Annotated in this window: 28 protein-coding genes, 1 tRNA gene and 6 pseudogenes; 9 read left to right on the forward strand and 26 right to left on the reverse strand. The window is 39.3% G+C overall.

Going from position 1 to position 44,789, the window contains the following annotated elements; genetic code table 11:
• Positions 1-412: 412 nt before the first annotated feature.
• The 6 genes and pseudogenes from ADICYQ_RS01245 to ADICYQ_RS01270 form a co-directional block, all read right to left on the reverse strand.
• Positions 413-817, reverse strand: a complete 405-nt coding sequence (locus ADICYQ_RS01245) for an HIT family protein (RefSeq protein ID WP_020893298.1) — start codon at positions 815-817, stop codon at positions 413-415.
• A gap of 63 nt (positions 818-880) precedes the next feature.
• Complete coding sequence (gene greA / locus ADICYQ_RS01250) at positions 881-1,354, reverse strand: transcription elongation factor GreA (protein WP_020893299.1); 474 nt, start codon at positions 1,352-1,354, stop codon at positions 881-883.
• A 141-nt stretch (positions 1,355-1,495) separates the two neighbouring features.
• A complete protein-coding gene (locus tag ADICYQ_RS01255; protein WP_040413819.1) occupies positions 1,496-2,428 on the reverse strand; it encodes an NAD(P)-dependent oxidoreductase in 933 nt (310 codons plus the stop codon).
• Positions 2,429-2,435: 7 nt separating this feature from the next.
• A pseudogene (gene mgtE / locus ADICYQ_RS01260) lies at positions 2,436-3,802 on the reverse strand (magnesium transporter).
• On the reverse strand, positions 3,790-4,572 hold the full coding sequence (gene rsmA, locus ADICYQ_RS01265; protein ID WP_020893303.1) for a 16S rRNA (adenine(1518)-N(6)/adenine(1519)-N(6))-dimethyltransferase RsmA: 783 nt from the start codon (positions 4,570-4,572) through the stop codon (positions 3,790-3,792). The pseudogene mgtE and the gene rsmA overlap by 13 nt, the downstream one beginning before the upstream one ends.
• A gap of 377 nt (positions 4,573-4,949) precedes the next feature.
• Complete coding sequence (locus ADICYQ_RS01270; RefSeq protein ID WP_020893304.1) at positions 4,950-5,468, reverse strand: septal ring lytic transglycosylase RlpA family protein; 519 nt, start codon at positions 5,466-5,468, stop codon at positions 4,950-4,952.
• 507 nt (positions 5,469-5,975) lie between these two features.
• Between ADICYQ_RS01270 and ADICYQ_RS01275 the strand changes: the two genes are divergently transcribed.
• Genes ADICYQ_RS01275 through ADICYQ_RS01280 form a run of 3 tightly spaced genes read left to right on the forward strand, consistent with a single transcriptional unit; the run spans position 5,976 to position 10,239 of the window.
• Positions 5,976-7,208 (forward strand): metallophosphoesterase family protein, encoded by a 1,233-nt coding sequence (locus tag ADICYQ_RS01275; RefSeq protein ID WP_020893305.1) that lies wholly within the window; start codon positions 5,976-5,978, stop codon positions 7,206-7,208.
• Positions 7,205-7,783, forward strand: a complete 579-nt coding sequence (locus ADICYQ_RS28020) for an AAA family ATPase (RefSeq protein WP_020893306.1) — start codon at positions 7,205-7,207, stop codon at positions 7,781-7,783. The genes ADICYQ_RS01275 and ADICYQ_RS28020 overlap by 4 nt, the downstream gene beginning before the upstream one ends.
• A 17-nt stretch (positions 7,784-7,800) precedes the next feature.
• Positions 7,801-10,239, forward strand: a complete 2,439-nt coding sequence (locus ADICYQ_RS01280) for an SbcC/MukB-like Walker B domain-containing protein (RefSeq protein ID WP_020893307.1) — start codon at positions 7,801-7,803, stop codon at positions 10,237-10,239.
• A gap of 65 nt (positions 10,240-10,304) precedes the next feature.
• Here ADICYQ_RS01280 and ADICYQ_RS01285 read toward each other — a convergent pair whose 3' ends face one another.
• The 5 genes and pseudogenes from ADICYQ_RS01285 to ADICYQ_RS01310 all read right to left on the reverse strand — a co-directional run bounded on the left by ADICYQ_RS01285 (position 10,305) and on the right by ADICYQ_RS01310 (position 16,779).
• On the reverse strand, positions 10,305-11,495 hold the full coding sequence (locus tag ADICYQ_RS01285; RefSeq protein ID WP_020893308.1) for a glycoside hydrolase family 57 protein: 1,191 nt from the start codon (positions 11,493-11,495) through the stop codon (positions 10,305-10,307).
• A 14-nt stretch (positions 11,496-11,509) separates the two neighbouring features.
• Positions 11,510-12,790, reverse strand: a complete 1,281-nt coding sequence (locus ADICYQ_RS01290; RefSeq protein WP_020893309.1) for a glycosyltransferase family 4 protein — start codon at positions 12,788-12,790, stop codon at positions 11,510-11,512.
• A 10-nt stretch (positions 12,791-12,800) separates the two neighbouring features.
• Positions 12,801-14,715: pseudogene (locus ADICYQ_RS01295) on the reverse strand (amylo-alpha-1,6-glucosidase).
• A gap of 567 nt (positions 14,716-15,282) precedes the next feature.
• Positions 15,283-15,358 (reverse strand) — tRNA-His (locus ADICYQ_RS01305).
• 78 nt (positions 15,359-15,436) lie between these two features.
• Positions 15,437-16,779, reverse strand: a pseudogene (locus tag ADICYQ_RS01310) (dihydroorotase).
• Positions 16,780-16,849: 70 nt separating this feature from the next.
• Between ADICYQ_RS01310 and ADICYQ_RS01315 the strand changes: the two are divergent.
• Entirely contained in the window at positions 16,850-18,250 is a 1,401-nt protein-coding gene (locus ADICYQ_RS01315; protein ID WP_020893314.1) for a DEAD/DEAH box helicase, read from the forward strand.
• 27 nt (positions 18,251-18,277) lie between these two features.
• On the opposite strand, the gene ADICYQ_RS01320 is transcribed toward ADICYQ_RS01315, so the two are convergent.
• Positions 18,278-19,141, reverse strand: coding sequence for an alpha/beta hydrolase (locus ADICYQ_RS01320; RefSeq protein WP_040413826.1), 864 nt, complete (start codon positions 19,139-19,141; stop codon positions 18,278-18,280).
• Between the two features lie 184 nt (positions 19,142-19,325).
• On the opposite strand from ADICYQ_RS01320, the gene ADICYQ_RS01325 reads away from it, so the two are divergent.
• Positions 19,326-20,282: a sugar phosphate isomerase/epimerase family protein gene (locus ADICYQ_RS01325; protein ID WP_020893317.1), complete on the forward strand. Its 957-nt coding sequence runs from the start codon at positions 19,326-19,328 to the stop codon at positions 20,280-20,282.
• Between the two features lie 39 nt (positions 20,283-20,321).
• On the opposite strand, the gene ADICYQ_RS01330 is transcribed toward ADICYQ_RS01325, so the two are convergent.
• The 3 genes and pseudogenes from ADICYQ_RS01330 to ADICYQ_RS01340 all read right to left on the reverse strand — a co-directional run bounded on the left by ADICYQ_RS01330 (position 20,322) and on the right by ADICYQ_RS01340 (position 23,327).
• The gene (locus ADICYQ_RS01330) at positions 20,322-20,777 is read right to left on the reverse strand and encodes a DinB family protein (RefSeq protein ID WP_020893318.1); all 456 of its coding nucleotides are present in this window, start codon (positions 20,775-20,777) and stop codon (positions 20,322-20,324) included.
• A 146-nt stretch (positions 20,778-20,923) separates the two neighbouring features.
• Positions 20,924-21,511, reverse strand: a complete 588-nt coding sequence (locus ADICYQ_RS01335) for a hypothetical protein (protein ID WP_040413828.1) — start codon at positions 21,509-21,511, stop codon at positions 20,924-20,926.
• A gap of 318 nt (positions 21,512-21,829) precedes the next feature.
• Positions 21,830-23,327: pseudogene (locus ADICYQ_RS01340) on the reverse strand (M28 family metallopeptidase).
• 176 nt (positions 23,328-23,503) lie between these two features.
• Here ADICYQ_RS01340 and gcvP point away from each other — a divergent pair.
• Positions 23,504-26,391: pseudogene (gene gcvP, locus ADICYQ_RS01345) on the forward strand (aminomethyl-transferring glycine dehydrogenase).
• 70 nt (positions 26,392-26,461) lie between these two features.
• On the opposite strand, the pseudogene fumC reads toward gcvP, so the two are convergent.
• From fumC to ADICYQ_RS01370, 5 genes and pseudogenes are all read right to left on the reverse strand, one after another.
• Positions 26,462-27,861, reverse strand: a pseudogene (fumC, locus tag ADICYQ_RS01350) (class II fumarate hydratase).
• A 217-nt stretch (positions 27,862-28,078) separates the two neighbouring features.
• Positions 28,079-28,561, reverse strand: a complete 483-nt coding sequence (locus tag ADICYQ_RS01355; protein ID WP_020893327.1) for a hypothetical protein — start codon at positions 28,559-28,561, stop codon at positions 28,079-28,081.
• Between the two features lie 27 nt (positions 28,562-28,588).
• A complete protein-coding gene (locus ADICYQ_RS01360; protein ID WP_020893328.1) occupies positions 28,589-28,969 on the reverse strand; it encodes a RidA family protein in 381 nt (126 codons plus the stop codon).
• A gap of 76 nt (positions 28,970-29,045) precedes the next feature.
• Positions 29,046-29,735, reverse strand: a complete 690-nt coding sequence (locus ADICYQ_RS01365; protein ID WP_020893329.1) for a response regulator transcription factor — start codon at positions 29,733-29,735, stop codon at positions 29,046-29,048.
• The gene (locus tag ADICYQ_RS01370; RefSeq protein WP_040413830.1) at positions 29,732-31,447 is read right to left on the reverse strand and encodes a sensor histidine kinase; all 1,716 of its coding nucleotides are present in this window, start codon (positions 31,445-31,447) and stop codon (positions 29,732-29,734) included. The genes ADICYQ_RS01365 and ADICYQ_RS01370 overlap by 4 nt, the downstream gene beginning before the upstream one ends.
• A 196-nt stretch (positions 31,448-31,643) precedes the next feature.
• Between ADICYQ_RS01370 and lysA the strand changes: the two genes are divergently transcribed.
• Together lysA and ADICYQ_RS01380 are read left to right on the forward strand one after the other, a co-directional pair.
• On the forward strand, positions 31,644-32,876 hold the full coding sequence (lysA, locus tag ADICYQ_RS01375) for a diaminopimelate decarboxylase (RefSeq protein ID WP_020893331.1): 1,233 nt from the start codon (positions 31,644-31,646) through the stop codon (positions 32,874-32,876).
• A 379-nt stretch (positions 32,877-33,255) separates the two neighbouring features.
• Positions 33,256-33,495: a hypothetical protein gene (locus tag ADICYQ_RS01380; protein ID WP_020893332.1), complete on the forward strand. Its 240-nt coding sequence runs from the start codon at positions 33,256-33,258 to the stop codon at positions 33,493-33,495.
• 1,487 nt (positions 33,496-34,982) lie between these two features.
• On the opposite strand, the gene ADICYQ_RS01385 is transcribed toward ADICYQ_RS01380, so the two are convergent.
• From ADICYQ_RS01385 to htpG, 6 genes are all read right to left on the reverse strand, one after another.
• Positions 34,983-35,564, reverse strand: coding sequence for a precorrin-2 dehydrogenase/sirohydrochlorin ferrochelatase family protein (locus ADICYQ_RS01385; protein WP_020893334.1), 582 nt, complete (start codon positions 35,562-35,564; stop codon positions 34,983-34,985).
• A 7-nt stretch (positions 35,565-35,571) separates the two neighbouring features.
• A complete protein-coding gene (gene cobA, locus ADICYQ_RS01390; protein WP_040413833.1) occupies positions 35,572-36,348 on the reverse strand; it encodes a uroporphyrinogen-III C-methyltransferase in 777 nt (258 codons plus the stop codon).
• The gene (locus ADICYQ_RS01395) at positions 36,345-38,447 is read right to left on the reverse strand and encodes a ferredoxin-like domain-containing protein (RefSeq protein WP_020893336.1); all 2,103 of its coding nucleotides are present in this window, start codon (positions 38,445-38,447) and stop codon (positions 36,345-36,347) included. Before ADICYQ_RS01395 ends, cobA begins: the two co-directional genes overlap by 4 nt.
• Before the next feature lie 36 nt (positions 38,448-38,483).
• Positions 38,484-39,209, reverse strand: a complete 726-nt coding sequence (locus ADICYQ_RS01400) for a phosphoadenylyl-sulfate reductase (RefSeq protein WP_020893337.1) — start codon at positions 39,207-39,209, stop codon at positions 38,484-38,486.
• Positions 39,210-39,338: 129 nt separating this feature from the next.
• Positions 39,339-39,755: an RrF2 family transcriptional regulator gene (locus ADICYQ_RS01405; RefSeq protein WP_020893338.1), complete on the reverse strand. Its 417-nt coding sequence runs from the start codon at positions 39,753-39,755 to the stop codon at positions 39,339-39,341.
• A gap of 170 nt (positions 39,756-39,925) precedes the next feature.
• Entirely contained in the window at positions 39,926-41,809 is a 1,884-nt protein-coding gene (gene htpG / locus ADICYQ_RS01410; protein WP_020893339.1) for a molecular chaperone HtpG, read from the reverse strand.
• A gap of 235 nt (positions 41,810-42,044) precedes the next feature.
• Here htpG and ADICYQ_RS01415 point away from each other — a divergent pair, with 235 nt between their 5' ends.
• A complete protein-coding gene (locus ADICYQ_RS01415; RefSeq protein WP_235114243.1) occupies positions 42,045-44,438 on the forward strand; it encodes a glycoside hydrolase family 95 protein in 2,394 nt (797 codons plus the stop codon).
• Positions 44,439-44,789 lie beyond the last annotated feature (351 nt).

The following is a 44,789-nucleotide window of genomic DNA, read 5'->3' on the forward strand; positions in this document are numbered from 1 at the left end:
CCAGAATTATATGCGCATTACCAACTAAAAATTCAATAAGGTTAAACAGCAACTCCTTCAAAACAAACCCGGCCCTGAAAGGGACAAATATAATAGCACAGGGTGAAGCCCTGTGTGGAAAATCAATATTGCAACCTAAGCCCTGCAGGGGCGAAATATTTTGAGCAATTCGGGATTTATCTGTGATGAATACTTGTCCTAAATAAAGTTTACCGATTATTATTTAAATACAACTTTAGATTTACATTTCACCACCCCATTTCTCACCCTTTATTATAAAGCGGATTTTGAGTATTCAAATTAGCTTATAGCATTACTAATTTAAAATTGAGTCAGTACAATAAGTGAATCCAAAGGGGTTGGTGTTAAGATAACCGAACCCTGAGCGGAGCCGCCGGGATAGGGAAAGGTTTTAATTCCCTTGATCGAAAGCTAGTTTAATTTTTGAGGCAATTTCTTCCATTTCTTCTTTTGCCAACTTAAGTTTCGGTCGACTAAAATTGATATCATCCATACTCCTAAGTGGCACCAAATGGATATGTACATGAGGAACCTCCAAACCAATTACGGCCACGCCTATTCGGGTACATTTGATGACTGACTCCTGGGCTTTGGCTACTTTCTTAGCGAAAAGATGAAGACTAGAGTACAATTCATCCTTCAGGTCATAGATATAATCCACTTCTTCCTTTGGCACCACCAATACGTGGCCTTTTACCAATGGCATAATATCTAAAAAAGCAATATGTTGCTCATCCTCAGCAACAATATGAGCGGGGATTTCTCTGTTGATTATCTTTGTGAAAATAGAAGGCATAAGTAGGGAAGTTAATTAATAATCACAAAAAAATCCCGATGCATCGCAACCGGGATTAAAAAATTATAAGCTAATTTCTAACACTTCAAATTCAACCAAACCTGCAGGGGCTTGAATTTGAGCAATTTCACCAACTTTCTTACCTAAAAGGCCTTTTCCAAAAGGAGATGCCGAAGAAATTTTATTGGCTTTCAAGTCTGCCTCTTCTTCAGAAACAAGCATGTAGGAGACGGTCATCCCGTTTTTTACATTTTTTATCTTCACTGTGCAAAGAATTCCTACTTTAGAGTTGTCCATTTTGGAGTTATCCAATACCCTGGCATTACCAACGACATTCTCAAGTTTGGCAATCTTCAATTCCAAATGCCCTTGTGCATCTTTGGCTGCATCATATTCAGCATTCTCACTTAGATCACCTTTATCTCTTGCTTCAGCAATTTGCTTAGCAATGTCTGTTCTGCCTTTGGTTTTCAGGAACTGAAGCTCTTCTTTGAGCTTCCGTAACCCTTCTTCTGTATAATATTGTATGCTTCCCATATCAATTAATTGTTAACCTCTTATATAAATAAAATAACGGCCTCAACATTGGGACCGTTATTTTATGCTTCCTTTATTTTGTACTGGCAAAGATAAAATAAGAATTCATATTTTACAATTTAACTATCTTTTATTAAGCCATTAACCATGCCATTGGCCTGCTATTTTGGCCACTAGCACTTCATTTATTTTGTAGTAAGACTCTTTGGTCCACCCTGCTACATGGGGTGAAAACAGCACCTGTTTAAAGCCCGTTAGTTGTTCAAACGACTTTTTCTCAGCAACAGTTAGCTTCTGGAGTTTTTCTTTCTCCAGCACATCCAAAGCAGCCCCTTTTAATTTCCCATTCTGGAGTCCCTCATTCAGGGTTTCAAAACTAATGACTTCTCCACGAGCTGTATTGATCAGGTAAAAGGGTTTGTTAAACCCGTTGATAATTTCGGTGGTGAAGAACCCTTTTGTTTCTTCCGTCAGTGGCACATGAATACTTAAAACATCTGCTTTTTCCTGAATGGTCTCAAAGCTACATTCCTCAACAAATTCATTGCCAAAACCCTTCTTGTATTTGTCATAAGCCAGTACTTTAACGCCAAAACCCTGAAGCCGCTTTGCAAAAGCAGCTCCCATGTTCCCAAAACCAAAAACACCTACGGTTTTACCACATAACTCTTCTCCTCTATTTCCCTCTCTGTCCCAAATACCACGCCTTACTTGACTATCGGACTGTACATAATGATTAAAAAGTGCCAAAAGCATTCCCACAGCATGTTCCCCAACCGCATCTCTATTACCTTCTGGGGCAGCATAAAGTGCAATGTCATTTTGTTCCAGGTATTCCAAATCAATATTATCTAAGCCTGCACCTGCTCGGGCCACAAACTTTAAACTTATTCCTTTTACCAATAAAGCCCTGTCAATGGGCGTTTTAGAACGAATAACAAGCCCTCCATAGTCGGATAATATTTGAAGGATGCCCTCTCTATCTATATCGGGCCTATAATGTGCTTCGTAACCCTTTTCTTCCAACAACGGGACGATGCTTTCATGCATCTCGTCAATGATTAATATTTTCATGCGCTAATTAAAGATTCAATAACAAAGTGGCTACCATAAAATACACACCTAAACCCAACAAATCATTGGCGGTAGTGATAAAGGGTCCTGAAGCCATCGCAGGATTGATCCCCAATTTATCTAAAACAATAGGTGTCAATGTTCCCATAAAGGAAGCCAGCAAAACCACACTAAATAAGGCAATACTTACAACCAAACCAAACTTGACTTCCTTGTCATACAGAAATACCACAGTGGCCATCACAAACAAAGAAAGTACCAGCCCATTTAAAACAGCAACTAAAAGCACTTTAAGCAACCGCTTGGTCAAACTATCTGCAAATACGGACCTATTTGCCAAACTCTGTACGACCAATGTAGAAGACTGAATGCCTACGTTTCCCCCTGTTGCTGTAATCAGCGGAATAAAAAAAGCCAACGCCGTTACGGCATTTAGGCCCTCTTCAAAGAAACCTATAAATCCAGCTCCCAAAAGCCCCCCTACCATACCTATTAAAAGCCAAGGCAACCTGGCCCTGGAAAGTCTATATACCGAATCGGATTCTTCTACATCATCCGATATACCTGTCATTGCCTGTATATCTTCCTCTGCCTGTTCTCTTATCAAGTCCAGGATATCATCCACGGTGATTCTTCCTACAAGTTTGTTTTTAACATTTACTACTGGGACAGCCTCCAAGTCATACTTCCGCATAATTTCAGCTACCTCTTCACCAGCCATATAAGTAGGTACAGATATAAGGCTGTCTTCGTAAAGGTCGGCCACTTTAGTATCCGAAGAGGCAAGGATTAACTTTTTCAAGGCTACCCGACCTAGTAATTGCTCCTTATTGTCTACCACATAAATGCTAAAGATCTTCTCTACATTTTCAGCCTGTCTCCTGATTTCATCGATCGTTTGCACCACGGTCCAGTTCAGGTTGGCTTTGATGATCTCTTTAGCCATCAATCCACCAGCACTGTCTTCATCGTAACGAAGGAGCTCAATAATATGAAGCGACTTTTCTTTGGCTGCAAGATGGCTAATAACGGCTTCACGGTCATTTACCACCAATTGATTCAACACATCTACCGCGTCATCGGAATCCATGTGATCTATAAGCGTGGCCAACTCCTCCGGTGGCATCGCCTTGATCACTTTGTACTGCGGGTCCTCATCCAGCTCAATCAATATGTCTGCAGAAAAATCCGGATCAAGGGCCCTTAAAACAAAAGGGCCTCCATCATGTCCAGCTCATCCAATAAGGCAGCTACATCTGCTTTATTGGCATCCTGCATAGATTCCTGGATGGATGCTATGTGCTCGCCAGTAATGTTCTCCTTTAGTGCCTCCAGGTATTCCCTGGACAGCTCAAATGCTTTTATTCTTTCCAATCTTCTTCAAGTTTTTGGGTCAATAAAACAAATTCTGCTACCCCAAGCTGCTCAGCTCTCAAATCCAAAACCGGATCTGCTTTGAATTCCTCAGAGAGCCCCATAGGTTTTAGTGCATTTCTAAGCGTTTTTCTTCTAGTACTGAAGGCTTGCTTGACAAGTCTAAAGAACAATTTCTCGTCACAATCCAACTTCTCTACCTCATTGCGCTTGATTCGAATCACGCCACTGTTGACTTTTGGTGGGGGATCAAAAACTTCTGGTGGTACCGTAAATAAATATTCCACATCATAATAGGCTTGGAGCAATACACTTAAAATACCATAAGTTTTATTGCCTTTCTTTGAAGTCATCCGTTCCGCCACTTCCTTTTGCAACATCCCAACTACCTCAGTTACCAAATGCCTTTTCTCTAACACCTTAAAGAAAATCTGGCTGGAAATATTATAAGGAAAATTCCCTATGATTGCATGGGGACCGGTTAACTTTTCCCTGAAATCAAAATTCAGGAAATCACCTTCCATGATATTAAGCTTGTCTGAGCCGTATTTATTATTGAGGTAGGTTATCGACTCTTTGTCTATCTCAATAAGGTTTAAATCCCAGTTTTTTTCTATTAGGAAATCAGTGAGCACACCCATCCCTGGCCCAATCTCCAACACAACATTGTTGTCCATATGGCCAGTAAGCGACACTGCTATCTTCTCTGCTATATTTAAGTCTTTCAGAAAATGCTGACCCAAATGTTTTTTAGCTCTCACTTTGCTCATAATACTGATTTATTTAGGGGGAATTTAAGTCATCAAAAGTAAGCAATATAATGTAACGACCATAACATAAAACGGTGGCCCTATTAAATTAAAAGCGCTTAATAATTGTCTTTGGGAGACCAAAAAAAATTAAGAAAACAATTGTAAAACTGTTGATTCCAAACTGTTTAAAATGGAATTTAGATCAACGTGCTATCCCCAAGAAAAGGAATAGTGAAAGTGTAATTTCGACAATAAGGAATCCTATAAAAACAGGATTTACAGCTAAATCCCACTGCTTTTCATTATTTACCCTGAATTCTAAAGTGATAAGTAAGCATTATTCCTATAGGGATTAAATAGAAAAATCCCCTAAATCCACTTGAGCAAGCACTCAGTCAGAAGGCCTTATTTTCGAGCTTCATCAATTCCTCCTCATCCCTTTGAAAGGCAATTACAGGCTGAAAACTTCTTAGGCGAATGTCTTTCGGGACTTTCTTGTATTGGGCTCTCACCCATTCTACTGCTTGTTCACTTAAAAGGGAAAGTTTGACTTCGACAATGCCATCGTTTACCATTTCTAATTGTTCTGCCACTCCTTTAGAAAGGTCTATAATACGCCGGGAGCTCTTGGGCAAACGATCATTGACACGGACGATTGCCTCTAAACCATTTTGTTGGTTTGTTACTTTCAACAATGTCCCAAAAGGCAGGTGCTTGTGTGCCGCTGTGTATTCCCACATGTCATACACTTCACCATTGGCAGTTTTGCGTTTATGAAATCGCGTTCCGTAGAAACTAGCCACACCCTCTTGAATAATCAAAAGTGAATCTGGGGAGGAGAAAGGCGATTGCGCCATTGTCGCACTTCCAAAACCCAAGGTAAGCAATAGGCATAAAGCCAAAATTCTTTTCATAATACGTTTACTTACAATAATTATTCCAATTGGTTCATAACGACTGACTTTCAATGGATTCAGAGGAAATACTCTTCAAAACCACAGAGTAAATCGAAATCCAAACTAAATAAAAACACCTGGTAAAGGATGAAATCAGTTGAAATATAAGACGTTTGTTAGAGGGTCTTCAGACATTATTTATAATTTCAGAATAGTAATTTTTGTATCCCTTGTACAAACACATAAATTGAACGCAATTCTTTATTCCTTTACAGAAATCACTTCAAAAATAAAGAAATGCCCTTGTCCTCGTCTGTCTTTAACGTAAATTTAACCATGTTTAACGCTGGTTATTCAACAAAGGTCGCAACAAGTGGTGGAAGTACTAGAGAATCAGGGGCAATGGTCCCGCCAAAGCTTGGTAGATAAGGAACCAGTAAACATTTATTGTTATTGACCTGATACCAGCACAAAATTAGATATTTTGGCCTTAATTATCAATTTTCATTATAGCTTTTCATAATAATGCAAATCAAAATATTACATACTGCCGACTGGCATTTGGGAAAAAGGCTTCAAGAAGCCTCAAGACTGGAAGAGCAAAAACTTGTGTTAGAGGAAATCACAGCCATTGCAGATGCAGAAGCGGTCGATTTGGTTTTGATTGCTGGAGATATTTTTGATGGATTTAATCCCAGCCATGAAGCCATCGAATTACTTTACAGAACCCTTCGAAAGCTGTCCAAAAATGGGCAAAGGCCTATAGTAGCCATATCAGGAAACCATGACAGCACCCAGTTTATAGAAGCGCCAGATCCATTGGCAAGAGAAATGGGAATATTCTTTTACAGCAGGTACGATTCCATTATCCCAACGGGGAAACTTGACAGTGGAATTGAAGTGGTTGCTTCCGACAAGGGCTTCGTTTCGCTGAAATTACCACAATGGGATTTCCCTGTGCGCATCCTATTGGCTCCCTATGCCAACGAAGTATCTTTACGCACCTACCTTGGTGAAGGCGACAGAGAAAATGAATTGAGGAACGTATTAAAAGATAAATGGACAGCTCTTGCTGACCAATATTGTGACCCTTCAGGTTTAAACTTATTCGTCGGTCATTTTTTCTTCGTTAAAGAAGGATCTAAACCAGAACAGGAACCAGAAAGCGAGCGCCCCATTCTACATGTGGGTGGCACTCAGGCCTTGTACACTTCCAATATCCCACACCAAATCCAATACGCTGCTCTAGGTCATTTGCATCGCTACCATGCCACAAGTAAAAGTCCAATCCCTGTAGTGTATTCCAGTTCTCCGCTAGCCTATTCTTTCAGCGAGGCAGGACAAGAAAAACAAGTGGTACTTATCCAAGGTGAGCCAGGAAAACCAGTAAGTTATAGACCTATCCCACTGAAGCAAGGCCGGAAATTGGAACGTAAAAAATTCAGCGAACTAACGACAGCCGTGCAATGGCTGGAGGAAAACCCTTATTGCTTCGTGGAATTGACCTACGAAACAGATAACTCCATCGATGCGGCCACCAGGAAAAGCATTCTACAAGCGCACGATGGGATCATCAACCTTATCCCTCAAATCAAAAACCTCGGTGAGGAGACAGATAACCAGTTACAGGTAGAAGATTTAGAAAAAGACATGACGAGTTTGTTTAACATGTATTATAAAAGTGAAAAAGGACAATTACCTAACGAGGAATTAATGTCAGTTTTTAAAGAAATCCTTAGCCAAGACAATAAAATATGATTCCGTTAAAGCTTACAATACGAGGATTATACTCTTACAAAGAAGAGCAAACCATAGATTTTGAGAAACTTACCGCTGCCGGTATGTTTGGTATTTTTGGAGCAGTTGGCAGTGGTAAATCCTCGATTTTAGAGGCCATTCTCCTGGCCTTGTATGGCAGTACAGAAAGGCTTTCCGACAGGGGAGAAAAAAACAGCATGGTTAACCTTCAGAGCAATCATTTATTGATCAGCTTTGAATTCAGGGCTGGAAAAAACAATAGCCAGCATTTTTTAGCGAGGTATTCGGTAAAAAGGAATGCCAAAAACTTTGATGAAATCAAACCTGCTGAACACACTTTTTACATCAAGGAGGAAGGAGAAATCACGCCTATTCAGCAAAATGCCGAAGCAATCATCGGCATGAAAAAGGAGCATTTCAAACAAACAGTAATTATCCCACAAGGTAAATTCAGGGAATTTATAGACCTGACACCTGGGCCGAGAGCTGAAATGATGAAGGAGCTGTTTGGCTTGGAGCGATTTGACCTGTCCGCTAAAACAGGGAGTTTATTAAAAACGGTAAAAACGAACTGATTCGACTTGAAACCCAATTGGAGGGATTAGGGGATACTTCTGAGGAAGTTTTAAAAGAAAAGGCTCAAATAAGAAAAGACCTCTTAGCCACTGTCAAAAATGCTGAAGAAAGTCTGGAAAAAGCCAGCTTAAAGTTGCAGTCACTTGAGGCTTTAAAAAAGAAGCATTCACAACTTCTGAATTTCAAATCACAATGGGAACAACTTCAAACCCGCGAAACAGAAATTGAAGACAAAAAGAAAGAACTAAAAGCCTTCATCCAGGCGAATAGCCACCTTCGTCCTATCTGGAATCAGATAAAAGATTGGAAACTAGAATTGGAAAAGGCAACAACAGGAGCTGTCAATTGCAATAGGTTTAAAGAGGCATATACTGATGATATACGCAAGCTAGAACTTCAGGAAGGTGAGCTAAGAGAAAAGGCAGAAAAAAGACCAGAACGAGAGTCCAAAATCAGGGATTTAAAAATGGTGTTGGAGATTCAAGTCATTGAAAAAAGACTTATTGAAGCCCAGAATAAGGTCGCCTCTCTCCAACCTCGATTAAATGAAGACCTGGAGAAGCAAAAGGCCCTGGAAAAACAACTTTCTTCACTTGATCAGGAATTAGATAACAGTAGAAGTCAGGCCACAAGCACTCAACTGGCAAAACTCACTGGCGACATCAAGGATTGGAATACTTTTACAGAAAACAAAAGTACCCTAGAGCATGCTTTGGACCAGATCAAAACGGATATTGAGACTATAAAAGCCAAGGAGGAAAAAATATCAGTTACTACTCCAGACAAATTTAATGACCTGGAAAGCTGGGCTGATTGGGAAAACAACAACCTCAAAGCAATAGCAACAGCCAAAGAGCAGTTGATCGAAAACAAGGCCTTACAAGCCCATGTTAAAAATTTAAAAGAAGGTGAGCCTTGTCCCCTTTGTGGTTCCGTACACCACCCCATTCCTCTTTCCACCGATGAAACAGAAGAGCAAGTTACCGCATTTAACAAGCAACTTGATGATTCCCGCAAGACATTGGAGAAAATCCAGCAACTTTCCCGTCAACTGTATGATCAAAACATTCAACGAACCAATCAAACAAAGCTATTCACTGATAAAGAGCAAGAATTAAAAACCTTGAACTTTCAGTTTTCAACATTGAAAAACAGCCTTGTAGATGAAAGTGTAAACACTCTTGATGATTTAAAATTAAAACGTAAGAACCTTACTGATCAAATTGAAAAAGAAGAATCCATTCGAAATACAGCCAGGCAATACAGAACACAGCTGGAGCAGCTGCGACTACAAATTGAAAGTGGGCAGCAGCAGCTGAGAGTGGAAGAGCAGAAAACAATAGCACAAAAAAGTACGCTAAAAGCAAAGGAAGATGAAGTAAGTGACAAAAATTTCAGCAGTGGATACATGCAATCTTCTACCGAAACCATCAGGAAAACCATAAATACTGTTCTAAAAGACATTGAGGATACGGCCAATTTACTGGATGGAAAACAAAAAGTGCTGAAGGAAAAACGCAACGATGCGGCGACCAACCTGGCTAACCTGGAAAATTTCAAAAAAGACAAGGAAGAGGCTGGGCTTAAATTGGAGGGATTAACCAAAGAATTCAATGAATTAAAAATCAAGCTGGGTCAAACTGATCAAGAACTGTTGGAAAAACTTTTTAACAGTAACCTCGATGAAGACAAATTTGACCGTGAGATTAGAGACTATGAAAAAGAGTGTTCAATTGTAAAGTCTCATTTAGCCGCATTAGAAGCAGAGGAGGGCATTACAAACTTTGACCAAAGCCATTTTGATTCGCTTAAGGAAGAAACTGATTTCAAAAAAACAGAACTGGAAAGCGTTAGAAAGAAGAAAATCAATCTGGACCGGGACATTTCAGACCTTCAGGAGAAATTAGAGACAAAGAAAGGCTTGACGAAAGTGCTTGATGCCATGGAAAACAGGGCTACAAATTTAAAAGAATTGGAGCAATTGTTTAAGGGCAGTGGGTTTGTCAAGTATGTAAGCAGTATTTACCTGAAAGAATTGTGCAACACGGCAAATAAACGGTTTACCCAACTGACCAAAAATAGTCTACGATTGGAAATAGATGCCAACAATACTTTTTGGGTAATTGATTATTTGAATGAAGGCAAAAAGAGATTGTTAAAGACTTTGTCTGGTGGCCAAACTTTCCAAGCATCCTTATGTCTGGCGTTGGCATTGGCCGAAAAAGTTAAATCACTCAATCAGGCAGACCAGAGTTTCTTCTTTCTTGATGAAGGCTTTGGTGCATTGGACAAGAAATCACTCCGAATTGTTTTTGAGACTTTAAAAGCGCTTCGTCATGAAAACAGAATCGTAGGCATTATTAGTCATGTTGAGGAATTGCAGCAAGAAATCGAGGTTTTCGCCAATATTGTATTGGACCCTGAAAAAGGGAGTCAGGTATTGTACAGTTTCTAATAAAAGCAAAAAGCATCCCTGAAATACAGGGATGCTTGCAATAATATTCAAGGGCATAAAATAGGTTATACCTTGGCTTTTTCTGCTATTTTCAGTCTCAGGATAAAATCACTAAGTACATTCATATAATTTATAAATGCTTCGTAGGGACTTTCATAAGGGCTAAAGTATGCGTGAATGTCTCCATCAGAGAAAAACTTGGTACACATATAATAGAAGTGATCACTTGTCTGCAAGTAACGCCAATCTCTATTAATTTCCGGATCATCTAAGCTTTTGACTTGTTTTTCCAACTCAAAAAGCCTGTCGAAAGCCTCATCCTGAAGGTCATTCCCTAGCCAAGCGGTAAGGTCACGCTCTTCATCTGCCCAAGAAATAGGAGTTGGAACATTTATTTGGCCAACAGGAGATGCATTCGCAATCACTTCAGAAGGTGTAGAAAAATTAAAATTTGTTTGATGGAGTATGGCATCAGGAAGATTTCTCATGAATTCAAAAATCCCCGTTTCTTTCCATTGGTGTTCTCCAAAGGTTTCATAATCCATAAACAGGTTGATAACTTCATCCTCTTGAGGCACCTGGTTCAGCCAACCAATAAACTTATCAGTTGTAAGCGGATATTCGTTCCATGCTTTTTCTCCAAATCTAAAAGCGATGTCATCACTTAACCTAAAGTTTTTAAGCAGAACTTTTAATTTTGGTTCTTTAGCATTTACATAAACGAAATTGGGACTTTTCCAGCCAAGAATATGCTTGGCTCCCTCAGAGAGTATGCCTTCAAAACCCATTTTGGCCACCATTTCCCCGATATCATCTGAATAAATCAACTCAGTATTCCTAAAAACCTTTGGTTTGTAACCATTAAAGTGGTGCTGAATTTTCTCCTGGTGTAGGCTTACCATGTCTTTAAATTCAGTTTCACTCTTGAGTGCACACAGGGAGTGCCCATAGGTTTCGTTGAGCAATTCAACATGCCCGGTAGCTACCAGTTCCTGGAAGCTATGTAGCACTTCAGGCGCATAAGCCTCCATCTGGTCGAGAACAGTACCAGACAGCGAAAAGCATACCTTAAACTTACCATCATGTTTCCTGATTAATTCCAACAAAAGTTGGTTCATAGGCAGGTAGCACTTTTTTGCCACCTTATTCATGATGTTTCTGTTCGAGTAATCATCCCAATAATCATGATCATCCCCAATCTCAAAGAAGCGATAAGGTTTTAATCTAAAAGGTTGATGTACTTGAAAATAAAACAAATGGTTCTCATATTCTATTGGTTAACGGTTTGCTTATATATCCCAATTACCTTTTCGGCAACGTGCTCCCATTTGAGCTTTTTTAGTTCTTCTCTTCCCATTTCTTGAAACATTTTGGAAATTCCATTGTAATGCAAAAGCGCAAAAATAGCATCCGCCATAGCATCAATGTCCCAAAAATCAACTTTCACAGCATTTTGCAGCACTTCTGCCACTCCCGACTGCTTGGAAATGATTACTGGTGTACCATGCCTCACGGCTTCCAATGGAGATATCCCGAAGGGTTCCGATACAGACGGCATAACATATACATCACTCAAGGCAAACATTTTGTCTACATCATCCCCTTTTAGGAATCCGGTAAAATGAAATTTTGTCCCTATCCTCAACTCTGCAACCCTCTGAATCATTCGATTCAGAAGATCACCTGAACCTGCCATCACAAACCTGACATTTTCATCCTTCTCAATTACTTTTGCTGCGGCCTCCACAAAATATTCCGGCCCTTTCTGGAAGGTTATTCTGCCTAAAAAAGTGACAATTTTTTCAGGCACTTGCTTTACAACATTTGACTTAATAATACTGGCATCCAAAACGGCATTGTGCACCACGGTAACCTTGTCTTCCGGTATACCATATTTAGTAACAATAGTATTTTTTGTAAGTTGGCTTACAGCAATAACTTTATCGGCTGCTTCCATTCCCGCCTTCTCAATATCATATACCCTTTGGTTTACCGTTTGGCCTGAGCGGTCAAACTCTGTTGCATGAACATGAGCTATCATTGGTTTTCCACTTATCTTCTTGGCAGCTATACCTGCAGGAAAAGAAAGCCAATCATGGGCGTGAATGAGGTCGAATTTCTTATCCTTGGCGATCTGTGCAGCGACCAAGGCATAACGGGACACTTCCAGAATGAGGTCCTTACCATATTTCCCACTAAAATTAAATTTATTGGCAAGCACACCAGATTCGAGTTCATCTTGATCTTTTAACAAACGTTCGGTATGGTTATGATATTCCTCAGGGCTTAAGTAAGGCACCAAAAAGGAGCTCACTTCAAGATAGGTAAGGCTTTTCCAGATGTCCCGAAAGCGGCGTTCGCGGTAATCTATTTCAATTTCACTCGCATTTACAAACTCCGCCAATGGATCTTCATCTCCCCACAACTTTGGAACAACAAAAATCAGGTCTTGTTTGTGGTGTTCCATTCCCTTTACTAATCCGTAGCAGGCAGTACCTAAGCCACCGGAAATATGAGGAGGAAATTCCCAACCAAACATTAATACTTTCATAGATGGTTCTTTACAAGTTGTTGATTAAATATTTCATCCTTAACAATTCGCCTACACTCCATGCCTGCGATATGGCACCTTTTGGTCTATGAGGAGGATCTCCTTCATAAATCTCAGCAATAGTCCCTATCCCGTATTGTGTCATTACCTCATCAAAGCTACTGATCATGTTTTCCACCAGTTTTTTACCCTGCTTGCCATGTAATTTCAAATACCCTTCAGCAAAATGCCCCAATAACCATGGCCAGGCAGTACCTTGATGATAGGCATTGTCTCTTTCATTTTGATCACCTTTATAGTAGCCCTTGTATCTTGGATCACTAGGTGCCAAGGTTCTAAGACCACGATTGGTAAATAAATTTGCCTTAACCATCTCTAAAACCTTGTCTTTTTGCTCATTGGTCAATGGGCTATAAGGCAATGATGTAGCAAAAACCATATTTGGCCTTATGGACCAGTCTTTTCCTTCATCGTCTATTACATCGGCCAGATAGCCTTTCTTTTCAGACCAAAATCCCTCCACAAACGATAAAGCTACTTTTTCTGACAGTTCGAGAACTTCCTCATCTCCAGTCAATTCATGGTAAAAACACAAAGCATTGTACCACAAAGCATTGATTTCCACTGGAGAACCTATTCTAGGGGTAACAGGTCCATCTTTTGTAACAGCATCCATCCAGGTCAATCCAACTCCTTCTACTCCACCACTAATCAGACCATTTTCCTTTACATGAATTTTAAATACCGTTCCCTTTTTAAAACCATCGATAATCCCCTTACATTTTTCTATGTATTTGGATTTGATGGTTTCTTTGTCTCCCGTAAAAATAATATACTGCTGCAATGTCCAAAAATACCATAAGGGAGCATCTATTGAATTCATATTGGTCAATACTCCACTGCCTACATTTGGAAACATCGCTCCCTGCAAATCTTTGGACATGGAGTCCATGACATCCAGGAATGTTTTGTTATCCCCCATAGTCAAAGTAATACCGGGCAATGCGATAAAGGTATCTCTTCCCCACCAACCAAACCAAGGGTATCCTGCTATTACGCGTGTTTCACCATCTCGTCTGCTAATAAACTGGCCAGCCGAATTTTTTAAGCAATTCTCGAAATTATCTCTAGGTATCCGTCGACCAATTTCTTCGTTAAATTTGTCATGGAGGTCATCTGTTTCAGCTACTTTCAGTCCTGCAGAAAAAACAATACTCTCTCCTTTCTCCATCTCAAACTCAAAATATCCAGGAACATATAAATCTTCCTGATAATCATATCCACGCTCAATTTCTCTAATGTATTCTATATTATAAAACCAATCTGGTACTGGAACGAAGTCATTGGCTTTTGAAATCTGAAGGGATAATGGATCATAGGCATCATAGAGCTTGACCTGTACGCCATTTTTGATTTTTTAGTTTTTTATTTACATAGGTATTCGCTTTGGAAAGTCCATGATACCCTCTAAAAGCAAGAAATGGGTTAATTCTTAATTTTGTTGGTACAACTGCATCCACCAAAGTATACCTAATCATGACCCGATCCTCCGTTGAGTCTAGAATAATCTCCTTTTCTAAAATCACTCCTCCAACCCTATAAGTAAGCTTAGGGATTGGCTCGGAATCAAAATCCTCAAGGTATTTGTGTCCTCTTGGGGAATAGTTACCTGGGTATTTATTGATGCCCAAATTAAAGACAGCATCTTTTTGAACAATCGTTTCGTGCACATTGGATAGTAACACATGCAACTGTCCGTCTATTTGAGGTTGTGGGGCAACCAAGAGGCCGTGATATTTCCTGGTATTGCAGCCGATAATCGTTGTACTCGTGTAGCAACCCAAGGGGTTGGATCTTATAATCTCCTTATCCAAAGAGTAATTAAGGTTGATGAGTTGAGTCTTATCGAAGTGTATATAGCTCATTTAAACAAAAGTTTGAGGTTTTTATAAAAATACTTTAATACTTCGTAAAGAAAAATATTTAATATAAAAACTACAGCAAATAAGTAAAATGATAGAGGTACCCTCGAATTCTGGGCAAAAAAAAAGGAACTCAACAAGAGTTCCTTCGAAATTAAATATTTTATATACCTATCAAGCGCTTTCCTTTTGAATTTTCTCAAAATTCCTGATTGATTCCTCAAACTTTATCATATACATATGAACCTGATTGAGGTTAATGTATCTTATTTTGGGGCTTTTTTTGAAGGCTGAAGTAACTTAAACATGATCTACTAAATTAAATGAATTCTACAACGGACGCTTATCAAATAACATGCCACTTATTGAAGATAGCACCAACAATGGGCATAGCCAGTCAAAAATTTCTTGAAAACACCCTAACTCACTGCATTTCAACCATTCAACAAGTAAAAGAGATGATGAGCATCTCCTTGATATAAATTCACCTTAAGCGTTTAAGGTTTTGGATAATTAAATGACAAAAGCAGTTATAAAAAAAACAACCCTCCCTATAAATAGGGAGGGTTTGGGTGAAAGACCGGTTTCGAACCGGCGACCTCTGGATCCACAAACCAGCGCTCTAACCAGCTGAGCTACAATCACCATTTTTAATCCTTTTCTGATTCTTTTATCAGATGGGAATGCAAAGGTAATATGCTTTTTTCAGTCACGCAATACCTAGCTACAATTTTCTTGAAAATTTAAGCCTTTCACCCTTTTTTCTTCATTGAAGGCACCATTTTCGTAAGCTAAATGTCCAGACACAATGGTATGTGTAATTTTAGACCTGAATTTTTGTCCTTCAAAAGGTGACCAACCACATTTAGAAATCACATTTTCCCTCTTGACCTCCCACGGATCGTCCAAATCTACCAAAACTAAATCGGCAAAATAACCTGCCCTTAAATAACCACGTTTCTCAATTTCGAACAATATGGCTACGTTATGGCTCGTCTTCTCCACAATTTTCTCTAAACTAATCTTGCCATCATGATACATCTCCAGTAAAGCAACCAAACCATGTTGCAAAAGTGGCCCTCCCGAAGGTGCTTTGAGATAGGATTGCTCTTTCTCTTCTATCGTATGTGGGGCATGATCTGTGGCAATCACATCTATATTCCCTTCCAAGACTCCTTTTAATATGATTTCTCTATCCTCCGCTGTTTTAATCGCCGGGTTCCATTTGATGAAATTACCTTTAGTCGCATAGTCTTCTTCAGAAAACCACAGGTGGTGGATACAAGCTTCAGCGGTAATTCTTTTTTCTGAAAGCGGAAGGTTATTGTCAAACAAACCAACCTCTTTCCCTGTACTGATATGCAACACATGCAACTTGGTGCCATACATACGTGCCATATCCACAACAATTTTCGAAGCGTCGTAACAGGCTTCTTCCGTACGGATCTTTGGATGAAGTTTAACAGGAACATTTTCCCCATACTCCTTCTTGTACCGCTCTAAGTTTTCCTTGATGATATTGTCATTCTCACTGTGCGTAGCGATCAAAATAGGACAGTCTCTAAATATCGCTTCCAGACTCTGGGGATTGTCTACCAACATATTGCCTGTAGAGGAACCTTGAAAAACCTTCACCCCGCAGACATTGTTAACATCCACGCTTTTTATGGTCTCAATATTGTCATTTGTAGCCCCTAAATAAAAAGAGTAATTCGCCAGAGATTTTTGAGCGGCTATAGCATACTTTTCTTCCAGTAGCTCATGGGTTGTACTTTGAGGTATAGTGTTGGGCATTTCCATAAAACTGGTTACACCACCTGAAACAGCCGTTTTACTTTCAGTATAGATCTCCGCTTTATGGGTTAATCCAGGTTCTCTAAAATGAACCTGATCATCAATTAGACCTGGCAACAAGTATTTCCCGTTGGCATTTATGTCTATGTCCGCTTCGTAACCTGACAAATCACCACCCACTGAAAAGATCAAGCCCTCCTTTATATACACATCTCCTCGTATAATCTTACCTTCATTTACTATATTTGCATTACGGATTAGTATTCTTTTCATAGCATTTGTTTTTAATGGGTAGGTGCATGGGTCGAAACACCTCTTAATATTTTCCTAAATTTATAAAATCATGTCCGATCAGCTACCATCTTTTGATAATTTTAAGCTCAATAACCAACTTTTAAATGCTGTGAAGGAAATGGGTTATGAAAAACCTTCTCCGATCCAGGAAAAAGCAATACCATTGGCACTGGCTGGTCATGATATTTTGGGAATTGCGCAAACAGGTACCGGTAAAACTGCCGCTTATGTTTTGCCCCTACTTTTTAAAGTAAAGTATGCGCAAGGGCATCATCCCAGGGCATTGATCATGGCTCCCACCAGGGAGTTGGTCATGCAGATTGAAGAAGCCATTAAGGAGTTTGGTAAATACACTGACCTTAGGTACGTATGCCTCTATGGAGGTCTTGGCCCTAAGCCACAGATAGAAAAACTTCAAGAAGGTGTCGACATTATTATTGCCACCCCAGGAAGGTTTAGTGACCTTTATCAAAAGGGTGAAATATATACCAGAGACATCAAGACGATGGTTTTAGACGAAGCAGATAAAATGCTGGACATGGGCTTTCTTCCACAAATCAAAGCCATCCTGGAAGTCATACCTGTTAAAAGACAAAACCTACTTTTCTCGGCTACTTTTAGCCAACGAGTAGAAAATCTCTCTTATGATTTCCTCGAATTCCCTGAAAGAGTAGAGGTAGCTCCTCAAGCAACAACTGCGGAAACAATCTCACAGATAAAATATTTTGTTCCCAATATCAAAACCAAGTTAAGCCTGTTGGAAAAACTTGTGATGGAGGAGGATTTTGAAAGAGGCATCATCTTCACCAAATCCCGTATCAATGCAGACACTGTCTACAAATATCTCCAGAAACACCATTCAGGAAGCATCCGGGTAATTCACGCCAATAAGGGGCAGAATACGAGGATCAACAGCATGGATGACTTCAAAAAAGGGGAGGTAAAAATACTTGTCGCTACCGATGTCGCAGCAAGAGGACTTGATGTAAGTATGGTAAGTCATGTTATTAATTTTGACGTACCATTGATTTACGAAGATTATGTTCACCGAATCGGTCGAACAGGAAGGGCAGAAAATGAAGGCAAAGCAGCAACCTTTATAAACCCTGCTGAAGCATTTCACTTCGAAAAAATCGAGACAATCATAAGAATGATTGTGAATGAGCAGCCAATTCCGGGTGACATCACCTTACATGAAACTCCTTTTGAAGAAAAACAGGCATACGAAAGGGAAATAGACAAACAAAAAAGAGGCCACGACCCTGATTTTAAAGGCGCTTTTCATGAAAAGAAAGGCCCGCCAAATGCTTTTAAAGAAAAAGAAGAAAAGCGAGGGAATAAAAACAGCAAGGCCAAAAGGAACAGAAACCAAATGAAGAAAAAAAGTAAGCATAAAAACAATAGGGGTTATTCTCCCTATTTGTTTTTATGCTTAGCATCATTGTTCTAAGTCTTCACTAACCAAGGTTACACTTAGCTATTGATGGAATGTTTGTGAGACAAACTCAAGAACTACTGGAAGGGAATTTCTCCAATAGGTCCAATTGTGAGCCCCGTCACGAATTCTGAATTCATGAGGTATTTCCATTTTTCTCATGGCAATATGCACCAGGCTATTTCCTTCATAAAGAAAATCATCATCCCCACAATCGAAAAACCATTTAACCGATTTTATATCCTCTGGGTCATTTAACTCAAGTTGTCTTAAGGCCTGGTGTTTGTCAAAATAAGTCTGAAGCGCAGCCTTGTCCTTAACCTCCACCTTACCTTTCGCCATTCTTTCCTGGAAATCTTCAAAACTGGAATTTCTTAAAGAAGCGCTTAGAGGACAGGCGGAAGAAAACAGATCGGGTCTATGCATGGCATAGAAATAGCTACCTCCACCTCCCATGGACAAGCCTGATATGGCCCTGTATTTTTTCACGCTTTTGATGCGATATTGAGACTCCACATATGGCATTAATTCTTCGAAAAAGAAATCTTCATACCGCCAATCATTGGTTAAATCATTAAAATATCCTCTTTTACCCGTATTGGCATCAGGCATCACGATGATCATTGGAGTGGCTGAACCATCTGCAAATGCCTCATCCGCGATGCGCTGTACTTCCCCAAACTGAACCCATCCTGTTTGATCATCCCCTGCCCCATGTAGCAAATAAAGCACTGGGTAGGACCGCTGTGAATACTCATAACCGGGCGGTAAATAAACAGCAAACTTTCTTTCCATGTTTAGAATCTTACTGTCCATGGTCAAGGCATCAAACACCCTACTTTCCTGAGCTATCAGGCCTGAAAGTGTCATGAAAAATAAAGGCAAAAGAATACGTATAATTTTCATTGTTCTTATGGTTTATGTTTGGGTAGGGAAAGTAAAGAATTATTCCTTGTTATCCCTTTTTTTCAGGCCTAATTATCCTATGAGTTCTTAAAAACGGCCTTTAATTTTATTGTTTACCCAATTAACCATTGGCTATTTTTTACTATTTTGTCATAAGAATCGAAACTAACTTATTCCTTTTGCCATGAAAAGAAGAAAGTTTTTATCCAAAACCTCCCTTGCACTATTGAGCACTGGCTTATTTGAGGCTACTGATTTATCCTTTAGCATAAAGCAAGAACGAAAGTTTAAAATAGCCCTTAACCCAGGGATCATAGGAGTCAAAGCAAATCTGCAGCAAACGCTGGATTATGCCATTATTTATGGATATGAAACCATTAGCCCTTTCGTGGAAGAAGTAATGCAACATTACTCCGAACAACAATTAGCAGCATTAACAGGAAAAATGAAAGCCCATAACATTGGTTATGGCTCCACCAATATCCCTGTTGAATTCAGAAATGACAAACGTAAGTTTCTGGAGGATTTTAAAATGTTAGAGGGATTTTGTAAGGCCATGGAAAAACAAGGCGCCACGCGAATCAACACATGGATCATCTCTTCCCATAAAGACCTCCCCTATAATGAAAACATGAAACAACATGCTTTTCGACTAGGAGAATGTGCCAAGGTAATGGAAGATCACGGTATTCGCCTCGGACTGGAATACCTGGGAACGAGACCATTACTCACCCAAAACCGATATCCATTTATAGCCACTATGAAAGGAGGTCAGGAACTGATTAATGCAACCGGCCAAAGCAATGTAGGTTTTGTATTGGACTCATTTCATTGGTACACTGCCAATGACAGCAAAGCAGACATCCTCCAGCTAAAGCCCGAAGACATTGTGGTAGTAGACATTAATGATGCCCGAAGAGGTTTTACCAGAGAAACCCAAATGGATGGTAAGCGTGAATTACCATTAGCAACAGGTGTGATTGACCTCAAATCATTTTTGGAAGGCCTGGTAGCCATTGGATATAATGGACCTGTCAGAACTGAGCCCTTTAATCAGGCACTCGATGAAATGGACAATGAGGCTGCATTGATAAAAAATAAAGCTGCAATCATTAAAGCCCTCGCCTTAGTCGGCATGTGATCTGTATTTTCAAACCCGACTCGCAAAAGCCTATAGGGCTTAGACGAATTTACGAATACTCATCATATAGCCCATGTGAAGGCCTTCATGGAAATTATTAAAAACAATGGCATCCTCAACAGAGCTTAGATGAAAGCCCGTTTTGGTGGTTTTTTCGTGGAAAGAAATAAATTTACCAGTCTGATAATCAGACTCTGTTTGTTCTATTAATCCCATTAATAATGATTTCAATTCCTCCTGTTCCGCAGCTGTTACCGGCTCATTGGGATTGGTCCCAATCCCATACTTTCCGAACATCTCATCAGACACATGTCCTTGCAAGCCTGCGCCTTTATAAACGAGTCCTTGCTGGGCCACAATGACATGCCCAATATTCCAAATAAGATTATTGTTAAACCCCTGAGGTATTTTATTTAACTGCTCAAGGGTATAATTTTCAAGAAAATTGAGGTAAATCCCCCTACTGGTCTTCCAGGTTTTAAATGTAGCTTCCATTATTAATACAAGAGGATTGGAAAGGCCTTTTACCTATGCTAATAATCTAAAAGGCCTCTATTCTTCAATAATTATTCATTGTCCCGAGAAATAACTCCACCATGTTTCAGTGGAGAGAGACGGAATTCTTAAATACTTAGGATTGCTTATTTTTTTGGAGGGCTGATCATGATATGGGCACGATGAGTACCTGGATCCATTATCCATGGCATTCCCGGCACATCAGGTTTCAAAGCCAAACCTGTACTTTCTTCAGTAGCCCAAGGGATATAGACCACATATCGAAGATAGGTATTGTCAACCTTCCCTTTGGAGGCATCATAGTCAGCTTTATCTGCAGTCAAAACATAAAGGGCTGCCGGAGCATCCGGCATTTTCAAACCACCACTTTTGGCTTCCTCTTCACGTGTATCAAATACCTGCTTAAAATTTTTACCTTCTTTTTTAAGCACTCTGCCTCGTTCCATAAAAGGCTCAAGGTCTTCGTGGTAACAAGAAACACTGAATCCATCTGCCTTAGGATCGTCAGCAATACATATCATTTCATTACTTCCTTCCCTCAAAACTGTCCATTCCCCACTGGCATCATAACCATAAACTTTGGCATCTTTCCTGAAATCTTCCGGAGCAGCCAAGACTGCCGTCTTTATTTGAACAGATTTATCAGGAACTTGCTGAGCATCAACTCGGCCTATCAGAAATAAAATGAAAAGACTAATCAATAATTTTTTCATGGCTATGGCTACTGTAAGGTTAAATTAATTTTTAATCAATATACTCAATCTTTTGATTTCATTGAAAAATTATCCGGAAAACCTTTCAACAGCAGCAATTGATTAATGATCACCTTTATAAAGAAGCATTTTTTACTTGAATTTCAACCCTTACCATCAATGGACAATCAAATGAGCTGAGGAACACTGCATCAGGAAAACCCAGTATAGATAAATCGAATCCTATGGAATAGACAAAGCTCGAAAGTGATTCTACCATAAAAAAAGGGCTGGAACTTTAGCCCAACCCTTTTTCAAATAGCATTAATTGATTTCAAATTACCTTTCATTACGGTTATTGACGCGATCCACAGGCGTTCTATGCTCTCTATTGGCCAAATCCCAAGCAGTATGAAATATCAATTTGGCCCTCTTTTCCATCAAGTCAAATTCAATCTTATCTACGGTATCTGTTGGCTGATGATAATCATCATGCACCCCGTTGAAAAAGAAAATTACTGGAATATTGTGTTTAGCGAAATTATAATGATCAGAACGGTAGTAAAACCTGTTAGGGTCATCCTCAGCATCATACCTATAATCCAAAATCAGATTGGTATAGGTGATATTGTTGTATTCATTGACAATCTTGAGTTGAGAAGACAACATTTCAGAACCAATCACATAAATATAATCCTGGTTATCAGCATCTTCGTACTCATAATCAATCCTACCTACCATATCAATATTGATATTGTTAACGGTGTTTTCAAGAGGGAAAATTGGGTTTTCTGAATAATACTCAGACCCAAGTAAGCCTTTCTCCTCACCAGTAACGTTTAAAAACAGGACGCTTCTTCTGGGCTTATAACCATCACTTGCTGCTTGTGAAAAAGCTTCTGCTATCTCCATCACGGACACTGTACCGGATCCATCATCATCTGCACCATTGTTTATTTCACCAGTGCTACTCACACCTACATGGTCATAGTGAGAGGATATCACCAATACCTCTTCCTTTTTATCCGTACCTTCCAGGAAGGCCATCACATTTTCAGTACTTACTATGTCTTTCTGTTTTACCACCTGATAGACTACTTTCTGAACCGGAATAACTGAAGGATCATTTTTAGCTGCTTCTTTTAACTCTTCCACTGCTGTATCGAAGATTTCTCCCATTTTAATCGAACTAACCATAAACACTGGTTTTTGCTCAGTTGGTTTATCAAAACCCATTCTCCCTTTACCAGACATGCTTTTATATCTATTAGCTATTCTGTCAAAGTTTGCTTGTCCTTCCATGGTTACGATGATGGCTCCGGCAGCACCTGCTTCCATTACTTTAGCTACTGCTTCACCTAAGCTTTCACCAATGGCCCATAAGCCTACTAATTTTCCTTCAATAGCTACCTTTGAAAGGTTTTCCTCAGTCGCCAGGCCTAAAAACACCAATTCCGACTTCCTTTTTTCTTCATATCAGCATCTCCAACAAAAACAAAATCCTCATTCAAGGTTAATTTATTCTTGCCCACCTTAAGGGATATTTCTTTCCAACTAACACTCGATAATTGGAAAGGTTGCAGGTAGCTTCCATCAACAGGACCTTTTAAGTTTTTTCTTTATAAAAATTAACCAGGTACTCAGCCGCTGTTTTTTGTCCCTCTGAACCTGTATCTCTTCCCTTCAACTCATCCGAAGCTAAATAAGTCAAGTGCTTTTTCAAATCAGCGCCTTGTATGGTTGAAGCATATTTTAAAGAGAGGTCTTCTTGCCCAAAAGTTGGACAGGAGATCGAGACAATAAGTAATACCGCAACAAAAGTTAATTTATTTTTCATTTTATATATTTAAGTGATTACTAATTAGCATTATCTGCTAGGCCCAAAAAATTCAAAAGGTTAATAAGAAGATATTTAAGCATCAATTCAACACCTAAATCAGCTAATATTTTTACCTTTGCGAATCGTTACAAGGTATATTGGTCTGGCCAAAATTAATCATATTTTATCTTTTTATGAAAATCAATCTCTCTTCATCCGAAAAATTCAGAAATAGACATATCTCACCCTCTGAAAATGATCTTCAGGATATGCTTAAAACCATAGGAGTTGACTCCCTGGAAACCCTAATAGATGAGACTATCCCAAAAAACATCCGGTTAAAGCAGCCTCTACAATTACCCCCTCCACAATCGGAAAATTCATTCCTTAAAACTTTTAAGGCCACAGTAAGTAAAACCAAATTTTCAAATCTTATATAGGCTTGGGTTATTATGACACTTTGGTACCAGCTGTCATCCAGCGAAACATATTAGAAAACCCAGGGTGGTACACGGCATATACGCCTTATCAAGCCGAAATAGCTCAGGGACGACTAGAAGCCTTGATTAATTTCCAGACCATGGTCAGTGAACTTACTGGAATGAAATTGGCCAATGCCTCACTACTGGACGAAGGAACTGCCGCAGCAGAAGCCATGGCCATGCTAAGTGCAAGCAAAGGAAGAAGCAAAAAGAAAGCCAGTACCTTTTTTATAGATGAAAAAGTTTTTGAACAGACAAAAGAAGTGTTAAAGACCCGAGCGGCTCCTATAGGAATCTCTCTAAAAATCGGGTCATTGTCTGACCTTGACCTTACCGATCCAGATCTATTTGGCATACTAATACAGTATCCAAATTCCGATGGCGAGGTTATCGACTACAGCACACTAGTAGCTTCAGCTATTGAAAATGAAGTTTCCACGGCATTCAGTACAGACCTTTTAAGTCTCACCTTACTTAAGCCTCCAGGAGAAATGGGAGCAGATGTGGTGATAGGAAGCACCCAGCGTTTTGGTGTTCCTATGGGATTTGGCGGACCTCATGCAGCATTTTTTGCTACCAAGGAATCTTTCAAAAGACAAATTCCAGGCAGGATAATAGGCGTTTCAGTAGATAATTCAGGGCGTAATGCTTACCGAATGGCTTTGCAGACCAGAGAACAACATATAAAAAGGGAAAGGGCCACCTCCAATATCTGTACTGCTCAGGTTTTATTAGCCGTGATGGCTGGTATGTACGCAGTCTACCATGGTCCAAAAGGACTAAAAGCCATTGCTTCACGCACCCATGGTTTGGCTGTAATGACAGCGGAATGGCTTAATAAGCTTGGCTTTGAGCAAATAAATGAAGCCTATTTTGACACCATTCGTTTCAAGGTGGACGAAGTACAGAAAGAAAAAATTCGTGCTTTCGCTTTGTCAAAAAAACTTAACTTCAGGTATGAAGAATCCTATATTCTACTGAGCTTTGACCAGGCAAAAACAAGGCAAGATGTTGTTGACATCTTTGAAGTATTTGCAAAATCCACCAATAAACTTCAACCAGAGATTCCTGAAATCCCTAGTCAAATTGAGTCAACCATACCTTCTTCACTAGAACGAGAATCCACTTACCTTGAACATGAGGTATTCCAAAAATACCATTCAGAGCATGAAATGCTCCGTTATTTAAAAAGACTGGAGAACAAGGACCTTTCCTTGGTGCATTCCATGATTTCATTAGGCTCATGTACAATGAAGCTTAATGCAACTACAGAGATGATCCCAGTTACCTGGCCAGAAATTGGCCAGTTGCACCCATTTGCTCCTCAGAATCAGGCAGCGGGTTATTATGAGATGTTTCAAGACCTCAGAAATTGGCTAAGCGAAATCACTGGATTTGCCGACACTTCCCTACAGCCCAACTCTGGAGCACAAGGCGAATATGCAGGGCTAATGGTGATACGAGCATACCATCAAAGTAGAGAAGAGGATTTTAGGAACGTAGTATTAATCCCTTCTTCAGCCCACGGAACCAACCCTGCATCAGCAGTGATGGCGGGAATGAAGGTGGTAATTATCCCTTGTGATGAAAAAGGGAATATAGACGTAGACGCTTTTAAAGAAAAGGCAGCTGCCCATAAGGACCAACTTTCAGCCTTAATGGTAACTTACCCTTCTACGCATGGCGTTTTTGAAGCAGCCATACAAGAAATCTGTGAACTTGTCCACGAATATGGTGGTCAGGTATACATGGACGGAGCCAATATGAACGCTCAAGTAGGACTTACAAGCCCTGGAATGATAGGCGCTGATGTTTGTCACCTAAACCTCCACAAGACCTTTTGCATCCCTCATGGCGGAGGTGGACCAGGCATGGGGCCTATTTGTGTCGCCAAGCATTTGGTTCCTTTCTTACCAGGAAATCCTTATGTCAAAACAGGAGGAGTAGCAGCCATCACCCCTATATCATCAGCTCCTTATGGTAGTGCAAGTATATTGCCTATTCCTTATGCTTATATTGCCATGATGGGTGAAGAAGGTTTGTCCAAAGCCACGAGAATTGCCATCCTGAATACCAACTATATTAAATCTCGTCTAGAGTCGGATTACCCTATCTTGTATACAGGCACCAATGGGCGGGCAGCTCATGAAATGATCCTCGATTGCAGGGCGTTTAAAGAAGCAAGTGTAGAGGTAGAAGACATAGCGAAACGATTAATGGATTATGGCTTTCATGCACCTACCGTTTCATTCCCTGTACCGGGAACCCTTATGGTAGAACCTACTGAATCAGAATCTAAAGAGGAACTTGATAGGTTTTGCGATGCAATGATCTCCATACGTCAAGAAATCAGAGAAGTTGAAGAAGGAAAAGCAGACAAAGTATCTAACGTATTGAAAAATGCGCCCCACACAGCAGCTGTTGTCATCTCAGATACCTGGGAACTGCCTTACAGTAGAGAAAAAGCCGCTTACCCTTTGCCTTTTGTCAGAGAGCGCAAGTTTTGGCCATCTGTTGGTAGAATTGATGCTGCTTACGGAGACCGTAACCTGATGTGTAGTTGCATTCCCACATCAGAATTTGCTACTGAAGAAGCATAGACTCTAAAGGGATAAAAACAGAAAAACCCCAATTTGCTGATGCGAATTGGGGTTTTTCTTTTACAGTCAGTTATTTTAAACCACCTGTCATGTTTTCAGGTCTTACCCATTCGTCAAATTGTTCATTTGTCAACAATTCAAGGTCAAGAGCAGCCTCTCTCAGGCTTGTTCCTTCTTTATGGGCCTTCTTAGCTATTTTAGCTGCATTTTCATAACCAATATGTGGGTTAAGTGCAGTAACAAGCATCAGACTATTTTCGAGATGTCTTTTTATGAACGGAATATTTGGCTCAATTCCTACCACGCAATTGTCATTAAATGACACACAGACGTCACCTAAAAGTCTGGCAGAAGTTAGCAAATTATTCACCATCATTGGCTTGAACACATTGAGTTCAAACTGACCACTCATACCACCTACAGAAACGGCAACATCGTTTCCTATGACTTGAGCACAGACCATGGTCATCGCTTCTACCTGAGTAGGATTAACTTTTCCTGGCATAATAGAAGAACCTGGTTCATTTTCAGGGATTAGGATTTCACCTATTCCAGATCTTGGGCCAGAGGACAACATACGGATATCATTGGCAATTTTCATCAGGCTAACGGCCAGTTGCTTCAAAGCCCCGTGGGTTTCTACTATGGCATCATGTGCCGCCAGCGATTCAAATTTATTGGGAGCAGTTACGAAAGGATTGCCTGAAAAATGAGCAATTTTCTCTGCTACTAACGCTGCATATCCATTAGGTGTATTCAGCCCTGTACCTACTGCAGTACCACCAAGTGCCAACTCCGACAAATGCGGAAGGGTATTACCAATAGCCTTCATGGCATGGTCTAACTGTGCCACATATCCTGAAAACTCTTGCCCCAATGTCAATGGAGTTGCATCCATAAAGTGTGTTCTTCCTATTTTAACCACCGTCATGAATTCATCAGACTTGGCTTTTAGGACATCCCTAAGTTTTTTCGCACCTGTGAGGGTTGTATCTATCACCATTTTATAGGCGGCAATGTGCATTGCGGTAGGAAAAGTATCATTAGAGGACTGAGATTTGTTCACATCATCATTGGGATGAATTTTCTTTTTTCATCCTGTAAACTTCCACCTAAAAGTACGTGGGCACGATAGGCCACCACTTCGTTTACGTTCATGTTTGACTGTGTTCCTGAACCTGTTTGCCATACCACAAGTGGGAATTGGTCATCAAGTTTCCCTTCAAGGATTTCATCACAGGCTTGACTAATTATATCTGCTTTGGCTTGGTCCAAAACGCCCAATTCCGCATTGGTCTGAGCAGCAGATTTCTTCAGAATTGCAAAAGCATGGATGATCTCCAAAGGCATCTGATGTTTCAATCCACCGATTTTGAAATTATTGACAGATCTTTGGGTTTGAGCACCCCAGTATTTATCAGCTGGAACCTCTACCGGCCCCATGGTGTCTTTCTCTATCCTGTATTCCATTATGTTATATATTGATAATTTATAAATTGACTAATTATTCTGCTAAAATACGACAGGTCAGGCATAATCCATAAAGCAGAAGGAAATTCTTGTTTGATTAGGGGTGATTTAGACCTCAAGTCTTAAAATTATTTTGCACAATAGGATTTAAAGCAGCCTATCCTGAGCTTTTTCATTATGTGATTCTAGTAATAGAAGGGCTATTGCTTTTCCCGAATCAGAGCTTCATCAGTTCATGAAAAAGCGCTTTGCTTTCCTGCACTTTTCGCTTAAAATGTGTCCAGGCAAAGCCATAATTCGCTAATCCTACAGAGAAACATAAAAGCGCCAATTTCCAATCCTGGACAACTGAAAGAAACAAGACCGTCAAGCCAAATGAAACGATGGCCCAAAATCCAAGAAAAAACGATGCTCCAGGGAAAAATGAATAATTCAATGATACCAGACAGCCTTTAGGAAGTGGTGAAATTTCGCCTTTGATTAAGGGCAAAAAACTATCTGCCTTGTCAATAATTTTTGAGATTCTGAAGCTATTCTCACCGATTTTACCATTAAAAAAAACAGTCTTGCTACTGGGCAAGAATCTTGTCTCATCAAGGTAATCCACGCTTTTGGTGATCAACTCAAGCCTATCGATCACCTCTTTACTTCTAAGGGTGCTCACAAAAGCCTCGCTATAGTCAGGAACCAGTTTCACCATACTGCAACAAATAAATTAGGTGAGGCTTTAAAGAACAGCAATGCAGGAGATTTCTACCGCTACATCCTTTGGCAAACGGCTTACTTCCACTGTCTCTCTTGCAGGAGGGTTTTCTTTGAAATACTGCCCATAAGCCTCATTGATAGTCGCAAAGTCGCCCATATTTTTGACAAAAATACTGCATTTGACAACATTGGAAAAAGTTAGTCCTGAAGCCCTTAGTATTGCTTCAAGGTTTTTCATAACGGCATGTGTTTCCTCCGTAATATTGGAGTTAAGTAATTCTCCTGAATCTGCATCAAGAGCGATTTGTCCGGAAACAAACAGCATACCATTGGCTTTTACTGCCTGGCTGTAAGGACCTATTGGTGCCGGAGCCTCCAGAGAATTTATTATTTCTTTGGCCATAATATTTTTAGGGATTTAATTGACTACAAATTAAACTTTATTCATTTAAATAATCAATTAACTAGAGAAAAAGCAACTAGTTGACGACTAACTTAAATCCCTCCCCATGAAGCGTAATGATCTGTACACTGTCATCCGTTTTTAGCAATTTCCTAATCTTGCTCAAGTATACGTCCATACTACGGGCATTAAAATAGCTATCATCTCCCCAGATTTGTTTCAGTGCGAAAGAGCGGCTTACATTTTCATTCAATGAAGCTGCCAGTAGGCGAAGTAGCTCATTTTCTTTTGAAGTAAGCTTATTGGTCCCCTGTGGTCCTTCAAGTAATTGCTTGTCATAATGCAAGGTGAAATTGCCAAACTCATAAGATTTCAAAACTGTCTTTTCTCCTTGACTATTCGTCCTCCTTAATATGGCATTAATTCTCAGCAATAACTCCTCCATACTAAAGGGCTTGGTGATATAATCATCGGCGCCAATCCGGAAGCCTTGAATAACATCTTCCTTCATGTTTTTAGCTGTAAGGTAAATGATAGGGATACTCTCCTCTACCTTCCTTATCTCCTTACCCAAGGTAAAGCCATCTTTTATAGGCATCATCACATCCAGCAAACACAACTGGTAATAGTTCTTTTTGTATTTGTTCCACCCCTCTTCACCATCCCTACATAAAATAACCTCATAGCCTTTTACACCTAAGTATTCTTTTAAAATATCCCCTAGGTTTGGGTCATCTTCAACCAATAAAATCTTGATCTTGCTCATTTATTTTTGGGTAAGTTTATAGTAAAAACGCTTCCTTGTCCAGGTTCGCTGTCTAACTTTATAGTTCCTTTATGCGCTTCCACCATGGTTTTGACATATGAAAGTCCTAAACCAAAACCTTTGACATCATGTAAATTACCAGTTGGCACTCTATAGAATTTATCAAATATTTTCTTCTGGGCTTCCTTACTGATACCAATCCCCTGATCTTTTATGGAAATCGTAAAATCAGTTTCGGTTTCATTGACGCTAATTTTTATTTGAGGAGCACTTTTTGAATACTTGGTTGCATTGTCCAGTAAATTGTTAACAATATTATTTAGGTGAAAGACATCAGCATCCAGTTGACCCGAAATGAGTGAATACTCACTACTTATGGTCCCTCCTCTATTTTCCACTATTAATTCAAAATGACTCTTAGCAGCATCAATAAGTGACTTTAGGTCCACTCTTTCTAATTTAAGGTTGAAATCCTTCTTTTCAAGCGCTGCAGCATGTAGGACCTGCTCAACCTGCTTTCCAAGTCTAATGTTTTCATCCTTGATAATATTCAAATACCGCTTACGCAGTGATTCTTCTCCAAATAAATCAGGGTCCTGTAAGGCTTCTACCGCCAAACTTACCGTAGAAATTGGTGTCTTAAACTCATGGGTCATGTTGTTAATAAAGTCATTCTTTATGTCAGAGACTTTCTTTTGACGAATGATAACTTTAATGGCGTATACAAAACAAATAATAATAATGCACATAAAAACCAATGAGCTACCCAATGGTAAAAAAACCTGTCGTATTAGATAATTTTGCTTTTCGGGAAAGTGGATCACTAAAAAGTTCTCCACTCCCAACAAATCACTGGGGAAAAGCTCCGCTTTTATGCCGTTCTCCTTTAGGAAGTTTAAATCAGCTACAGGCCCGATCCCTACAATATTATCTCTGTTATCAACAATTCCAAGTTCGAACGGCTGGTCAATGTTTCTATTGATCAATTGGTCCCTCACTTCATTTTTAACCACAGTTGTGTCTAGCCTATTTAGTATATGTTGATTGCCCTGAGCAAGTAATTGGTGGATCACCACCTCTACCAATTCAATTTTCATATTGGCCTTAACAATGCTTTCGGCTACGTTTCGAGACACGTTTAGTTCCTCAACAATATAATTTTGGCGCCTATTGGCATATTGGCGTTTGCTCAATTTCTGATCCTGTTCACTCAGAAAATTTAAGTATCGTTCTTTCTCTGCCAATAGAATGGCCAATTCATCAGGTGTGAATAAGCTGGATGCCATGGAGGAAGACATGGTGAAATACTTCTCAATTTGACTAAAATTTTCAGGATCGCCTTCTCTGGTGGCAATTAATTTCCGGAAAGTTTGAGAAATTTGTGGAATAGGCTGGTCAAAAAGAGAGTCTAGAACAGATGCCCTGTTGACGGCTACTTTCCGTCTTCTCACTTGCACTCTAATGGGCTCAATTGGTTCCAATAATGCCTTTTGGAAAATGGTGTCTCTTGCGAGGGAACTCAATAGAATATCACTTGCTTCTCCTTTCTCCACCCGCTCCGAAGTGCTGGAAAGTGCTTGAAACACATTTTGCTCAAAACGTTCTTCATTGATTTTAAGCACATTGCCAACCCAATAGAACTGAAAGCTTATCAAGCCTAAACTAGCCAGGGACATTAAAAAGACAATTATCTTTATACTCGTTTTTGACATATTACAAATCTAAATGATATCCTCCTCTAAATCATTTCCTTAACTTTATTTAACAAAAACCATATAAAATAAATTTACCTATCTGCTCTTTAATAACCTCAATAAATTCAGCAAAATTCCTTTTCCTAATGACTTATCTCTTTTGAATTTTAACTTTAACATGCTTTATATATCTTTGCCTGCTAAATCAAAAGCGATGGAAATCAAAAATCAACAATATTGCATAGGGGAAATCCCTCTACTGGATATCGCCCAAAAGTACGGAAGTCCTGTATATGTATATGATGGAGCCAAAATCCTTCATCAGGTAGATGCTTTAAAACAAGCTTTCTCTGATGTAAAGGTTAAAATAAAATATGCTACAAAAGCGCTTTCAAATATCAATATTCTAAAATTGATGAAAAAGGCTGGCACTGGTGTGGACGCAGTTTCCATTGAGGAGATAAAACTTTGCCTACATGTAGGCTTTTCCCCTGAGGAAATCATGTACACACCAAATTGTGTGGATTTTGATGAAATCAAGCAGGCGGTCGCATTTGGTGTAATGGTCAATATTGACAGTATTCCTATGTTAGAGCATTTTGGAACTGAATATGGCAACACTGTTCCCATCTGTATTCGATTAAACCCTCATATCTTAGCTGGAGGAAATGCTAAAATATCCGTTGGTCATATTGATAGTAAATTTGGGATTTCCATACTTCAATTAAAGCATGTACTCAAGGTCGTTCAGGCTTATGAACTTAACGTGATAGGCCTTCATGTACACACTGGATCTGATATATTGGATGCGGACGTTTTTCTTAAAGGAGCTGAGATATTATTTGATGCCGCCAGAGAATTTAAGGATTTAACTTTCCTGGATTTCGGTGGAGGATTTAAAGTAGCTTATAAGGAAGGTGATATCACCACAGACATCCAAGATGTAGGTAAGAAAGTTTCTGCTGCTTTCCAGGCATTCTGTAAGGAATATGGACGGGAGTTAGAAATATGGTTTGAGCCAGGGAAATTTCTGGTCAGCGAGTGCGGTTATTTACTCACAAAAGCCAATGTGGTAAAACCAACTCCAGCAACAACCTTTGTAGGAGTAAATTCCGGACTCAATCACCTATTAAGACCAATGATGTATGATGCTTACCACAGCGTTATAAACATCTCTAAACTTGATGGACCGGAAAGAGTCTATACCATCGTCGGTTATATTTGCGAAACAGATACTATAGCAGCTGATCGCAAAATCAAAGAAGTAAAAGAAGGCGATATTATCGCAATAAAAAATGCTGGCGCTTATGGCTATAGCATGTCATCTAATTACAATTCAAGGTTTAGACCTGCGGAAGTATTAATAATAAATGGAAAGGACCATCTTATTCGAAAGAGGGAAACCATGGACGATATACTTAGAAATCAGGTTTCTGTAGATTTTTAAAAAAAAGGGGCGAAAATATTTCGCCCCTTTTTTTATGTACTTTTTTGTGATTTTTTCCAAAATACATGATAGTAAATTCATTTTTAAATCCACCAAATAAAACTTGGGAAATCCCAATAATTCCTCCAATTAATTATTCCTTAACACAATTTGCATATACGGAATTTATTCTATTATTTATTAAAATATAACAGCTAATAAGGATTTCATTTAACTGTATTTTAATCGCATAAAATAATATTCCAAAAATTGAATTGCATTAAATGGCTTCCGTAAGACAAAATTCATTATTTGAAATGGTGATTTTGGCAAACTTAAGATTAACTGTTTTTTAAATAAAAATGAAAACTAAACTTAACTAACTTTTAAATTTTATTTAATGATGGCATCCAAAACAAAGGCAATAATGCAGGTCCATCTGGACCAGCAAAACAATGGGGGAATCGGAGAGGACCTATTGGAATACGCAGAAACAATGAGTGAAGCGTTGGGAATGGATACAATAAGCATCCACAAGGAAATGCAAAATGGTGATTTAAACCATTTAATAGCCACATTTAATAGGTATTTTGGTGAATACATAGAATTATTAGATTCTGATCATTCAGTTGGATTATGATTTCCAGTTCGATTTAGGGCAACTTATTTAAATTATAATAGCAGCAAAAAAAACACCATGTGAAAAATAATTTTTTGAATCTTAATTAAGGGTAACAGCAACCCCATTGTTTAAAATAATCCATTCTTTTAACTGGCCCAATTGGCCTTAAAAAATCTGTAAACAGCAAAGAAAATAATTTTTTAAATTACATTATCAGTAAGCAAAAGTCATAAAATGGTTTATAAAGGGATCGAAATCTCTGAAAAGAATCATTTTATGACTACTTTTTTTACGGTCACCTTTAAACCCGGAATAAGTAAGTTGTGCACAAAACGATGCACGCTTGCCTGAGAAATTTAAAAGCCAAACCATATCCCAAGCGCCACGTTAACCTGCTCTACGTCCTGGCTCCACCAGCTTCCGGCCACTCGTTTCGGAGGCTTGCCCTGACCAAAGTCAGGGGATTAGTCTAGAAATAACCCGAATCTTCACAAGGCCTCTGATTGCTTTCAAATCCTTTAATTTCCCCTAAAACCTTCTCTTCTTTTTATAAAAACGTTGTTACCAATATCTTTATGAATAGAATTTAAAATAAGGGTCTTGCCAATTTCCTTAACTTTAAATTTCCGGTTATGCATCCACAAATCAACTGAATGATTGACTAGATAAATGGGCATTGAGACGCATTGCCGGAACTTGGTCCATATCAACCTTAAGGAACTAAATTGGCTCAGTGTTTTGTTTACAATGTAACATATAGAAGGCAGGAATCTGCTAAAAAAATCAATCTTCATTTTCTTGCCATAGGCTTGCTCTTTTGCATTTAACCTTTAAATCTTATGGTCAGGATCATTTCAATGGTCCTCATAATTCGATTAACCAATGAGAAAATTAAGAAAGCAAGCTGAAATTTAGCATTTTTATTTACTCATTATCTAAAGAATTGGTCAAGTGGCCAATTATCTGTCTAATCTCTGCTGAAATCATTTCAACCAGAAATGTTAATTACCAGCAAAACGAGGCTGCCGCACCCTTTCCCGCCTCAACGCGCCAATAGAAAAGGCATTCAGTGACGATTTACTCGAAACCAGCTCATTAGCTGATGGGATCAAAAATCAGTCATTTCGTTTCTTTTTCCGACTCTACCTTACGGTAGACAAGTTCATCACAGCGGCGTTATGGTGCATTTGCGACCTTTGATAAAACGGTAGTTATTGAACTTCTGATTTCTTTGGTTTTAAGAGAAAAACAAAATTAAGATATCTGATTGCATTTCAGAAGATATTGCCATCGTAAAAAAACCATATGATTATGGTATAGTAATCAAAAAATATATTATATTTAATTCTACAAATAACCAACAAACCAATGTATAGGAATATCAACAGGCTCTTACAGTCTGACTTAAGACTGAGCGAAGATGAAAAGTTAAAATTATTAAAATACTACATCAACGATTTGAAAAATGAACAAATAAAAGGGGCTAACCACCCCTTTTTATTTGTTCATTTCTTACTTTTCTTCATCAACCCGACTGTAAGCTTGTTCAAAGCATCTACTTTTTCCTCAAAATCACCCTTTAAAGTATCCCGGTATTTATTGATATTCTCTACCATTTCATTTATATCATCGGGAATAATCTCTTCAAATAGCTGCCGTAACCTTTTGGCGGTGGTGGGGCTTTTTCCATTGGTACTTATTCCAATTTTAATATTCCCCTTTGTTACAATCCCTCCGAGATAAAAATCGCAATATTCTGGTGTATCAGCTACATTTACCAACAGGTAACGCTTTTTTGCATCATGATAAACCTTTTTGTTTACTTCTTTATCATCCGTAGCGGCAATCACCAAATGCTTTTCATTTAGGTATATTTCATTGTAAGCACCTTGTACTAAATTGATATTGGAATTGTCTTTTGCTATTGTGCTTATTTCTGCCAAAAACTCCTTGGAAACTACCGTCACCTTAGCATTGGGACTTGATTTCAATAGAAAAGTCAATTTTTCCAAACCAACATTCCCGGCGCCAACCAATAAAGTTTCTAACTGATGTACTTTTAAGAAAACCGGGTACAGTTCGTTCATTCTCTTTTCAATTCAGTTTATTTTCATAGACTACAGCCTCATAAAGAGCCTTCAACTTGGGACTCTCCCGAACCACATCACCAATGATGATAATGGCCGGTGCCCCCACTTGGTCTTTCTGGGCTTTCTTCTCTATATCTGCAATGGTTCCAGCAACGATTTTCTCGTCACGAGTTGTTCCACGTTCTATTATGGCTATGGCTTTATCAGAAAAACCTTGCTCTTCATAAATCCTAACAATCTCTTCAAGTTTCCTGGTCCCCATTAGTAGGACAACAGTAGCTTTGGATTGACTAGCCAGCAATAAATCTCTGGACAATTCCCCGCTTGAAGTAGTGCCAGTAATCACCCAATAACTTTCTGAGATACCTCTTTTTGTTACCGGAATACCTGCAGCAGCAGGAACGGCCACCGTGGAAGATATACCTGGGACCACCTCTGCCTTTATTCCAAACTGTTGAATATAATCAAGCTCCTCTGCCCCCCTACCAAACACAAAAGGATCGCCACCCTTAAGCCTAACTACATGGCCAAACTTTTTGGCATAGTATACACACATCCTGTTGGTTTCTTCCTGTGGATTTTGACGGCTTCCATTTCGTTTACCGACAAATATCTTTAAGGCTTTATCAGGAGCATGATTAAGCAGGGAAACATCTATTAGCGCATCATATAGGACAACATCTGCCTTATTTAATGCCAAGACGCCTTTTAAGGTTATCAATTCCGGATCACCGGGACCAGCACCTACCAGGGTTACTCTTGGTCTAATTTCATTCATCATGCATTTACTTCTTTTGCTCTGTATTCGCTGATTGCTTCAAACACCTGTTCGGCAATTTTAAAATAGGCCAAAGCAAATTCTTCTGACGGTTGATTCTCTTTAAGTTGGTAAACCAATTCCGAAAAAGAAGCAGATAGATTGATCTTCTTCGTTTCGGTCAGGTGCTTGTCAAACTCAATTACAAGATTGGCAAAGCTATTGGTATTTACGCCTTCAGCAGTAAGAATTGCTTTCCCAGCATTCATCATACTTGTATAGGTTTGATAAATACCATCAGACCATTTTTCTGCTTTCAAACTGTCTTCTGCATCAGCCAACTTCTCTCTCGCCTCTAGCAATAAAGTGGACACCAAATCAATAACCACCCCAGCACATTCACCAACACCTATTGCTTTGACATACGCTTCGTCATTGCCCCAATCTACAAAATCGCTTTCCGTAATATTGTCTGTTCCAGCAAATGGTTTTAATATTTCATAGAAATACATTTGACCCTTGCGTTCATAATAGGCAGCATAATTTTCATCTTTCTCTGCACCAGATTTGTAATCATCAAGTAGGGCACGCAAACTCTGTGGTCCTCTCTTACTTGGAACCTTAATCACCTTATCGGCAAATTTTCCTTTACCATCACCAAAAGTGGCTCCGCCTAGCAATACTTGTAGCGCTGGCAGAACAGCTTTACCTACTTTCATTGACATCCCCTGGAAGCCAATAGAAGCCATATTGTGCTGACCACATGCATTCATACATCCGGAGATCTTAATGTTTAGGTCCTTATTCAATAAAAATTCAGGATATTCATCTATTATCACTTTCTCCATCACTACTGCAGCACCAGTACTACTGGCAATTCCCAAATTACATGTATCGGTACCTGGGCAAGCGGTAATGTCACCTACGGAATTGTATCCGTAATCTACCATTCCCAACTTCTTAAGTTCTTGGTAAAAGAAAGGAATCAATTCTTCTTTTACATCTCTAATCAAAAGATTTTGACGGAGTGTGAAACGGATCTCATCACTGGCATATTTTTTAACAAGAGCTGCCAATTGACGGGCTTCTTTTAAATAAAAGTCTCCAAGATGCACTTTGACACCAATAGAGAAATAACCAGCTTGCTTTTGATTCAAAACATTGGTCAGTTTCCAACGTCTATAATCCTCATCTGTAGGAACTGTAAATTCAGGCACCACAGGATTAGGCAATTCACTGGCAGCATCACTGGCGGTCGTATCGATTGGGTAACTTTGAAATGGAAGGGCAAGTTTCTCCTCGGCTACCAACTTCAAGAACTCTTCCACACCAAGATTATTGATAAGGAATTTCATTCTTGCTTTCATCCTTTTGGCTCTCTCTCCATGTCTGTCAAAAACCCTTACGACTCCTTCTACAAATGGAATGATTTGATCAGTCGCCAAAAATTCATGAACCACATCAGCATGTCTTGGTTGCGAACCTAATCCGCCTCCTAGAAGTACTTTAAATCCTCGTACTTCCTTGCCATCTATTTGCTTAACCTTAGGGATAAATCCAAGGTCATGAAGATAGGAAAGCGCCGTATCTTCGTCGCTTGAAGAAAAACTAATTTTAAATTTTCGACCCATTTCCTGACTGATAGGATTCCTCAGCATGTACCTGAAGGTAGCTTCAGCATATGGGGTAACATCAAAAGGTTCTTTCGGATCAATTCCTGCTGTCTCTGAAGCAGTGACATTCCTTACAGTATTGCCACATGCCTCTCTAAGGGTAACATCATCCTTGTCCAATTCTGCCCAAAGTTCTGGGGTTTTGTCCAGGCTTACATAGTGGATTTGAATATCCTGCCTCGTAGTGATGTGCAATCTACCCGTAGAGTATTTTTCTGATACATCACAAATTCTATTCAGTTTCCCAGAAGTTACCCTTCCATAAGGCAATTTAATTCTGATCATCTGAACGCCTTCCTGACGCTGCCCGTAAACACCACGCGCTAAACGAAGACTTCTAAATTTTTCTTCGTCAATTTTCCCGTTGCGAAACAAGGTTATCTTTTTTTCCAGTTCTAGAATTTCTTTTTCTACTACTGGATTTTCTATTTCAGTTCTGAAACTTTGCATCTTAAATATTTTTCAATTGTAGCTGTTACTAATTTGTTAGGATTTATTGGCTATTACACCCTGCTCATGCAATCCACATTCTTTTTGGGAAGATTCCCACCACCACCTTCCGGCACGGGCATCTTCGCCCGCTGCTATGGCACGTGTACACGGAGCACATCCAATACTAATAAAACCCTTGTCATGAAGCGTATTATAAGGTATACTATTCTCCTTAATATAAGCCAACATTTCCTCCATCGTCCAATGCAATAAAGGATTGTATTTCAAAATCTGGTTTCCCTCATCCCATTCCAATATCTGCATATTTTGACGGTTTGGGCTTTGCTCTGATCTAAGACCAGTTATCCAAACCTTTTTTCCGCTCAAAGCACGCTTTAACGGTTCTACCTTCCTAACGTAGCAACATGATTTTCTATTCTCTACGGATTGATAAAACCCATTGATTCCATTTTTACTAACTAGCTCTTCTACAGAAGCTGTTGTTGGATAATAAGGCTTTATAGACAGACCGTATTTCACTATGGTTCTAGACCAAAGATCATAAGTCTCATAGAATAGTCTTCCGGTATCCAATGTAAAAACTTCTACAGGCAGCTTACTTGCAGCTATCTTCTGAGTAATCACCTGATCTTCTTGCCCAAAAGAAGTTGAGAAAATAATTTCTCCAGGAAATAGATCAACCAAAAGGCTCATAGCGTCCTCCATAGATAGTTTCTCTATCCTTTGAGTAAGCTCTTTAATTTCATTTTCTTGACTCATAATGCTTCATTTTTCTGGAAGTAGCAGTGGGTTAGAAAGCTACCTTTAATCCTGGACTATAAGGTACAGCCAATAGGAACCACAAAAGTACACAAAACCTACAAATATTATAGAGTAAATGGAAAAAAATTACTCCCTCTCCAAAATATCTTGTAAAGTTTTCATTTCCAATATTTTAAGGGTCTCGTCTCTCACCTCTGCCATCACCATATTAAGGCCACACTTCTCTTGGCTGGCACATTCCTCACAGGGCTCATAATAATTTAAACTTACGCAAGGTAATAAGGCAATTGGCCCATCAAGTAAGCGTATTATTTTAGACAATCGAATTTCATTGGGCAATTTGATTAGGTAGTAGCCTCCACCTTTGCCTTTTTTACTACCAAGAAGACCTGCTTTTTTCAATTCAAGCAGAATATTCTCTAAAAATTTATGCGAAATATTGTGGTGAGCTGAAATCTCCTGAATAGGTACCGCTCCCTGATCTTTATGTTTACCTAAATAGGTCAAAGCATGAAAGGCATATTTTGTTTTTTTAGATAGCATGGGCAATTGTAAAAGGTTTCTTCGAATTAAAGATAATCACTTTCCATCGAAAATTTAATTTCCTGTGACTGTTTATGTCCATTCAGGGCAAAGTCGGCAACAAATAAAAAACAAGAGCCTGATTTTCATCAAACTCTTGTTTCCTCAATGTATATATTTCAAATCTAAAGTTAGATCAAATCAACACTTCTCTTAACAAAAGCAGTTAAGGCTTTCCCTTTCAAAAGTCCCTGAGAAACCAAGGCCAGGTCAAATGCCTGCTTCGCTAGTTTCAATTGAACTTCTTCATCTTCTGTTTTTAAGATTTTATCAATCAGTGGATGGTTGCCGTTGATTCCTACTTTATAGTTATCGGGCATCGCACCATAGAAGCTCATTCCTCCACCATTCTGTGCCATGTCTTTCATCCTACGCATAAACTCATCCATAGTGATTGTTACTGGCAATTCTTCAGGGCTTGCACCTTCTATTTCTACAGAATAAGCTTTGTTAGCTATTGACTTTTCAAAGAGCTCTTTAACCTTATTGGACTGGTCTTCGGACAGTAGGCTTTCATAACCTCCATCTTTGTCAATCAACTTATCCACCACATCGGCATCCACCCTTTTCATGCTGGCATTTTCCAACTTGCTTTCCAGGTTTTGAATAAAATGACTGTCGATTGGAGAATCCATCAACAACACATCGTAGTCCTTTTTATTGGCAGATTGGATGAATGCATCCTGGCTGTCAGCATCAGTCGCGTATAGATAGACTACCTTGTCGTCTTTACCTGTCTGAAATGGTTTTACCTTTTCCTGGTATTCGTCAATTGTAAAATACTCCCCATTAGTGTTGGTAAGCAAGACAAAATCCTTTGCTTTATCATAGAATTTATCTTCAGAGATCATTCCGTATTTCACGAACAGTCCAATGTCTTTCCATTTGGATTCATAAACCTTTCTGTCCTTTTTGTAAAGCTCTCCCAGTTTATCCGCCACCTTTTTGGTGATGTAATTGTTGATTTTCTTAACATTGCTGTCTGCCTGTAAGAAACTTCTTGACACATTAAGTGGTATGTCTGGTGAATCAATCACACCATGAAGCAGCATTAAAAATTCAGGAACAATGTCTTTTACTTCATCCGTAATAAACACCTGACGGCTAAAGAGTTTGATTTTGTTCTTTTGAAGCTCAAATTCATTTTTAACCTTAGGGAAATAAAGCACTCCTGTTAGGCTAAATGGATAATCCACATTTAGGTGAATCCAGAAAAGTGGATCTTCACTCATTGGATAAAGTTCCTTGTAAAACTTCAGGTAATCTTCATCTGTAAGCTCACTTGGTGAAAGCGTCCAAATAGGATTGGTTTCATTAATGATATTGTCAACCTCAACCGATTTCCATTTCTTTTCGCCCTTGTCGTCTACACCATCTTCAACGTTCTCTGATTTGGTGCCAAATCGAATTGGAACAGGAAGAAACTTGGCATATTTATCGAGAATACCTTGTAGTTTAAACTGATCAAGAAATTCTTCAGATTCACTATTGATATTAAGTGTAATCTCTGTACCTCTTTCAGTTCTTTCTCCAGGCCCTATTTCAAACTCTGTACTTCCATCACAAGTCCACTTGGCAGGCTCCGCGCCTTCTTGATAAGACAAAGAGTCTATCACAACGGTATCCGCAACCATAAAGGCAGAATAAAAACCTAAACCAAATTTCCCAATAATCTCATTGGCATCCTTGGCATCTTTAAATTTCTCGACAAATTCGGAAGCACCAGAAAAAGCAATCTGATTGATGTACTTTTTGATTTCCTCCGAAGTCATTCCTAATCCACGGTCTGTGATCTTTATCCATTTGTTGTCTTTATCAAAGCTAACATCAATGGTTAAGTCACCCAGTTCTCCTTTATATTGGCCTAAAGTAGCCAGCCTTTTGATTTTCTGTGTAGCATCCACTCCATTGGATACTAATTCTCTTAAAAAGATTTCATTATCAGAATACAAGAATTTCTTGATAATGGGGAAGATATTTTCGGTATGAATCGAAATTGTACCTTTTTCCTGCATGGTATTTTTTATTTTATTTAAACAAAGTCAACTATTATGTTTTTGCTTAAATCAAGTCTTGTTCCAAACTCTTTTTAATGTCAAATTGTCAGTACCACAAACAGGGTAGCAATCAAAAAGAGGGTTATTCCTAAAATTTCTCTCCTAATCCTATTAATAGACTCCGTTTAAAGGATTTCTAGAAAAGGAATAAAATTATTTTAGTATAATGCTTATCCATAAAAAACAACTTAAAATGCGCTCCTATATCTTCCCCCTTATCATTAGCATGTCATTGTTTCTTGGAGGCTGTCAAACCGAAGCCAATGAAACAGAAAATTCAAAAAAAATGCAGCTTTGGTACACTTCTCCCGCCAATGAATGGCTGGAAGCATTGCCCATAGGCAATGGACGATTAGGTGCCATGGTTTTTGGAGGAGTGAAGGAAGATCAAATTCAGTTAAATGAGGAAAGCCTTTGGGCAGGGATGCCAGAAGATCCTTATCCCGAAGATGTACAGAAGCATTATGCCGCATTCCAGCAATTGAACCTGGAAGGTAAATACGAAGAAGCCTTAAATTATGGAATGGAGCATTTGGCGGTTTCGCCTACTTCGATTCGGTCCTATGAACCCCTTGGAGAATTACATATTTCTTTTGACCATCAAAAATCTCCTGAAAATTACCGTAGGACACTTGATATGGAAACCGGTGTCGTAACTTCCACCTACACCATTGACGGGAAAAGATACTTACGGGAAGCTTTTTCTTCTAACAAATACAACGTTATTTTTTATCGTTTTGAGAGTTTTGATGGAGAGCCGGTAAACAGTACCATCCGCTTCGATCGGGAAAAGGACATCGTTCAAAGCATAGGAGAGGGTGAAATACTTTTTGTAGATGGCCAGGTATTTGACGATCCTGACGGCTATGATGACAATGTCGACGGCTCAGGTGAAACCGGCTTGCACATGAAATTCGCTTCTCAAATAACGGCTACTTTGGACGATGGTAGCATCAGTGGAAATGAGAACACGCTCAAGATCGAAAACAGCACAGGGTACACCGTTATTGTCAGCGCAGCGACGGATTATAATTTAGCCAAGCTGAACTTTGACAGAAACATTGATGCAAAAGACAAGTCTTTAAAATCATTAAAAGGAGCCCTGGAAACAGCTTATAAAACAGCTAAAAAGGCACATACTGCTGAGCACAGTGAAATGTTTAATCGCGTTGCCCTATCTTTAGGAAGTCCACTTCAGGACACCATTCCCACAGACAAACGACTAGATCAGGTGCGGGCAGGCACCAATGACAACCACATTACCGAATTGTTTTTTCAATACGGAAGATATCTCCTGATGGGCAGTTCTGTCAACAGGGCGGTTCTACCTGCCAATTTACAAGGTATCTGGAACAAAGAAATGTGGGCTCCCTGGGAGTCAGACTTCCACCTGAACATCAATTTACAGATGAACTACTGGCCAGCTGACCAAACCAATTTGTCGGAAGCCTTTATTCCATTGTCCAATTTCATGGAGAAATTGGCGAAAAATGGAGAAACGACTGCAGAAAAATTCATTGGTTCTTCAGGCTGGATGGCACACCATGTAAGCAATCCTTTTGGTAGGACTACTCCATCTGGATCCACCAAGGACTCTCAAATGACCAATGGTTATTCCAATCCCTTGGCAGGAGCATGGATGTCCTTGTCTTTATGGAGACATTATGAGTTCACCCAAGACCAGGAACACCTAGAGCAGACAGCTTATCCTGTCCTGGCGGGAGCAGCACAATTCATTTTAGACTTCCTTAAAGAGAATGAAAAAGGTGAATTGGTCACTTCTCCTTCTTACTCTCCGGAAAATGCCTATATAGACCCAAAAACGGGCAAATCCACAAGAAACACAACAGCTGCCAGCATGGACATCCAAATTATCAATGACATCTTTAACGCCTGCCTGAAAGCAGAAGAAATCATTGGAGACAAGAAATTGACTGCGGCCATTGAAAAAGCATCCAGCAAATTACCACCGATCAAAATCGGGAAAAACGGCACCCTTCAGGAATGGCATGAAGACTATGAAGAAGTGGAACCTGGCCACAGGCACATGTCTCATTTGTACGCCTTGTATCCTTCCAACCAAATCACGAAGGCTACGCCTGAACTATTTAAAGCAGCAGAGAAAACCATTGAAAGAAGATTAACCTATGGAGGTGCAGGACAGACAGGCTGGAGCAGGGCCTGGATCATCAATTTCTTTGCGCGTTTGCAAAAGGGAGAAGAAGGACTTGAACATATCCATGAAATGATGGCCACTCAATTGTCACCCAATATGTTTGACTTGCTGGGTAAAATTTTCCAGATCGAAGGCAATTTTGGTGCTACTGCAGGTATAGCGGAAATGTTAGTACAGTCACATGAAGAAGGAATTATCCGATTATTACCAGCACTACCAAAAGCTTGGGAGCTTGGTAAAGTAAAAGGACTTAAAGCCAGAGGGAATTTTGAGGTAAGCATGGAATGGGAGGCCGGTAAACTTATAAAAGCAGAGATTCTGGCGATTACAGGAGGTAAGACAAAGGTTTTATGTCAGGGCAAGGAATGGGAAATAGACCTGGAAAAAGGAGCTTCACAGATTCTTTTATAAATTTTAATAAAATGGTTAGACCTGAAGGGTGACATCTTCAGTCCCATAGGCACCTGCCTGTGAGACATTTTGAATGGATAAAGAAGCCTGAAGGACTTCAACAATAATAACCAAGTGGTTTCAACCCACGGAAAACGGAATATACCGCCAATTAATTTTGGCGGTATTGTTGCTTTTTTTCTGCAACAATACTGACAAAATCATAACGTCACTTCCCTAAATAAAAACCTAACATTAATCAATACGGAAAACAAAAACCCCGACAGGGGTGACATGATTATAGCCGATGGAATCAGCCACCGGATTAGTGAATAAGACGCTAATCGATTTTGGCGGTATTGTTGCTCTTTC

Origin of the sequence: Cyclobacterium qasimii M12-11B (genome assembly GCF_000427295.1) — a bacterium.
Lineage (GTDB): Bacteria > Bacteroidota > Bacteroidia > Cytophagales > Cyclobacteriaceae > Cyclobacterium > Cyclobacterium qasimii.

What these genes read in the sequence shown, in the direction of transcription:
- ADICYQ_RS01270 (WP_020893304.1), bottom strand. Translation starts at nt 5,468, where the DNA reads ATGAAAAGAATTTTGGCTTTATGCCTATTGCTTACCTTGGGTTTTGGA.
- ADICYQ_RS28020 (WP_020893306.1), top strand. Translation starts at nt 7,205, where the DNA reads ATGATTCCGTTAAAGCTTACAATACGAGGATTATACTCTTACAAAGAA.
- ADICYQ_RS01275 (WP_020893305.1), top strand. Translation starts at nt 5,976, where the DNA reads ATGCAAATCAAAATATTACATACTGCCGACTGGCATTTGGGAAAAAGG.
- ADICYQ_RS01325 (WP_020893317.1), top strand. Translation starts at nt 19,326, where the DNA reads ATGAAAAGAAGAAAGTTTTTATCCAAAACCTCCCTTGCACTATTGAGC.
- ADICYQ_RS01315 (WP_020893314.1), top strand. Translation starts at nt 16,850, where the DNA reads ATGTCCGATCAGCTACCATCTTTTGATAATTTTAAGCTCAATAACCAA.
- ADICYQ_RS01335 (WP_040413828.1), bottom strand. Translation starts at nt 21,511, where the DNA reads ATGAAAAAATTATTGATTAGTCTTTTCATTTTATTTCTGATAGGCCGA.
- rsmA (WP_020893303.1), bottom strand. Translation starts at nt 4,572, where the DNA reads ATGAGCAAAGTGAGAGCTAAAAAACATTTGGGTCAGCATTTTCTGAAA.
- htpG (WP_020893339.1), bottom strand. Translation starts at nt 41,809, where the DNA reads ATGCAGGAAAAAGGTACAATTTCGATTCATACCGAAAATATCTTCCCC.
- ADICYQ_RS01365 (WP_020893329.1), bottom strand. Translation starts at nt 29,735, where the DNA reads ATGAGCAAGATCAAGATTTTATTGGTTGAAGATGACCCAAACCTAGGG.
- ADICYQ_RS01245 (WP_020893298.1), bottom strand. Translation starts at nt 817, where the DNA reads ATGCCTTCTATTTTCACAAAGATAATCAACAGAGAAATCCCCGCTCAT.
- ADICYQ_RS01370 (WP_040413830.1), bottom strand. Translation starts at nt 31,447, where the DNA reads ATGTCAAAAACGAGTATAAAGATAATTGTCTTTTTAATGTCCCTGGCT.
- ADICYQ_RS01355 (WP_020893327.1), bottom strand. Translation starts at nt 28,561, where the DNA reads ATGGTGAAACTGGTTCCTGACTATAGCGAGGCTTTTGTGAGCACCCTT.
- ADICYQ_RS01400 (WP_020893337.1), bottom strand. Translation starts at nt 39,209, where the DNA reads ATGAGTCAAGAAAATGAAATTAAAGAGCTTACTCAAAGGATAGAGAAA.
- ADICYQ_RS01360 (WP_020893328.1), bottom strand. Translation starts at nt 28,969, where the DNA reads ATGGCCAAAGAAATAATAAATTCTCTGGAGGCTCCGGCACCAATAGGT.
- cobA (WP_040413833.1), bottom strand. Translation starts at nt 36,348, where the DNA reads ATGATGAATGAAATTAGACCAAGAGTAACCCTGGTAGGTGCTGGTCCC.
- ADICYQ_RS01330 (WP_020893318.1), bottom strand. Translation starts at nt 20,777, where the DNA reads ATGGAAGCTACATTTAAAACCTGGAAGACCAGTAGGGGGATTTACCTC.
- ADICYQ_RS01255 (WP_040413819.1), bottom strand. Translation starts at nt 2,428, where the DNA reads ATGAAAATATTAATCATTGACGAGATGCATGAAAGCATCGTCCCGTTG.
- ADICYQ_RS01395 (WP_020893336.1), bottom strand. Translation starts at nt 38,447, where the DNA reads ATGCAAAGTTTCAGAACTGAAATAGAAAATCCAGTAGTAGAAAAAGAA.
- lysA (WP_020893331.1), top strand. Translation starts at nt 31,644, where the DNA reads ATGGAAATCAAAAATCAACAATATTGCATAGGGGAAATCCCTCTACTG.
- greA (WP_020893299.1), bottom strand. Translation starts at nt 1,354, where the DNA reads ATGGGAAGCATACAATATTATACAGAAGAAGGGTTACGGAAGCTCAAA.
- ADICYQ_RS01385 (WP_020893334.1), bottom strand. Translation starts at nt 35,564, where the DNA reads ATGAACGAACTGTACCCGGTTTTCTTAAAAGTACATCAGTTAGAAACT.
- ADICYQ_RS01290 (WP_020893309.1), bottom strand. Translation starts at nt 12,790, where the DNA reads ATGAAAGTATTAATGTTTGGTTGGGAATTTCCTCCTCATATTTCCGGT.
- ADICYQ_RS01320 (WP_040413826.1), bottom strand. Translation starts at nt 19,141, where the DNA reads ATGAAAATTATACGTATTCTTTTGCCTTTATTTTTCATGACACTTTCA.
- ADICYQ_RS01415 (WP_235114243.1), top strand. Translation starts at nt 42,045, where the DNA reads ATGCGCTCCTATATCTTCCCCCTTATCATTAGCATGTCATTGTTTCTT.
- ADICYQ_RS01405 (WP_020893338.1), bottom strand. Translation starts at nt 39,755, where the DNA reads ATGCTATCTAAAAAAACAAAATATGCCTTTCATGCTTTGACCTATTTA.
- ADICYQ_RS01380 (WP_020893332.1), top strand. Translation starts at nt 33,256, where the DNA reads ATGATGGCATCCAAAACAAAGGCAATAATGCAGGTCCATCTGGACCAG.